The sequence below is a fragment of the uncultured Caldilinea sp. genome (assembly GCF_937128415.1).
Lineage (GTDB): Bacteria > Chloroflexota > Anaerolineae > Caldilineales > Caldilineaceae > Caldilinea.
The window spans coordinates 47,501-105,171 of sequence record NZ_CAKZMJ010000007.1 but is presented as its reverse complement, the minus strand read 5'-3'; the positions used below and the strand labels follow the sequence as shown (position 1 = coordinate 105,171).

The window sequence follows — 57,671 nt, the reverse complement described above, 5'->3', positions numbered from 1 at the left end:
CAACGCGCAGCTGCTGCGCACCTACCTGCACGCCTGGCAGGTTACGCAGCGCCCGCTCTTCCGTCGCGTGGTCGAGGAGACCATCGACTACGTGCTGCGCGAGATGACGGCGCCGGATGGCGGTTTCTACAGCACGCAGGACGCCGACAGCGAAGGTCACGAGGGCAAGTTTTTCCTCTGGTCTCAACAGGAGATCGAGTCTCTGCTCGATCCGCACACCGCCGCCGTCTTCAGCGACTATTACGGCGTCTCCGCACGCGGCAATTTCGAGGGCAAGAACATTTTGAGCGTCGTGCGCAACGTCGAGCAGGTGGCGCAACGCTTCAAGGTCAGCGAGGCGGAGGTGCAGGAAGCGCTGCGCCGCGGTCGCGCCGTCCTCTTTGCGCACCGGGAGACGCGCGTCAAGCCCGCTCGCGATGAGAAGATTCTCACCGAATGGAATGGCTTGATGATCCACGCGCTGGCCGAATGCGGCGTCGTGCTGGGACGGCAGGACGCGCTGGCTGCAGCAGTGCGTGCGGCGGAGTTCATCCTGGCGCAGATGAGCCAGCCCGACGGTCGGCTCTACCGTTCCTACAAGGATGGGCGGGCGCGCTTCAACGCCTATCTGGAAGACTACGCGTCTTTCATTCGGGCTTTGATTGCGCTGTATGAAACAACGTTCGACCTGCGCTGGCTGGGCGAGGCGACGCGGCTCGCCCAGATCATGTTCGAGCAATTTTACGATCCTGCCGGCGGTTTCTTCCAGACCGGCGTCGACCACGAAGCGCTGGTGGCGCGGCGCAAAGATTTTGTCGACAACGCCCTTCCCTCGGGCAACTCGTTGGCCGCCGAGGCGCTGCTGCGGCTCTCGGTCTTCCTGGATAAGCCTGAATATCGCACAGAGGCGGGGCGCATTCTGTTGATGATGAAGGACGCCATGGCGCAACAGCCGACCGGTTTTGGCCGATTGCTCTGCGTGCTGGACGCCTATCTCAGCCCCTCGCAGGAGATCGCCATCGTCGGAAGACGAGATGACCCGGCGACGCAGGCGTTGCTGGCGGAAGTGCGGCGCCGTTTCCTGCCGCACGCCGTCGTGGCGCTGAAGGAGCCGGACCAGGAGAGCATGTTGCCGCTGTTGCAGGGGCGCACGCTGGTGGACGGCAAGGCGACCGCCTACGTGTGCGAGAACTACGCCTGCAAGCTGCCGGTCACCTCCGCAGAGGAGCTGGCGAAGATGTTGGACGACCTGTCCGCCGGACGGTGATGAATTTACAGGAAAGAATCCGGCAATGGACGCAGGTTCAGCCTCTAGCCGGACGTTCCTGTCGACTCACGAAAGCATGGGAAAATCAAGAGGGCGGTTCATCACCGCCCTCTTTCATAATTCATTGTCTTGAATCAGTCTGTCACAAACCCGCCGGCAACAGGCTCACCAGATTGGCGGGTCGTTGAATATCTTCTCGCGCCAGCTGCTCGTTCAGCCAGGTCTGGAACGCCTGGATGCGCTCCTGGGCGAGCTGATTTTCATCCTTGGGGTGCGCCGAGTCTCGCTCCAGCACCTGGATGATGTGATAGCCGAAGTCGGTTTTGACCGGCTCGCTGATCTCCCCGACAGGCAGGCTGAAGGCGGCTTCTTCAAAGGGCGACACCATGCGACCCCTGCCGAACCACCCCAGATCGCCGCCCTGCGCTGCGCTGCCGGGGTCGTCGCTGTATTCGGCGGCCAGCGTGGCGAAGTCTTCGCCGTTGAGCAGCCGTTGGCGCAGCTCGTTGGCCAGCGCCAGCGTTTGCTCTTCGTTGCGCGGTTCTGGCGTCGGCGTGGGCGTCGGCATGCCTTCCGGCGTCGGCGTGGGCGTCACACCCTCAGGCAGCGGCGTGGGCGTCGGCGCCGGCTCGCGTATGCGCAGCAAGATGTGGCGGGCGTGCACGGCTTCCTCCGTCGTCGCCACGCGCTCGTCGGCGATGACCTCCTGCAGCTTCTCGCGCAACAGGCGGGCGCGAATCAGCTGCTTGTACTCGTCGAGCGTGAAGCCGGCCACTTGCTGCAACGACTTTTGGAAGGCGTCCAGCGTTTCCGCATAGAGCGTGTCGGTGAGAATGGCGGGCGTCGGTGGAATTGGCGGCGTGGGAATCGGCGTCGCCGTGGCCGTGACCGGATTGCTGGCGTCCACCGTGGCCGTCGGCGTCGGCGTCCACGCCGCAGCGGTGGCGGTGGCGTCGATCTGCGCCTGAGCAGTGGCGGTCGCCTGCGGCTCGGTCACCAGCCCCAGGCTATTGGCGATCTCCTCGCGCAGGGCGGCTTCCACCTCCTCGTCGGTGACGACCAGGCCGCGTTTCGCCGCCTCTTGCAGGATGATGGCATCCTCCAGCATGGCGTTGAGCGCCTGTTGCCCCAGCGCAAAGGGACTGCCCAACGTGCCCTGGAGTTGACTGATCTGCCCCGCAAAGAAGCCTTGATTGCCGAACTGTTGTTCCAGCTGCTGGTAGCGAATCAATTGGTTTTGGAGCTGGCTCTGCTCATATTTGACGCGCTTCCAGAACTGCTCGGCGGTGATGGAGACGTCGCCGACGCGCGCCACCTGTTGGCGCGGCAACACGAGGAACTGATAGATCACGCCGATCAGGATAAAAAGAAGAGCGGCGCCCAACGCGACGCCCACGAACGTGTACAGCTTTTTGTGTCGTTCGCGATCGCGCTGGCGCAGCCGCTGTTCCTTGCGCGTCAACTCCCGTTGCAGGTCGTTGGACTCTTTGGCGGCCTGCTTTCTCTTGTTGCGCTCGGCCATAACTTATTTCCGTTTGCGAACAATGCGGGTTTGATCGGCGGTGTAGGGCAGCAGCGCCAGTTGCCGCGCCCGCTTGATTTCACGCGCAATTTTGCGCTGCACCTTGGCGCTGACGCGCGTCTTGCGTCGCGACAGAATGCGGCCGCGACGATCTAAAAAGCGCGAAAGCAGCCCGATGTTTTTGTAGTCGATCTCTTCATAGCGCACGTCAGAGCCGATGCGTCGCACGCGGCCAGAACCTTCGCGTTCGACGTACTGCTCCGGCGCTGTGAACCCTTCCTCCTCAACCTCTTCCTCCAGCTCTTCGTCGATGATCTCATCTTCGTCATCATCGAAGATCGGCGCAGGCGGCGGCGCCGAGGGAGCGACCAGTTTCGGTTGATTTTCGGTCAGCGGGGCGGCGCTTTCTTCCATTTCGGGCGTGGGTTTCGTTTGCTCGCTCATGTCTCTATCCTTTCCTGGCGTCACTCATCCTTGCGCATCAGCAGAAAACGCATCACATCTTCACTGTAGCGGAGCAGACGCTCCACTTCTTCCGTGCCTGTCGGCGGCATCTGAAAGCGATGCAAGATGTAATACCCTTCAAACTGATGGTTGATCGGATAGGCGAGCGTGCGCTTTCCCCACAGTTCGGTGGCGATGTCACGGCCGCCCTGGGCTGTGATGACGTCGCACAGCCGCGCGTCGAAGCTGTTGATCCCCGCTTCATCTAGCTGGGGCTGGAGAATGTAGACCAACTCGTACTGACGTTCGTTTGCACCGTTCATTGAACCATCCTTTCCTTCTTTCTATGGAGACGCCCGCAGGACCGCCCTGCGAACAGAAAGAACGAGGGGCCGGCGGTGCACCGGGTCCCTCGTTGCAGACCATCCTTTATGATACCGTGGAGCCGAGCGATCGGCCAAATTGCAGAGACGGTGTTTGCATTGTGGATATGCACAATTCATTGTGGGTATGCACAATCATTGTGGAACCAAATTGACACATCCTGCAGATATTGAGACAATCAAGCGTTGTGGCTGCGAACGTTGTGGCTGCAATCGAACGCTCCGATTGCAAAGACTTGAATTGCCGTCAGTTGTGGCGTCGGCTACGAAGATCGTGATGGATTTTTGCAAGCAGCTCATGCCCTTGAGAGGACATTGTGATCGATTACAAATTTATCCATGAAGGCGCAGAGAACGGCGACGTGTGGGTGCGCTCCTTCTTCGAGCCGCTGACGCCAGGAGCATTGACGCCGTTCACCAACAGCCTCTTCGCCGAGGTGACGGCGCGCACCTGGTATCTGTACTTCGACAGGCTGGGATTTGAGCCGACCCCCCGCTCGCGCGTGGTGAGGGTGCACGATGGGCGGCCGTTCGTCAATCTCTCGATCTCGGCCCGTCTGGATGCTGAACGCGCCGGCGTGGAATCCCCGGCCTTTTTTCTGGATGGGAAGGCGCGGCCGGTGGTCCCCAACGAAAAGTCCGGCTTCTTCGCCGCCATCAAGCTGGGCCGCGCAGCGAAGAAGATCGAAGAAACGCTCGATGCGCTGCGTGCAGAGCTGCCCGACATCACCGCCAAAGTCAGCGCCTGGCGCCAGCGCGTGATGGGCTTTCGCTGGTCTCAGGCGGAGATTTTGCTGATCATGGAAGAGATCGAGCGGGTCGGCGCCAATGCGCTGTTGCCGTACTTTGCAGCCCGTCACAACCTCGAACGCGAGTATCGAAAGTTGTTGTCTCTGCTGAGCAGCCGACCGGTGAGCGAACGCGTCGCCTTGATTGCACGCGCGTTGGGCGGCGTTCAAGGCGTGGAGCTGGACATGGCGCAGCGCGTGGTGAAGCTCGCCGGGCTCGCCGGCGATCCGGCGGTCGGCGCCTGGCTGCAGGCCGGCGCCTTCGCCGACTGGGAAAAGAGCGCGCCGGCAGGAGCGTTCGCCGAAGAACTGCATAGTTTCATGGCGGCTTATGGACACCGCAGCTTCGACGAGGGCGAGATGGCGAATCCGCGCTGGAATGAAAAGCCGGACGCCCTGTTTGCCGCCGTGTGCAGGGCCGGCCGGCAGACGCAGACGGCGGCGCCGACAGCCCCCGATCCAACCCCGCTGTTGGCGGCGGTCGACGCTAAGGCGCGCAAGGAAGCGCAGCAGTCGGTCGAACGCATGCGTCGTCTGCTCGAGCTGCAAAGCGGCGGCCTTCACGCCTTCTCTCATGTTCTGGCCGGCGCGCGCCGCTGGGCGCTGGCCGCCGGCGAAGAGGCCGCCGCCGACCATCGGCTGACGACGCCGGAGGATGTGTTCTTTTACGAAATCGAGGAAGTCAAGGAGATGATGACCGGCGAGTGGAACATCAGCGACCGCTCGGGCATTCACGCAACGGCGGCGGAGCGCCGCGCCGCTCTGGAGAGGTGGCGGCGGCGACGCAGCGCAGATCTGTTGTGGGGCGACCGGGAGGCGGCGACGATTGAGGCCGATCTTCCTGTCTCGTCGGGCGTCGGCGCCGGCGCAGTGGTTGCGCTGGGCAAGCTCGCCAGGCCAGGAGCAGAGCCCGTCTTGGTGTGCCCGACGCTGGAGAGCGCCGCTGCGGCGGCGTTGCCCGCCTGCACAGCAGTGGTCGCCTTGCAGGGCGGCCCGATCGATCCGCTGGCCGCCTGTGCGCGGGCGCTGGGCCGTCCCGCCGTGGTCGCCTGCACAATCGACGCATCCAACCTTCCTCTCCGTCTCGTGATCGACGGCAATATAGGAAAGGCAGCGCCACAATGAACCTGGAAAAACTGTCATCGGAAAAACTGCCAGGGCGCAGCTTGGGCGAGACGATCGCTCGCATCGGCGGCCTCGACGCCGCAGCGAGCGAAGCCGCCCAGCGGCGACAGCAAATCCTCACCAAACCCGCCGGTGCGCTGGGGCGTCTGGAAGAATTGAGCATCCAGCTGGCCGGCATTACAGGGCAGATGCGCCCTGCCCTACATCCTCGCCGGGTGATCGTGTGCGCAAGCGACCACGGCGTCGTCGCCGAAGGCGTCAGCGCCTATCCCTCGGAAGTGACGGCGCAGATGGTGTTGAATTTTCTGGCCGGCGGCGCGGCGGTCAACGTCCTGGCCCGCCTCTTCGGCGCGGAGGTCACCGTCGTCGACGTAGGCGTGAAGAGCGATTTGCCCGACCATCCCAACCTGATCAAAGCCAAAATTCGCCCGGGCACGCATAATTTCGCCCAAGAGCCTGCCATGTCGCGCAACGAGGCGGTGGCCGCCGTCGAGGTCGGCATCGCTGCGGCGGAGCGGGCTATTGCACAAGGCGCACGTGTGCTGTTGACGGGTGAGATGGGCATCGGCAACACGACGGCGAGCGCGGCCATCGTCGCCGCGCTCACTCGGCGGCCTGTGATCGAAGTCACGGGCCTGGGCGCAGGCGTCGGGCGCAGCGGCTGGCAGAAAAAGGTCGAGGTGATCGAACGAGCGTTGAGGCTGCACATGCCCGACCCCAGCGACCCCATCGATGTGCTGAGCAAGGTGGGTGGATTCGAGATCGGCGCCATCGCAGGCGTGGCGTTGGCGGCAGCCGCCGCGCGCACGCCGGTGATCATCGACGGCCTCATTTCGACCGCCGGCGCCGCCCTGGCCGCCGGGCTTTGTCCGGCGGCGAAGGCATTCATGATCCCCGGCCATCAGAGCCAGGAGCCGGGCCATCGCGCCCTGCTGGAATTTCTCGACATGCGCCCCCTGGTGAATTTGGATATGCGACTCGGCGAGGGAACCGGCGCGCTGATGGCGTTGCCGCTGCTCGACGCGGCTGTCGCCACGCTTAACGAAATGGCGACCTTTGCAGACGCAGGCGTCTCTGGCCCGGTCGAAGGAGAAGGATAAAGATGAATGCACCTGCCGTGAAAGAGGCGCCGGCCGCCGGAGACCTGACCAAAACGAGGGCAACCTCCCTCCTGCAACCCAAAATCAGCATCGTCATCCCGCTTTACAACGAAGAGGAGAGCATTCCCCATCTCGTCGAGGCGTTGGACGCCGCCATCGCCAACTACGGCCAACCCGCCGAGGTGATCATCGTGGACGACGGGTCGAAGGACCGCAGCTTTGAACTGTTGAAGGAAGTGGCGGAGCGCGATCCTCGCTACACGATCATTCGTTTCCGGCGCAACTTCGGCCAGACCGCCGCCTTTGCCGCCGGCTTCGCCCATGCGCGCGGTGAGGTGGTGATCACCATGGACGCCGATCTGCAAAACGACCCGATGGACATTCCGCTGCTGATGGCGAAGATCGAGGAGGGCTATGACATCGTCAGCGGCTGGCGCAAAAATCGGCAGGACCGCTGGCTGGACCGCAAGCTGCCTTCGATGTTGGCCAATCGGCTCATCTCCAACGTGACCGATGTGCGCCTGCACGATTACGGCTGCTCGCTCAAAGCCTACCGCACCGAGGTGCTCAAGCATGTGCGGCTCTACGGCGAGCTGCATCGCTTCATCCCGGCGTTGGCCAGCCAGGTCGGCGCCACGGTGACGGAGGTGCCGGTCAACCACCGCTCTCGCCAGTACGGCCGCTCGAAGTACGGCATCAGCCGCACCATTCGCGTCATGCTCGATCTGATCAACGTCTGGTTTTTGGGGACGTACTCGACGCGACCGATCCACGTCTTCGGCGCACTGGGGCTGGGGTCGATTGCGCTGGGCGTTCTGACCGGCCTGTACCTGACGTCGCTCAAGCTTTTCTGGGGCGCCAGCATCGGCAACCGTCCGCTGCTCTTGCTGGCCGTTCTGCTCGTCGTCATCGGCGTGCAGCTTGTCACCATGGGGCTGCTGGCGGAGATGATCACGCGCACCTATTACGAAAGCCAGAACAAGCCGATCTATGTCGTGCGCGAGATCGTGGGGCGCGGCGGCCAACAGGAAGATTCGTAGATCATCCTTTGTCTCCCCTCTTCCAGGAAGCTCCGAGCTTCCTGGAAGAGGGGAGATCGCTTCTCATCGCTGTACGTTGGGCAAGAAGACTTCTTTGTCGCAGAGCACGTTTGGCGCATTCATTGCGATCACGCAGACGCGATCGGACCAGGCGCCGCCGAGCGGAATGCGACCGAAGGCGCCCCAACGCGGTCGCTCATCCCAGTCAAACTCATCGATCACAATCGTCCCCTGCCCGCCAAAAATTCCAACGTAGTCCCCGGCATTTTCGAGCCGGTTCATCACATTGCCGGAGCCGACATGCCAGATGAATTCGTTGCTCTTGGAGAGATTCTGCCCCACATCGCCGTCGATCAACAGGGTGACCAGCCCTCCGGCCGGCACGCGGATGCCGCTCGGCAGCGGGAACAGGAGCGGACGGCTGCGTTGATTGGTGAGCGAAAGGCCGTCCATCAACACATCCGTCGGGCCTGGATTGTAGATCTCGATCCAGTCGGGCTTCTCGCCCGGCTCGTCCGGGTCTGGGACTACATCGTTGCGTGAGACCACTTTGTTGATCAACAGTTGCGGCGGTCGATAGCCGGCCAGAAAGGCGTAAGCGCGGCTCGGCAGCGTGGGAAAGCGGGTGCTGTCGCCTGCATCGTCGGTGGCTTCGACGTAGTAGCGCACCAGCACGCCCTCCGCCATGCCCGGGATGACGCCTTCATAGCGATGGCCGCCCACCGGCGTCATTGGAACCGGCGTCCAGTTTGTCGGCGCATCGGTGTAGGGCGCCGTAGCCGTCATGTAGTAAAGCACCGCCAGCGCAACGCTGACGTCGTCGGTGATGACGGCGCTGACGGTAAACGGCTCGGTCGGCGCCGGGATGTCCGGCGCGACGGTGGGCCGCGTCACTTCGGAGATCCAGGGTGGATTGATGGTGTTGCTCTTGCCCGGCGTCGGACGGCTGATGCGCCATTCTCCCACACCGTCGACCGCCCGCGCGTAGGCGACGTCCCGCTCCAATGCCGGAAATTCCACCTCGTCGATGGCCGTGGCGTTGCCGGCGCCGTCCAGCAGATACAGGCCGACGAACTCGCCATTTCGAGACAAGGCAAAGTCGAGATGGAGCGGGCCCCGTTGGGGCGCATTGTCGGCGTAGAGAATCAGAAAACCGTTGGGCGGGATGGTCACGTTCTGCGTAATGACATGTTTCGTGGGGCGCGCCGGGTCGTCGCTGAGGGCCAACCCTTGCAACGAGACCGCGCCGGCGGTGGGGTTGTACAGCTCGATCCAGTCCGGCGTGCGGTCGGGGTCATCGGGATCGACGAGGGTGGAGCCGTTGGAGGCCATCAACTCGTTGATGCGCAGCGCTGTCTGCGCGTGGATGTCGGCGGGCTGTTGCTGCGCGCTGACGGTTGTCATGACGCAAAGCGCCAGCGCGCCCGCCAGAATTGCGGCCAGACCGAAGGGCGCCAGTGGGCGAACGGTGAACTGCATATGATAGGACTCCTTCCCATTTTCTCAGCAGGCGTCAAATCTGAACAACGCCGATGACGATGAACATCCGATGCTCAATAGCGTTCCATCTTGCCGTCGGCTAGGCGAATTTTAACAAATGTTTTGGCGACCCGGAGGCGCAGCTCATCGCCGCACTGCTTTCCGGCGTTTCGGTGGCTGGCGGAACGTTTCAACTTCTCACAGGCTTCAATTGCAGATTGCGCCGTTCGAGATGGCCGGCAGATAGACAGACACAGAGGGCGTGAAGTTGCTGTTGAACCTCCCCGGCGTCGGCGTTGTGAAAAAGATCCATTCGGTTGACCGGAACGGCGATCGCCCCCAGGAGACGTCGGGCGGCATCGGCCCGAAGCGCACCTGGTCGATCACCTGGTTGCCGCGTTCGTCCGTGTCATAGAGCACGAGCGTTTCGCCGTCTCGACTCAAACTGAACGATACGTGCAGCGGCCCCTGTTCCGGCTCGCCGTCGGCGATGAAGACCAGATAGCTGTAAGGCCCGATGACCACGCCGTCGGCGACGCGATGTTTGCGCAGGTCGGCGGGATCGTCGGTCAGATACATGCCGCTCATGTCGATGGCGACGCCGCTGGGATTATAGATCTCGAACCAGTCAGGGTATTCCATCGGCTCGTCCGGGTCTTCCATAAACGTGCGATTGTCCGCCATGATTTCGTTGATCACGAGCGGCAACCGGCGATTTTGGCCGGGATCGCTGACGTCGGCCAGGGAGCGCATGTATTCCCCCAGCAATGGAACGCCCGTAAGCGCGTCCTGGGCGGTCTGGCTGTTCACCACAATCGAAACGGTGACGGCGCCGTTTCCACACTGCGCCGCCTGCTCCTCCGCCGTAACGAAATAACGAGTCTCGCCCTTCGGCGGCGTGAGCGGGCCGGGCAGGTTGACGAACAGCTCTCCGTTGTTGAGAAGGAACAGCGTCTCGCGCTTCACCAGGGGGTCGGAGGATGGGTCGAAACGACCGTCGCCGTTGTCCTGATAGATGAGCAGCGCGCCGAACCGTCCCGCCGCCTCCTCGGAGGTGAGTCGTCGGCCAGCCTCGTCCTCGAAGCGCAGCGTCAGCGAGTTGAGGCGCAGCGCCGGGTTCTCGGCGCGACCGCGGTGCGCAAGAACCACGTCTAAAAGCAGCCGTTGATTGCCGAACGCGGCGTTGACCGGCGTCTGCGACAGGCGGAACTGCCCACCCAGGTTCTCGTGCCAGGCGACTTTGCCGTCCTCGCGCGAGGCGGAAAGTGCGTCCAGGTCGCCGTCGCCGTCGAGGTCGGCGACAAAGACGCCGTGTGCCACCTGGGCGAACGGGCTGATCACATGTTCTTTCCACGTCGGAATGACGCCGCCCAGGTTTTCATACCAGGTGATCTGATTGGCGTATTCGACGGCGGCCACAATGTCCATGTCGCCGTCGCCGTCCATGTCGGCGGCGATGGCGGCGTGAACGCCGTAGGCCGTGTTGCTCACTACGTAGCGGTCGAAGCCCCCGCCTACGCGCAACCGGTTGGAAAACCACGCGATCGTATGGTCAAGCTCGGAGGAGGCGATCAGGTCGATGTCGCCGTCGCCGTCGATGTCGGCGGCGTGGATGAATTGCGCGCCTCTGGCGTCGGCGTAGACGGTCTCTTCCGTGAATTGCTTGGGCCGCGTCTGACGAAAGATTGTGACGCGGTTGTCTCGCGCAGACGCCGACATCAAATCGAGCCGACCATCGCCATCCAGATCGGCGGCGTAGGTCGAGCGCGGATAGCGCACATTCTGGCTGACGATATGTTTGACCCACGTGCGCCCCTGACCATCGATGTTTTCATACCAGGCGACCGTGTCGTCGCCGTCGGAGGCGGAATACAGGTCGAGATCGCCATCGCCGTCGAGGTCGGCCACGTTGACGTCGCGCACGCGCAAGGCCGAGTCTGTGACCATGCGCGCAATAAAACTGACTCCGCCGGTCTGCCGAAGCTGATTTTCGTAAAAGACGATGCGGTTGGTGCCTCGATCCGCAGCGACGATGTCGATATCTCCGTCGCCGTCGATGTCGCCGGTCGTCACCCAGCGACCGCCTGTAAAGCTTGCGTCGATCACGAAGGACTCGAAGTTCGGAGGACTGCCTCCCAGGTTGCGATGCCAGGCCACGATCTCGTTGGCCGTCGAGACGATGTCCATCCGCCCGTCATCGTCGATGTCCGCCGCCGCCACCGAGCGCGTCTGCCGATAAGTGTTGACGACGCGCTCCCCCTCCAGCACGGCCGAGCGATGAATCGAGGTGTTGACATGCAGCGCGATGCGATGGTCAAGCCGCGACGCCACGACGACGTCGATGTCGCCGTCGCGATCAAAATCGGCGGCGTGCACCCCGCGCGCGCCCCGCGCTGCGTTGGTGAGCACTTTGCGGGTGAACTGGGGCGGGCGGCCGCCCTCGTTCTCGAAGATCGCCACCGTGTTGTCATCCGAGGAAACGGCCAAAATGTCGAGGTCGCCGTCCCGGTCGATGTCCACCACCTTCACCAACTTGACATGGTCGGCGGTGGTGGTCAGCACATGTTCGACGAAAGCCGCGCCTCGCCCCTGGTTCTCATACCAGCCGACCAGATTTTCGTTTTCCGAGCCAAAGACGATGTCCAGATCGCCGTCGCCGTCGATGTCGCCCACGGCAACCGTCTTTGCGTAGTCGAAACGAGGATCAGGCGCCGGCCCATTGCGGATGAAGCGGCGCTCAAAGGCGGCGGGCCGTCCGCCCAGGTTGCGATACCAGACGATCTGGTTGTTGTTTTCGCCGGCGGCGAGAATGTCCAGCTTGCCGTCGCCGTCGATATCGCCGGTGACGACGGCGACGGCGCCGGAGAGGCTGTCGTCGATCACGCGGCGCGTGAAAGAGGGCGCATCGCCTGCGCCGTCGTTCTCATAGAGCAGCACCTGATGACCATCGCGCGTCGTCACGAGCACGTCGAGGTCGCCGTCCCCGTCGACGTCGGCAGCGTGCACCGCCACCGGATAGGCCAGCCCAACGTCAATGTCGAAGCGGGTGAACTGCACTCTGCCGGCGCTGAGGTTATTGCGCAGCCAGAAAACAACGCCGTCGCTTACGGCTGGAGCCTCCGCCTCCGTGGTCGTAGCCGCCGAAGGCGCCAACGCCCCCACCGCCACCGCCACCGCATCGGTGTAGCCGTCGCGATTGAGGTCGGCCGGGATCGCCATATAGGCGCCGCCTGCAACGGTCAGCACTATGGGTCGAAATTTCAGGTTGCCGATATTGCGATGCCAGACAATTTGTCCGTCCTCGCGCGAGGCGGAGAGAATGTCCAGACGACCGTCGCGATCGAATTCGGCGGACGCCACCGAGTGGGCGCCCAGGGCGTTTTCTGCGATGACGACCTCGCCTGCGAACGGGATGGCGGCGCTTTGCAGCGCAGCGGATTCAAGCAAAGGAGGGGACAGCGGCGTTTGCGTTGCTTCCAGCGCCGCAGATGCGCTGGGGATAGGTGAACCTTGCCCCAGCGCAGAGGATGCATGCGCCGGTGCAGAAGTGAGCAGGATCGCCCCCGCCGTCAACAGCCTCAGCAGAGCAATCAAACGGTTCATGATGAATTGCTTTCTGGAATTTGCACGAAAATCGATCGCGGAACGACGCACCTTGGAAGCCTGATTCGAACGAAACTCAAACTGTTCGCTATAATAGCTGCGTTCGGTCAGCGCGCCAAAGTTCGACATGCGTTCATTTTTTGAGTCTCTCCAGAGTACACAATGAATTTTGAAAATTCCCTGGCAAAAATTCCGAAAAACACAAAGAAATATGTTCAATTGCACCTGGCGTTGATTCTGATCATAGCGCTGCAGCCGCTGCTGGGCGCGCCGCCGCTGCGGGCGGAAGACGACGAACCGGTGGGGCCGGCGGCGACTTCATCGGTGATCATCAACGAGATTCACTACGATTCCTCGCCGGCCAGCTCCTGGAATGAGTTCATTGAGCTGTACAATGGCGGCGCTGCGCCTGTGGACCTCTCCGGTTGGGCGCTGGCCGGCGGCGTGGACTACGAATTCCCCTCCGGCTCCGTGATCGCACCGGGCGGCTACTTGGTCGTCGCCATCAACCCATCCTTCCTGGAGCGCTCCTATGGCGTGCGTGCGCTGGGACCGTTTCGAGGGCGACTCTCGAACGACGGCGATCGCGTGATCCTGCGCGATGCGCGCGCCCAAGAGATCGATCGCGTCGAATACGGCGTCGGTTTCCCCTGGCCGATCGTCGGCTATGGGGTCGAGCGCTCGATCGGGCTGTTGAACCCGAGCGCAGACAATGCGTTGGGCGCAGCCTGGCGGGCGATGGCGCCGACGCCAGGTCGCGCCAACCAGGGCGTCGTGGACAATCTGCCGCCTCTCCTGTTGAGCGTGGAGCATACGCCGCAGGCGCCTACGGCGCGGGATGCGGTCTCCATCCGCGCACGCGTTGTCGACGGCGACGGCGTGCGCCGCGTGACGCTCTGGGTGCAGGTCGTGCCGCCGGGGGGCTACATTCGCATCACCGACCCCGAGTACGCCACCCAGTGGACGGCCTACGAGATGCAGAAGAGTGGCGACGATCTCTACACCTTCGCCTTGCCCGCCTCGATCGTGCGCCATCGCCACCTGATTCGCTATCGCATCGAGGCGGTCGACAACGGCGGCCGCAGCGTGACGGCGCCTTTCCCGGATGACCCGCAGCCGAACTTCGCCCTTTTTGTCAACGACGGCCCTGTGTTGTGGTACGCCGCCGTCAACCCGCATCAGGGCGATCCGAAGCAGGTCTATCGGTTCAACCGGATGCGTCCATTGCCCATCTATCACCTGATCGCCAACCCCGCCGACGTCGCCGACGCGCAGTTCATTCCACCCTCGACGCGCGCAAGCGGCTACATGGGAACCGAGTATCTCTGGCGCGGCACGTTCGTCTACGACGGCGTCGTCTATGACCACATCGGTTTTCGCGCGCGCGGCCAGGTGTACCGCTACGCCACCGGCAAGAACAAATGGAAGTTTAATTTTTTGCCGGGCCATCGTCTGGTTGCAAAAGACAACTTCGGCAATCCCTATCCGGTCTCCTGGGATAAGCTCAATCTATCGAGCGGCATGCAACACGCCAACCGCGGCTATCGCGGGGAGCACGGCGTCTTCGAGTCGCTCGCCTTGCGCATCTTCTCGATGATGGGCGTACCGGCGCCGGCGTCGCATTTTGTGCACTTCCGCGTGATCGACGGCGTCAATGAGATTACCGCCAATCAATATGAAGGGGATTTCTGGGGGCTGTATCTGGCGGTGGAGGAAATCGATCGTCGCTTCCTGCGTGCGCGCGACCTGCCCGACGGCAACCTATACAAAATGAAGGATGGCTTCGGCGACCTCGACAACCACGGGTTGGACCAACCCGCCGACGGCTCCGACCTGGCGGCCTTCATGCAGGCGTACAGCCAGCCCCAAGGCGAGAGCTGGTGGCGCAGCCATTTCAACCTGGAAAATTACTATCGCTTCCGCGCGGCGCTGGAGGCGGTGCGCCACTACGACGTCGACGAGGGCAAGAACTATTACTATTTTCGCGACCCGCAGGATGGCCGCTGGTCGATCTGGCCATGGGACACCGATCTCACCTGGGCGGATCGCTTTTTCGGCCGGGGAAACGAGCCCTTCCGAGACCGCGTGCTGCCGTTCGCCGAGTTCAACAAAGAGTATCAAAACGCGCTGCGCGAGCTGCGCGATCTGCTTTTCAACCCAGAGCAGATCGACCTGCTCATCGATGAAGCTGCAGCGCTGATCGACACCCCCGCCGACGGCCCCAGCATGGTGGACGCCGACCGCGCGCTGTGGGATTACAACCCGATTCTGGTCTCGCGCTATGTGATCGACGACCGTGCGCGATGGGGAGAATTCTATAAATATTCCCCCACCGGCGACTTTCGCGGCATGATGGCCTATATGAAGAGTTGGGCGCGCAGCCGCATGGCCTGGATCGATCAGACCCTGCTCACCGACCGAGGCGCGCCGGCCAAACCTTCCGTCGCATACACGGGGCCGGCCGGCTATCCGGCCGATGCATTGACCTTCACGGCCAGCGCTTTTGCCGACCCGCAGGGCGACGCCTTCGCCGGCGTGCAGTGGCGCGCGGCGCAGGTCGTCTGGCCCGGGTTGCCCGGCTACTCCGCCGATGCGCCGAATCGCTATGAGATCGACGGCGGCTGGACGTCGCCCGTGATGACGCAGCTTGCGCCTTTCCGGGTTCCGCAGGGGGTCTGCATGCCGGGATTCGCCTGTCGCGTGCGCGTGCGCATGATGGACAGCACCGGCCGCTGGAGCCACTGGTCGGAGCCGCTGCACTTTGTGGTGGGGCCGCCGGCGACGCCGCCCACGCGCGACCTCAAAATCACCGAGATCATGTACAATCCACCCGCTTGGGGCGCGGTTCCAGGAACGGAGCTGGAGTTCATTGAGTTCAAAAACACAGGGAACACAACGCTCGACCTCAGCAACGTGCAGGTCGCCAACGGCATCGAATACCGCTTCCCCGTCGGTTTCAAGCTGGCGCCGGGCGAGTTTGTCGTCCTGGCGGAGAATCCGGCGCGCTTCGCCGCGCGCTACAACTTGGAGGCGCACGGCAAGTATAGCGGGCAATTGAGCAACAGCGGTGAGACCATCGAGGTGAACGACGCCTTTGGCCGCGCCATCCTGCAGGTCACGTACAGCGACCGCAACGGATGGCCGGTCGAGGCGGACGGCGCGGGCAAGTCGCTGGCGCCGATCGAACCGAACGCAGGCGGCGACCCCAATCAACCGTCGAGCTGGCGCGCCAGCACTGCGGAGGGCGGCTCGCCCGGCGCCGACGACCCTGCGCCGATCGCGTTGAACGAATTTATTTTCGACCCAACCAGCAAGGCGCTGCGCGCCATTGAACTGTATAACCCGATGCCTTATTCAGTCGATCTGAGCGGCTGGGTGTTGACCGACCGTTGGACGTCCGCTCTCGCTTATGGCGCGAGCGTAGGAGACGTCTCTCGGATTCCCGCAGGCGTCGCCATTGCGCCAGGCGGCTATCGAACGGTGGCGCTGACCCAGCTCACGCGTCCACTGCAGTTTGGCGCAGGGCCGGGCGAAGTGACGCTTGCCGCCGTGATGCGAGGAAATCGCTTCGCAGGCTATGCACAGCGCGTCCAGGTCTATGCGCCATGGCACGCCGACAGCCTGGGGCGAACCATCCTGCAAGACGGGAGCGCCGCTTTCACGCCGCAGGCCAGTTCGCCCGACGCCGCCAACAACGCCCCTCTGTCGGCCCCTGTCGTCATCAGCAAAGTGCGCCTCTTGGGCGAGGCCTCCAGCCCTGTCCAGTGGATCGAGCTGACCAACCGCACCGATGAGGCGATCGCTCTCTACGCTCCCGCCCATGCGTCGGCGACGTGGCTCCTGCCGGAGGTCAATTTCTGGCTGCCGCCTGCGACGACGCTGGCCCCGCGCGGACGTCTGCTCCTCGTAGCCGGATCGCCTGCTGCGGTGTGCGGAGCCGGAACGGCCCCGGCCGGCTGGCGCGTCTCAGGACCGTTGCTGACGGGCGTTCCCACCGGAGGCGGAACTTTGCGCCTGCTGGCGCCAGCCGTGAACGCTTCCATCGGTCAAACGCTTTATCTGCTGGTCGATGAAGTCCGCTATGATGGGATCGAGCGATTGCAGGCGACGTCCGGCGCCGCCTACTGGGAGCGCATCTCCGATGACGCGCCCGGTGTGGACCGCTCCAACTGGAGAGCCAGCGGCGCTGCGTTGACGCCAACCGGAGGCGCCGACGACGGGCCGATCGGCCTGTGCAGCTTCGACGCCTATCGCGTCGAAGGGGGACAGGTGCGCGTCGAATGGACGGCGCGCAACCTGCAGCCGGGGTGGCGGTTGGCGCTCTGGCGCAGCCCTACGTTCGACCGCAGCGCCGCCGAGCGCGTGAACGGGGAGATTCAAAGCGCCGTGCAGATTGCCTCTTCTCTCCACTGGCTGATCGACGACGCAGCGCCGTCCGAAGGGCCTCTGTATTACTGGTTGCAGGTCATTACGCCGGACGGCGAGAGCGATGTAGCTGCGACGGGTCTGCGCAGTCGGTCCAGCCTCGTGTATCTGCCGGTCATTTCACAAACAAGATAAGAAGATCCTATGGCGAGTCCTTTTGAGGGACGACCAACGCGTTTGACGCAATGGCCGGTGTGGGGCGGAGTCGCGCTGACGCTTGTTGCATGTTTTGTGTTATTGCTCGGCCTCAACATGCGTCGCGGCCTCAACCACGATGAGCATCAGTTCGTCGCCAGCGCAGTCTTGATGGCGCGCTATGGGCTGCTCCCCTACGCTGACTTCCCGTATTTTCATGTGCCCGCGCAGACGCTGCTCAACGCCGCCCTTTTCACCGTGTTCGACCGCTTCCTGCTGACCGCCCGGCTCGTTTCTGTGGCGAGCAGCTGGCTTAGCCTGGCGTTGCTTTTCGGGCTGGGGTTTGTTTATGCGCCGTACAGCCGAAGGGGGGCCAGGTTCGGCTATGCGCTGGCGGGCGTGGCGACGCTCATGGCCGCGCCGATGTTTGTGCACACCAGCGGCCGCGCCTGGAACCACGACCTGCCCATGATGTTGACGCTATTGAGCCTGGCGGCATTTTTGCAGGCGGTTCAGCCTTCTCGCTCGTCGCCTCCTTCGATGAACGCGCGCACCGCCGCGTGGACGGCCGTCGCCGGCGCGCTGCTTGGCCTGGCGGCGGCCACCCGGCTGAGCTACGCCTTTCTGGCCCCGGCCTTTGCCGTAGGTCTCTGGTTCTGGGGCGTCGAGGGTGGATGGCGGGCGCGGGCGCAGGCGCTGTTTTGGCTGTTGCTCGGCGGCCTGATCGGCCTGGCGCCGGTCTGGTGGGCGCTCTGGGTGGCGCCGGAGGGTTTTCTCTTCGGCAATGTCGTCTACAACCTGCGTTTGAATCCGCTCTACTATGCGGCGAGGGAAAGCGCAGCATCGATGACGCCTCTGGCGAAGCTGGCCTACCTTGGCGACGTCCTACGCCAAAAGCCGGTCAATCTGATGCTTCCCTTGCTCTTTTTCATAACGCTGCCTCTGGCGCTGCCTCGGCTGCGCACGCGCATGGCGATTCCACTGAAGATGACGCTTCTGCTGCTGCCGCTCGCGCTTTTCAGCGCTATGAGCCCCACGCCGTCGCAGATTCAGTACTACTATGTGCTCTATCCGGTGTTTCTCCTCGGCGTTTTCTTCAGCGCAGCGACGTGGCCTCGCCGACAGCGCTGGACGGGCGCCCTGCTCGGCGCAGCTGCGCTTGCGAGCGTTCCGTTCGTCGCCGTCCAGTATGCGGAGGGAGTGACGACCTTAGCGCAGCCTGCACAATGGCGCCCGGAAAAGGTTCACCAGCGCAGCCAGGGGATCGGTCGGCTCACGGAGGGTGGACGCATTCTGACGTTAGCGCCGATCTACGCGCTGGAGGGCGGCGCAACCATCTATCCGGAGCTGGTGACCGGACCGATGGCATGGCGGGTGGCGCCCCTTGTCTCTCCCGCCGAGCGCGCCCGCTTTGGCTTCGTCGATGCAACAGAGCTGGAGGCCCTGCTTGCGCAACACCCCCCGCGCGCGGTGCTGACCGACTTCGAGGAAGACGACGCCGAGCTGGAACAGGTCTTCATCGACTACGCCCGAACGCACGATTTCACGCCGGTTCCCTTGCCGGGGGAGGGTGTGCTCTGGCTCTCCGGGGTGGCGGAGTGGAACGAGGCCATCCGGCTGGGCGGCGTCGAGCTGCCGAACCGCCCGCTGTCGCCAGGCGAGACGTTTGTCGCCACCCTCTATCTGCTCAAGCGTGGAGCGATTGAACGAGACCTGAACGTGCTGGTGCGTCTGGTGGACGCGCAAGGTTTCGAGGCGGCGCGCAGCGAGGGTTGGCCCTACGGCTCCCCCACCTCCGCCTGGGCCGAGGGCATCATGTGGCCCGACGGCCATCGCCTCATGCTCGATCCGCAGACGCCGCCGGGCGTCTATCGGCTGGAGGTGAGCTTTTACGATCCGGAGACGCTCGCTCCCTTCGGCGGCGTGGAGAGCGTCGGCTACGTGGTCGTGGGGCAGGAGGCGGTGCAGACGCAATCTCTCGAACCGCTGGCGACGTTCGCTCAGGGGCTTGATCTGCTGGCAGTGGACGTAGGCGCAGCGCCCTGGCGACGAGGGGAGCAGATGGTGACGCTGCGCTGGCGGCCCTCCCAACGGCTGGACAAGTCCTACACGGTCTTCATCCATTTGCTTGCGCCGGATGGACAACTGGCTGCGCAGCGGGACCAGCCGCCCTTGCAAGGGTTTTACCCCAGCGATCGCTGGCTGCCCGGCGTCGCCTTCTACGACGCCTACAGCCTGACCATCCCAGACGATGCGGCGCCGGGGCTGTATCGTCTGAGCATCGGATTGTACGATGCGGAGAGCGGCCAACGCTTGCCGTTGCTCCGCCCCGAGGACGGCGTTGACGCCTTTCAGGCGGTTGCAGTCGAGATCAAATAACGCAGCAAATTGCAGGAGAAACGTCCGTCAAACGTGCTTGAATTCAGGCGCTGCATCTGGCTACACTGAAATGAGATGCAGCCCGTTGCACGGAGGCGGATATGAAATTGCCTGAAGATCGCTTTGTCGAGATTGAACGCCTGCGGCTTCGCTACTGGTTGGAAGGCGAAACTGGAGCGGATCTGGTCTTCATTCACGGCATCGGCGGCGCGGTCGACGTCTGGCGCAGGCAGTTCGAGCATCTGCAAGGGACGCATCGCATGCTCGCGCTGGATCTTCCCGGCTGCGGTCGCTCCGCCATTCCGGCCCCCTACCCTCCTGATCCCTTGAGAATGCTGGCTGCGGCGGTGCGAGGCGTAATGCAGGCGGTCGGCATGGAGCGGGCGACGCTGGTTGGCTCTTCGCTAGGCGGGGCCGTGGCCGTGGAGTTCGCCATGCGCTGGCCGGAGATGGTCTCATCGCTGGTGTTGATCGCCCCTGCGGGCATGACGCACCAGGTGGCGTGGTCGCTGCGCCTGATGACCCTTCCCGGCGTGGGAGAACTGTTGACGAGACCGAGCCGAGCTCGCACGGCGCAGGCGATCCGCCAATGCGTCGCCGATCCCGCCGGCGTCGAGGAAGATGACATTGATCGCGCCTTTGCGATGGCGAGTTTGCCAGGAGCGCAGGCGGCGTTCCTGCGCCTCTTACGCGCCTACGCCAGCCTCTTCGGCCTGGACCGCAGAGAGGTGCAGCGTCTCCGCCAGGGGATGCGCGCCGTTCAAGCGCCGACGCTTCTCATCTGGGGCGGGCGCGACCGCATCATCCCGCTTTCCGCCGCCTACGTCGCATTGGAGAACTTCCCCAACGCCGGGCTGATCGTGCGCCCTGAGAGTGGGCATCTGGTCTTCGTGGATGAGCCGGCGTGGTTCAATCGCACGCTCGTCGAGTTCGTGCAAGCGCCGGAGGCGATGCTTGCAGCGCTGCGGACACAGACGTCTGCGCCAGCCGTCGAGCCATTCCCCGTTCCACAGTTGGCGAGATTGCGCGCGCTTCCCGCCATGACCGCATCGGTGCAGATGAACCCGCATGCCAGAACTTTGGCTGCGCTCGCCTTGCTGGCGCTCGTTGCGCTCCCTGTAGGTCGAGGAGCCATGCGGCGCCCGTGGCATTGAATCCGCCTGTTCAGAATTTTAATGGGAAAAACGCATGGACGCCCCGCATCGCATTGACTCCCCGAACTACGACCCCCGTCCGATCGACGTTCGCTTTCTCGTGCTCCATTACACCGCCGTCGACCGGGTGCGCACGCTCGAAATTTTCACCGATCCTGCGCGCAAGGCGGCTGCGCATCTCGTCGTCGATGTGGACGGAACCATCTACGAATGCGTGCCCTGTTGGGAAGGAACGGCGCTGCGCGGCTGGCATGCGGGCGTCAGCCGCTGGCGCGACGGCCAGACGCTCTGGGAGGGGTTGAACGATTGGTCGATCGGCGTCGAGCTGGTCAATTTCAATGGCAATCTCTTTCCGTTCAGCGAGGCGCAGTACGCTGCGTTGGAGGCGATTGTCGCGCACTTGCGGCGTTGCTATCCGGCGCTCGACGACGCCAACGCCGTGCTCGGCCATGAACAGATTGCAGGCTTCCGCGGCAAGGCCGATCCGGGTTGGCGCTTCGACTGGCCGCACTTTTTCGCCGCCTGTTATCCGGGCCAGATTGCGCCCTCGCGTCCGCCCGCCTGCCCGGCGACGCTGCGCAACGCCCTTGCGTCCTTAGCCGAGTTCGCACCGGTTGAGCCAGACGCGGCCAACGCCTTCTGGGAGCGCGTCAGCCTGCTCACGGAGACGGCGGTGGCGCTGGCGCACGGTGATGATTTGTGACCGAATCTTCGTAACATCGTCGGCAACGAGATCGACGGCTGCGGCTGGTGGAGTCCATGCGACTTTGCGCTCTACGCGACCTTCCTGCGCGGGGTGGCGCAGACGCTGCGCGAGGTGGAGCCGCAGACGCGCATCCTGGCTGCGGACTTCTACCAGGGCGATTCGGCTGCGCTGCGCACGCTGCTAGAGGCGCAGCAACAGACGCCAGACCCGGCGCTCTTCGACGTGTTGAGCGTGCACTATCTTGAGGAGGGGGACGGCGAGGCGCTCTCTCCCGACGGCTGTTGCGGCTCTATCGAAACCTACCGCCAGGCCATGCTGCGCTATGGGATCACGCGGACGATCTGGAACACCGAGGCGCTCTCTCCCCTGCGCGGGGGCATCCACTGGCCTGCGAACGAGACGAGCTACTTCCGCGGAGGCGAGGCTGTGCCCCTGCTCTCGCCCGCCAAGACCGTCGCCGGCAACCTGGCCGTCGGTGCGGAGAAGGTTTTCTTCTTCAGCTACAACTACGATCAGCAGCTGCTCGATACGCAGGAAAACCCGGCGCGCAGGTTGACGGAGCGCGCTCTGGCCGTGCGCGCCCTGGCCGATCATCTGCAGACTGCAACGCACCACAGCAGAGTGAGCGAGACGCCCGGCTTCGTGGAAGGTCACTTTTTCAAGAACGGCGATGAGACCATCTTGATGATCTGGAGCAACGAGGCGAACCGCGACGTGAAGGCGACGCTGCACGGCGCCGACGGCCCGGTCGATCTCTTTGACCCGCTGGGAAACGTCTACCCGCTGCGCGCTGACGGCGATCAAGTGCATTTCCGCGTGCACTATGAGCCGCAATTTTTGCGCGGTTTCACAAATCTGCCCATGCTGACCTTTGAGAATAGGACGAACCATGCACCCTTCTTTACGTCACAGCCCATTACGACGGCGAAGGTGGGGCGGCGCTATTCCTACAACGCCGAGGCCTATGACCCCGACCCCACGGGTGAGCGCAACGCGCTGTCGCCGTTGACCTACGCGCTTGAGCAAGCGCCGTCAGGCATGCAGATCGATGCAGACGGCGGGGTGCTGACGTGGACGCCGGCCCAGCCCGGTCGCTTCGCCGTGCGCGTGCGCGCCGAAGACCCGCAGGGATTCGCTGCAACGCAGTCGTTCGAGATCATCGTGGCGGGCCAGAATGAGAACGCTGCGCCGCAATTTCTCTCCCGCCCGCGCACCGCCTTCGGCGCAGTGGAGCTGCCCTTCGCCTACAACGCCAACGCCACGGACCCGGATCAGGGGACGCTCGTCTATCAGCTCACGCAGGGGCCCGCCTGGCTGACCATCGACCCGGCCACCGGCTATCTCTACGGCGTTCCGAACGAGGCAGGTGCATTCCCTGTGAGGGTGCGCGTCGTCGATGCACAGGGAGACGAGGCGGAGCAGCAGTTTACGCTGCGGGTGCAAGGCGCAGGCCTGCCCCCACCTGTCGTCGGTCCGCACCGCATCCATCTGCCCTGGGTGCGGCGGTGATCGACTTTGCGCCTCAACAGCCTTGCATGACGCCCAAGGCTTTGACGACTTCGCCGGGCTATGCTATGGTATCCTACAGCAGTAGTTGCCCGCGTAGCTCAGCAGGATAGAGCGAGGATCTCCTAAGTCCTAGGTCGCTGGTTCAAATCCAGCCGCGGGCGCTCTTTTTTTGCACCTTCGCCGGCAAGAGCGCACCGCAAGGCTTCACAGCAAAAAGACTCTATTTCGGCGGCGCAACGCCGTTTTGATCGCAGATGCATGAATGGAAGGATGTGCATATGGCTACAGGATTGGTCGTTCTCCTGGAAATTGCGCCGGGCCGTCGCGATGAGTTTGTGGAGCTGGCGCGCGCCCACGCACAGCGCTCCCTGGCGCTCGAAGAAGGCCGCTGCCTGAACTTTGAGGTCTACGTGCCCGTCGAAAGCGAAACGCAGGTGATTCTCGTCGAAAAGTATGTCGACGACGACGCGTTGCAGGCGCACTGGGACTCCGCGCACATGGCGGCCTATCTGGCGCGCGTGAGCGACCTCATCGTCAGTCGAACTCGCTACCGCTGTCAGGTGTAGGGACGGATGGAGTCTCCCTCCGATTTGCCTTAGCGTGAAATGCGCCTTACCGTCGCCGCTGTTTGGCCTGTGATACGCTTCCATCTATACTGCGCTACAGAAAATGTAGCAACGACCCGATGGAAAAGTGCAAGCGATAAAGGAGAGCAAAATGACGACGACCAATGGTCATGGCGATACACAAAAGATTGAAAACGTGATTGTCGTGGGCAGCGGGCCGGCAGGCTTCACCGCCGGGCTGTACGCTGCGCGCGCCAATCTTTCGCCGCTGTTGATCACCGGCAACGAATATGGCGGCCAGGTCAGCATCACCTACGATATCGAGAACTACCCCGGTTTTCCGGAGAGCCTGAGCGGGCCGGAGCTCGTCGAGAAGTTCAAGGCCCAGGCGGAAAAATTCGGCACGCGCGTCGAGTTCGACTACGTCACCGAGCTTGTGCTCGACCGCCATCCCTTCCTCGTGCGCACCGAAAGCGGCGCCGAATATCAGACCCGCGCCCTGATTCTCTGCACGGGCGCGCGGCCGCGCTACCTCGAAGTGCCCGGCGAGAAGGAGTTCACCGGCAAGGGCGTCAGCTACTGCGCCACCTGCGACGGCTTCTTCTTCCGCGGCAAGGATGTGATCGTCGTCGGCGGCGGCGACAGCGCGGCGGAAGAGGCGCTCTTTCTGACGCGCTACGCCAGCCGCGTGCGCATCCTGCACCGCCGCGACAAGTTCCGCGCCAGCAAAATCCTGCAGGATCGCGTCTTCGCCAACGCGAAGATCGAGGTGATCTGGAACACCGTAGTGACCGAAATTTTCGGCGAAAACGGGACGGTCACCGGCGTCAAGACGCGCAACACCGTCACCGGCGAAGCAGGGGAGCTGAAGACCGACGGCGTCTTCATCTTCATCGGCCACATCCCGAACAACGACCTCTTCCACGGCAAATTGGACCTGGACGAAGACGGCTACCTGATCACCGACCGCAAGATGCGCACCAATGTGCCGGGCGTCTTTGCTGCAGGTGAAATCCAGGACAAGGTCTTCAAGCAGGTCGCCACCAGCGTCGGCCAGGGGTGCGCCGCAGCGATGTCGGCGACGCGCTTCCTGGAGGAGCTGGAGGCCGGCCACGCCATCGACCTGCGCACCGACCCGCGCGAGTTTATGACCCCGCGTGCAGCCGTCATGGCGTGATGGTGGACACCGGCAACGAACCCTCCCCTTCAGAGGAACCTTCTCCTGCAGCGACGCAAGGGCTGGCGCGCTCGGCGAGCCTGCTGGCGATCGGCAGCCTGGTCAGCCGGGCGCTCGGCCTCCTGCGCGAGATGGTGATTGCGGCGCTCTTCGGCGCCACCGGTCAGGTCAGCGCCTTCCGCGTGGCTGCGCAGGTGCCGACGCTGCTCTACGACTTCCTGGTCGGCGGCATGTTGAGCGCGGCGCTTGTGCCCGTGCTCAGCGACTACGCCCGCCGCGGCCGTCGCGAGTTCACGCACTTGGTTGCTGCGTTGCTGGCGCTCTTCGTCGTCTTGTTGACCGCTCTCGTCATTGCGCTGGAGCTAGCCGCGCCGCTGCTGGCCCATCTGCTGGCCGGCGGCTTTCGCGCCTCGGAGCCGGCGTTGTTGGAGCTCACCACGCAGTTGATCCGCTGGACTGCGCCGGTGGTCTGGCTCCTTTCGATGGCGGGCGTGATGATGGCGGTTCTGTATGCGCAGCAACGCTTCACGGCGCCTGCACTCGCCACCGCCATCTTCAACCTCGGCATCGTCGTCGCTGCGCCGCTGCTTGCGCCGCAGATCGGCGTCTTCAGTCTTGCGGTCGGCCTTTTGCTGGGCAGCCTTGCGCAACTGGCGCTCATGACCTTCGACGCCCGTCGCGCCGGCCTGCTGATCCGTCCGCGCGTCGACTGGCGCCACCCTGCGCTGCGACGCATCTTCTGGCTCTATCTGCCGATTGCAGCCGGGCTGGTCGTCAGCCTCTTTCAGGTGGGGCTGGATCGCCGCCTGGCCAGCGGCGCAGGGGAGCAGAGCATCGCCTGGATGGCCAACGCCACGACGCTACAGCAGATGCCGCTCGGGCTGATCAGCGTGGCGATCTCGCTGGCCGCGCTGCCCCGGCTGAGCCAGCACTTCGCCGCCGGCGACGAGCGCGCCTATCGCCAGACGTTGGCGCGCGGGTTGCGCATGGTGTGGATGTTGGTTTTGCCGGCGGCGTTGGCGCTTTGGGTGCTGGCGACGCCGGTCACCCGGCTTCTCTTCGAGCGCGGGGCCTTCACGCCGATCGACACCGAGCAGGTGGTGCGCGCGTTGAACGTCTATCTGATCGGGATGCTCTTCGCCGCCATCGACTTCCCGCTCAATTTCGCCTTCTATGCGCGCTTCAACACCTGGCTGCCCGCCGCGGTGGGCGTGCTCAGCGTGCTGATCTACGCCGTCGTCGCATTGGCGCTGCTGCAACGCATGGGTTTTCTCGGCCTGGTCTGGGCGGATACGGCCAAGCAAGCCGGCCACGCCGCCATCATGGTGTTCCTGCTCTGGCGGGTCGTTGGGCGACTCGGCGCACAGACGCTGGCCGGCTTCGCCCTGATCTCGCTGGCCGGCGCGGCGATGGCAGGCGCCATGATTGTCCTTGCTGCGCTGCTGGAGCGTTGGGCGCCTGGAGGAGCAGGCGGCGCATTGCTCACGGTGGTCGCAACGGGTGGCGTCGGCCTGGCGGTGTACGCCGGCGCACTCTTCGCGCTGCGGCTGCCGGAGGCGCACGCTCTGGCGGCGGTTGTCCGCGCCCGGCTTGCGTTGATTCAATAACGCGCGTTGCGCAGAAAATGCTCGCCCTTTTTGAGCAACCGGACGTCTCCAATCGCTCGCTTTTCTCCCCCGCCCCTTGCTTCGCTTCCGCCATCGGCCTGGCGGCCGGGTGCGAATATCACCACAAAGGCGCAAAGACGCCAAGAAACGCGGGGATTTGGCGTTTTTTCCCTCGCTTTTGAGTCTCCTTTGCGCCTTGGCGTCTTTGTGGTTGCACCCTCGCCTGGACTCTGGCAGCGCCTTCGGCGATCGGAGTGAGAGGATGTTGAATATCATCCTGAAACGGGCGGGTTGGATATCAGACGGATGCATGTGCAGACAAAGCAGGCGAAGACTTGGGGAACTTGCCGGATGGGGTAAAATAGGGATGAACGGCCGCTGAAAACGCCGTGCCGATCGGTTGAACAGATGTCCAACAATAGAATTAGAGAATCGAAGGAACGCAATATGACGCCCAGCAAGACACGACGCCCCGTCAAGGGCAGGAGCGCCGCCAATCCGAGCAACTACAGTCAGCTTTACAAGCAAAGCGAGCAGAACCTGCTGCAGGCGGCTGCGCGCGCGGCGGAGGCTGCGCCTGTGGCTTCATCCGGCGCAGCGGCGCAGCGCCTTGCAGAAGAGGTCGACTGGCGAACGGAATATGGATTCGTCTTCGCCGATCTGCGCCGCCTTCTTATAATTTCCGTGGCGCTCTTTGCGGCGATCATTCTGATTGGCTTCTTCTTATAGGTTCTGATGGGAGAACCTTCGGTCGCCGCCCGCCGCCAGGAGACAGGGATGTAAAACATGATGATGTGACGGGGAAACCTGTTGAAAAAGTTACGTAACGGATTGTTTCGTTTGAATCTCCGGCGCTCATTTTAAGCGGCTCTTTTCTGTAGATTCCGCTCGCTGCATTGCGCCATTCGCAGAGTGAATCATCAGCGTCCAACTTAGGGCGTGCAGCGCCCAGCAGAGCCAGAAATTGCGCGTGTAGAAAAAGAGGATGGAGGTCATCGCCAGGATGGCCAGCTTCACCAGGCGATGGAGCGCCGTAGGTTGATGGAACGCAGCCATCGGCGCAGCCAGCAACGCGGCGAGCCACACCGCCCAATATCCCGGCGCATCGAGTGCAATTGGAAGTGTGACAAAAAGCTCGTCAAGCGCTCCTCGCAGAAAAGACCAGAAGAACTCTTCAGCCCCACATAGACCGATGAGCCCCAGAGAATCCAGCCATTGTCCCAGGTCTGGGCGGGCGGCTCTCTTTTCTGGTGAAGCGCCCGTCCATGTCGACGCCGCGCGCGCCAGCAAAGCGAAGGCAAGCAATCCCAAGGCAAGCCCCACGCCAATGCGCAGGCTCACCGCCCAGTTGATGGAAGCGAGCCCCATCAACCGGGGAGAGACGCCGCCCGCAATCAGCGCCAGATAGGGCGTCAAGACCCAGTACGCCGGCATCAGGAAGGGCTGTGCAGCCGAAGGCAGATAGGGTTTGGCGCTCAGCGCGGCGATCCCTAGAATGAGCGCCATCGCCAGCCAGAAGCCGGATGCGTGAAAGCTGAGAAAAGCGTCCATCCATCCTATTGTACAGGATCGCTGCGTTTTCTACAGGATCACCGGCTCTTCATAGACGCCCCATGCCTCACGCAGCACGTCCATCATTTCCTGCAAAGTGGCGTATTCGTTGACGGCGTCCAGGATCGGCGCCATCAGGTTGACGTCTTCATGGCGGGCGGCGCGCGCCAGCTCGGCGAGGCGTTGGCTGACGGCGCGGTTGTCGCGGCTGCGCCGCACTTCGTTGAGCCGCGCCACCTGCCGACGATAGCCGTCGACGTCCATCTTCAGCAGCGGCGGCGTCGGCTGTTCGCCGCTGACAAAGTCGGTCACGCCCACGATCACGCGGCGACCGCTCTCGACCTCGCGCTGAAAACGCACGGCGGCCTCCGCAATCTCGCGTTGGAAGAAGCCGTCTTCGATGGCGGAGAGCACGCCTCCCCGCTCCTCGATCTGGCGAAAATAGGCGCGCGCCTGGCGCTCGATCTCGTCGGTGAGCGCCTCCACGAAGAAGGAGCCGCCCAGAGGATCGACCGTGTTGGCGACGCCGGTTTCGTGCGCAATGATTTGTTGGGTGCGCAGGGCGACGGTCACCGCCTCCTCGCTGGGCAGGGCCAGCGCTTCATCGAGCGAGTTGGTGTGCAGGCTCTGCGCGCCGCCGAGCACCGCGGCCAGCGCCTGAATCGCCACGCGCGCCACATTGTTGAGCGGCTGCTGCGCCGTCAGGGTTACGCCGGCCGTCTGTGCATGAAAACGCAGCATCCACGAGCGCGGGTTGCGCGCGCCAAAAGTCTCGCGCATCTCGCGCGCCCAAATGCGTCGCGCCGCCCGATATTTGGCGATCTCCTCGAAGAAATCGTTGTGGGCGTTGAAAAAGAAAGAGATGCGCGGGGCGAATTCATCGATCTCCAGGCCGCGCGCCAACGCCCAACGCACATACTCGAAGCCGTCCGCCAGCGTGAAGGCCAGCTCCTGCACGGCGGTGGAGCCCGCTTCCCGAATGTGATAGCCGGAGACCGAGATCGGGTTCCAGAGCGGCATTTGCCTGGCCGCGAATTCAACCGTATCGGTCACCAGCCGCATCGAGGGCCGCGGGGGGAAGATGAACTCTTTCTGGGCGATGTATTCCTTAAGAATGTCGTTCTGCAAGGTGCCGCCGAGCCTGGCGCGCGGGACGCCCCGCTTTTCCGCCGCAGCGATATACATCGCCCAAAGGATGGCCGCCGGACTGTTGATGGTCATCGACGTGGTGATGTCGGCGAGCGGCAGGCCATCGAGCAGAATCTGCATGTCGGCGAGCGAGGAGCAGGCCACGCCGCACAGCCCAAACTCGCCCTCGGCTTCCGGCGCATCGGTGTCGTAGCCGTAGAGCGTGGGCATGTCGAAGGCGATGGAGAGACCGGTCTGACCCTGTTCGAGCAGATAGCGAAAACGTCGATTGGTCTCTTCCGCAGTGCCGAAGCCGGCGAACATGCGCATGGTCCACAGCCGGCCGCGATGGCCGGTGGCGTGCACCCCGCGCGTGTAGGGATATTCGCCGGGCATGCCCAAGTCTTGGCCGTAGTCGGCGTTGGCGTTGTGGAGCGGCGTATAGACGCGGTCGATCGGCACGCCGGAAATCGTGCTGAACTCTGGGTGACGCTCCGGGAAGCGCGCCATCGCCGTGCGCAGCGCCTCCTGCTCCCAGGCGGAGACGCGTTCAGCGAGCTCGGCGAGCGCCCTGTCATCGTAGAGTTTCATAGCGTCCTTCTCTTCCCCACACTTTCCAATGCAGCGACCCGATAGGATAAGTTTGCGCTACAACCCTTCTTTCGTTTCGGCGATGAGGTGATCGACGACGGCTTTCAGATCGCCGTCGCTGGCGTCGAAGACGCGCAACTGACGGTCGGCGCTTGTGCCGTGGATCAGAATGTCTTCGATCGGTCGCAGGAAGGATCGAATGCCTAACTCATCGATTTCTTCGCCGATCATCTCGAGCAGCTCGCGGATGAGCGCGCGCGTGGGCAGCTCTTCGGTCTTGCCGAAGTCGATCATCTTGCCGTCGACGCCGTAACGGGCAGCGCGCCAGCGGTTTTCGTCGATCAGCTCGGTGCGATAGACCCGAAAGGTGATGTTGCGCTGGCGCAGCTTCCAGAGCCAGAGCACCAGCGCCTGGAAGAGGCCCGCAATCGCAATCGCTTCATCGACGCGCGTGCAGATGTCGCAGATGCGAAACTCCAGCGTCGGGTATTTGTGATGGGGCCGGCAGTCCCACCAGATTTTGCTGGCGTCGGGGATGCAGCCGGTGCGCACCAGCGTGCCGACCAGATTGTCCCAGTCGGCGACGGTGCGGCAGATTTCCGCAGTGCCGGAGCGCGGAAAGTCGGCGAAGACGGCGGAGCGATAGCTCTTCAGCCCGGTCTTGCGACCCGACCAGAAGGGGCTGCTCGTGCTCAGCGCCAACACGTGCGGCAACATGTAGCGCACCACGTTCATCGTGTCGATGGCGAAGGCGCGGTCTTCGATGCCGATGTGCACGTGCATGCCGAAGATGAGCAGTCGCTGCGCCAGCATCTGCATCTCCTCCAGGACGCCTTTATAGCGCGGCAGCGGCGTGACCGGCTGGCTGAGCCAGCGACTGAAGGGATGGGTCGCCGCGGCCACGACGGCCAGCCCTTTCTGGCCCGCCAGATCGACGATGAAACGCCGCTGCTTGATCAGCTCCTCGCGCGCCTGCTCGACCGTACGGCAGACCGGCGTGCCCATCTCGACCATGGCCTGATGCAGCTCCGGCTTGATCTCGCGCTCGACCATGATCACGCGCTCGCCCTCAATGAACTGCGTGATGAATGAACGCAGCTCGCGCGTCTCCGGATCGACGATCTGATATTCCTCTTCGATTCCAATCGTGAGCGATGGCCGGATCATGCCAGGTTCTCCGTTTCTGCAATCAAAAAATCGACCACGCTGCGCAGGTCTTCGCCGCTTGCGCGCCAGATAGCCAGTTGCTGATCGGCGGCGCTGCCGCGCTCCAAAATCGTGTAACAGTGCTGCAGTTCATACCAAGAGCCAAGCCGACGCGCCAGCGGCTCCACCCGTTCAAGCAGCTCTTGAATCAACGCACGCGCCGGCAACTGCTGCTCTATGCCAAAATCGATCAGGTTGCCGTCCAGACCGTAGCGAACGGCGCGCCACTTGTTCTCCGCAATCAGCGTGCGCTCGTACAGCCGGAAGGAAAGGTTGCGCTTGCGCAGATCCACCATCCAGGCCACCGTCGCCTGGATCAAGGCGGTGACCGCCAACACGTCGCGCACGGAAGGCATCATGTCGCACATGCGAAAGACCAGCGTCGGGAAGCGATAATGGGGCATGACGTCGTATAGGATGCGCCGAGGGTCGGGGATGCTGTTCGTGCGCAGCAATGTGTCTACATAGGTGCGATAGTCATGGTAGCTGGAGAAAGCGCCGGGGATGCCGGTGCGCGGCAGAGAATCGACCAGCACCGACCGGTAGCTTTTCAGGCCGGTGTTGCGTCCAAGCCAAAAGGGGCTGCTCGTGCTCAAACAAAGGATGTGGGGGAGCACGTAGCGGATGGTGTTCATCACATCGATCGCCAGATCGCGGTCTTCCACGCCGATGTGCACCCGCAGCCCGAAGGCGAGGATGCGCCGCGCCACCATCTGCGCATCCTCGGCCATCTGTCGGAACTGCGCCAGCATCTCCTCGCGACCTTCCCAACGGCTGAAGGGATGGGTGCCTGCGCCGGCCACTTTGAAGCCGCCCTTTACGCCCAGCTCCAGCATCTGCTCGCGCACGCGCAGCAGCTTTTCGCGCGCCTCGTTGATGTCTGCGCAGACGGGCGTGCCCACCGAGACGGCGCCTTCCCGGATCAACGTTGCAAGCTCGGTGGTCGGCGTGCGCTCGTTGACCACCATCTTTTCGCGCGACATCGACTGCGTGGCGTACCCGAGCAGCTCGCGCGACTCGGGGTCGATCAGTTGATATTCCTCTTCAATGCCGATGTTCAAAGAGGGATGATACATAGGGTTCGGCTCCAAAAACAGAGATGGGAGATGGCATCCTGGAGACAGAATTCCCTGCTAAGGCGAAACGCTCAATTTCGCTGCAGAGACGCAAAGCGAGCTGAAGGATTTCAACCAATTGCGCTGTTACACTTTTCCCTTGCTCCTCTCAATCTTTCTTATCTACAATAAAGGCCGGAACGACCGAACCCCCTCCCGCCGTGACATTGAGCAGCGTCACTTTGCTCAGCCGCACCAGACAGCCATCGATCGTGTCCCCGTTGAAGATGAAAGGATCCGAATCGACCAGCCGACCGCTGATGTCCAGCGAGCCGTCGGGCAGAAGCGCCGGGAAATCTTCATACGCGATCACGGCGCGCGCCTGCACAATGGCCGGCTCTTCCAGCGCAGCTTTCAACGCGGCGTCCCATTCGCTCTGCTCGCATTCCCAGCCGATCAGCACGCCTTTGCCGCCATATTCGTCGTTCGGTTTGAGCACAAGTCGTTCCCTGTGCTCGCTTGCCCAGGGCAGCAGGTCGATCGTCTCTCCCTCCGGCGAAAGCGTGGTGCGCTCCTCGACCACGCGCGTCCACGGAATGTGCTGGCGGATGGCCTCGCGCTCGACGGGCGTGAAGAGATGGGCGTTGCGTTCGTCGGAGGCCACGGCGAAGCTGGCTTTTTTGTGCACCAGCTTGCAGGTGAATGGATTCGCCATGCAGATGGCCCCTGCCTTGAGCGCATCGATGATCGGATGATTGAGCCCGTAGCGCTGCAGCAGCTCGGTGGTCAACACCCGTTTATAAACATAGTCCACCGGTCGACCGTCGGCGTAGAGCACGCCCCCGCGAAATTCCATCTCGCCCGGGTCGCAGATGGTGGCGGTGACGCCGTAGCGGGCGAAGTAGCGCACGAACAGATGAAACTCGGTTGTCGTCGGCACACCCTTCCAGTCCACGATGACGATGTCCGGCAGTTTACTGCGATTGCCGCGCCACTGGTAGTAAATGCGCAACAGGGCATCGACCGCGCTGCGCCGTCCTACATCGAGCGGCTCGACATAATAGCGTTCGGCGAACGCCTTCATGAGCGGCGTCTCCAGAAACAGCTCACACAGCACGTCGCTGTAGGCCATGCTGGCCGGACTTTCGCCGTTCAGTTCGACGTAATTGAGGTGGTAGCTTCCGTCATCCCGTACGGTGAAGAAGCTGTCCAGGCGGGCGGTGGGCAGGATCGCGTCGAAGCCGGTGGGAATGTGAATCAGCGTCTCCTCCTCCGGCGTGAGACGCACCTGGCGGCGCAGCTCCGGGTCGGCGAGCATCGCCTCCGCCATTTTGCGAAAGACGCCTAAGGTCACAGTGCTGCGCCAGCGCAGATAGTGCCAATCCATGCCGGTGTGAAACAGAGGGCGCAGCACCGTCGTCAGCGGGCGGTCGCCGAAGACCAGCCCGCGCGCAGAAAGACCGGGCAACAGCACGTCCCACGTCTCCTGCGCCATGGCGCCGGTGGTGCAGAGGGCATGATAGAAATCGATCGCTTGTTGTCGTTGGCTCATACAGGTTTTGCGTCGAAGAGGATGGATGGGTCTGTTGCAGTTGCCAACATTATAGCTATCTTGACCTGGGATGCAAACAGAAAATCGGCAGCTCAATGACAGAGGGCGATGGGTGCGCCCATCGCCCTCTGTACACAAAGGAGGAGGAAGAAACATCTATAGTAAACTGCATTTTCCCTCTGCCCGACGTGAGAAAGTGTACAATCATTATATTTTGCTTACGCAGAGATGCGGAAGAGAAGCTCCGCCCGAAGGAAAGGAGAGCGTTTTTCCGGCAACTTTTTGGGGCGCCGCGTCGTACTGTTTTTAGTCTCGATAGGGAGCGCGCAGAAAGCGCAAGGGGGCGACGGCGCCGATCAGCCAGATGACGAAGAGGATGAGCATGGCGGCCTGGGCAGGCCAGGAGAAAGCGGCCATCTCGCGTTGTAGATAGGCGACGACAACCAGCACGGCGGGCAATCCATTGCCCAGGGCGCAGGTCGCCAACGCAGACAGGCCGATCGTGCGTTCGCCGGAGGCGAGGAGGTAAAAAAGCCCTAAGGTGAGCAACCCTGCGCCGGCCAGGCGCAGCGGCCAGAGAGGGCCGACGCCAAGCCCCATCCATTCGATCAGGGATGAGGGGGGCCAGAGGAGAAAAAATGTGCCGGTGGCGAGGCTGGCGGCGCCGCAGAGTCGCAACACAACGCGCAGGGAACGAAAGGGATCGCTCAGCGTGTAGGCCATAGCGTCTTATTCTGGCCTGAGCGAAGCCGGCTTGTCAATTGCCGGGGAGGCAGGAAGAAGATTCGCCGATTTTTCGGATTTCGATGAAGTTTGTCGGCGAGGATAAACGTCCTGGCTGATCGCGAAAAACCGCAAGCTTCTGCGAGATGGCGCCGAACGTTTTGCATGAAGCTGGAATCAACGGAAAGAGTTGCTCGGTCTTACGGAGAAGACAACGGACGATGACGAGAATCGATGTACGCGAAACTGCGCTGCTGCGCACGGAGAAAGTGCGTCGCCGACTGCTGCGCCATGCTGCTATCCTGGGCGGCGTCGTGGCCACGCTTTGGATCGTGGAGCTGCTGGACTGGCTGTGGCTGCGCGGCGCGCTAGACGGGTTCGGCATTCAGCCGCGCACGTGGAGCGGCCTGCAGGCGATCGTGATCGCGCCGTGGCTGCACGCAGGCTTCGGCCACCTGCTGGCGAACACCATCCCCTTCGTGGTGCTCGGCTGGTTTGTGATGGTGCGGCGAACGACCGACTTTTTCATCGTGACGTTGGCGTCCTTGCTGGCCAGCGGCGCAGGCATCTGGCTCTTTGGCGGCGCTTCTTCAATTCACCTCGGCGCCAGCGGCGTCGTCTTTGGCTTTCTGGGCTACCTGCTGGCGCGCGGCTATTACGAACGCAGCGTCGTCGCTGTGGCGATGGCTACGCTCGCCTTCTTCCTCTACGGCGGCATGTTGTGGGGCATGTTGCCGCTGCAGCAGGGGATCTCATGGCAAGGGCATCTCTTCGGCTTCGTCGGCGGCGTCCTGGTCGCCTATGGGCAGGCGCAGCCGAGGCGTGAACTTGCGCCCTAGCGCCGCGATCGCAAGCCGCTCTTGAGCACCGCTCGATAGGCCTCGATGCGGCTGCGGCGCAGCGCCGGCTTGTGTCCCAGCCGCAATTTGAGCCACTCCATTCCGATCTGCAGCGCATACTCGAACAGCAGGTAGCGCCGCAGCGCCTCTGCCCAGCCTGGGCCGAACCATTTGCGCCAGTAGTGCACCTTGCTGGCGTTGAAGCGAATGTGTCGTTGCGTCGAGACCTGTTCGCTGCTTTTGCCTTCGTGGTGAAGCACCGCCGCCGCCGGTTCGTACACCACGCGCCAGCCCGCCGCCTTGATGCGCCGACAGAGGTCCATCTCTTCACTGTACATGAAAAAATCTTCGTCGAAAGGCCCCCTCGCCGTGGTCACAGCCTCCAACGCCTCGCGGCGACAGAGCATCGCCGCACCCACCACCCAGTCGACGTCGCTCCGGCGCTCCGGCGGCAGGTCGGCCATGAGCATGGCGCGCGCCCATGGGTTGGACGACCAGGCGCGGCCCAGCCAGGTGCTCTCGAAGAAGCCGGTGAGCGGCGTCGGAAAACGCCGGGCGCTGGGTTGCAGCGCGCCGTCGGCGTAGCGGAGCTGGGGGCCAATGACGCCGATGAAAGGATCGGCGAGCATTGCGCAATAGAGCGTTGTCAACGAATGCGCCGACGTCTCCAATGCAGAAGAGGCAGCCTCTTGATTCGGCGCAGGCGCCAGCTCCGTGTCCGGATTGAGAAAATACACAAAGCGACCGCGGCTGGCGGCGAAGCCGAGGTTGTTGCCTCCTGTGAAGCCGAGATTTTTCTCACTGGCCAGCACGCGCACCCAGGGGAAGTGCTCCGTCACGCGCTGAGGCGTCTCGTCCTGGCTGGCGTTGTCGACGACGATCACCTCCAGCGCGGCGAAGGAGAGGGCGCGCACCTGTGGCTCGACGTTCTGCGCCGCACCTTCGGCGTCGCCTCCTTGCGCGCGGATCGGAAAGCGCCGTAAATCGGCCTTGTCTGGCAAGGTGGCGCGTTCGATCGAGGCCAGGCAGCGCTGCAAAAGCGGCCAGACGTTCCACGAGACGATCACGATCGAAAGATCGCAAGCTGCTTCCTTCTGCATATTTTGGATTGTAACGCAGCCTTCCAGAATTTTGACAGCGCTGCGGGGGTGTGATAGCCTCTTTGAATGCCTTCTGCTGACGTAGGTCCAGAAGGAAAGTGAATCGGGGCAAGTGCGCCCCGGCAACCCGCTGGAGTCCCGGTTTTCGGTTGCACGATGATGCGTTGTCTCGACGCCCGTTTCGATGGGCTGCAGATGCGCTCATTGCGTTGCTCGAATCGAATCCGCCAGGCGGGAAACAGGTGAAGCATCCTATGCGCCCTCCTGGCGACGTCAGGGGGGCGTTTGTTTTTGGCTGAAAAGATGAGGGCGAAGCGTTGATGAACCTGGATGTTCGCTCGGTCTTCTGGCGAGATCAGAAGGTGATGCTGATCGACCAGCGACTGTTGCCTGGGCAGTTTGTGGTGTCGGCGTTTGACACGGTCGAGGCGGTCGCAGGAGCCATTCGCGACATGGTGGTGCGCGGCGCGCCGGCGATCGGCGCCACCGGGGCCTATGGCATGGCGCTGGCGGCCTTTCACAGTCAGGCGACCGACCGCGAGGCGCTGCTGGACGATCTGCGTCGCGCCAAGGCGCTGCTGGACGCCGCGCGCCCCACCGCCGTCAATCTGAGCTGGGCGACGAGCCGCATGTTGGCGATGGCCGAAAGGGCGCCCGTCGCCTCGGTCGAGGCGCTTCGCCGGGCGCTGCTCGCCGAGGCGAACGCCATCGCCGACGAAGATGTGGAGATCAACCGCAGGCTGGGCTTCCACGGCGCGGCGCTGATCAAGGACGGCGCCAACCTCCTCCATCATTGCAACACCGGTGCGCTGGCGACGGTCGGCTTTGGCACCGCGCTGGGGGTCATCTACGCGTGCGCAGAACAGGGCAAGCGCATCCATGTCTGGGTCGATGAGACGCGGCCCCGGCTCCAGGGCGCCCGCCTGACCGCCTGGGAGCTGATGCGCGCCGAGATACCGATGCACCTGATCGCCGACAACGCCGCCGGCCATCTGATGCGCACCGGTCAGGTGGACGCCGTGATCTTCGGCGCCGATCGCGTGGCGTCCAATGGGGATGTAGCCAACAAGATCGGCACCTATAAACTGGCCGTGGTGGCGCGCGAGAACGGCATCCCCGTCTACGCTGCAGTGCCCACCAGCACGATCGACTTGAACCTGGCCAGCGGCGATGAGATCCCAATTGAAGAGCGCAGCGCCGACGAGGTGACCCACATCGACGGCGTCGCCATTGCGCCGGCGGGCGTTCCGGTTTACAACCCGGCCTTCGACGTGACGCCGCATCGCTACATCACAGCGATCATCACCGAAGAGGGCGTCTGTTATCCGCCTTTTGATTTGAGTTTGCGTCGCGCCAAGGAGGCGGCGGAAGCGCGGCGACGAGAGGAATCGATGTAACGTGTTTCGTAGTGCGTGGTCCGTCGCATGGGAGCGTATCCAGCGCGCAGCGCGCACCACGCCACAGTGAGCCGACGATGAATCAACTGCGCAGCGTGTGCGTCTACTGTGGATCGAGCATGGGGAACAAGGCCGTCTATCGCCAGGCCGCCGAGGCGCTGGGGCGAGAGATCGTCAGCCGCGGCTTGCGGCTCGTCTACGGCGCAGGCAGCGTCGGGCTGATGGGCGTGCTGGCGCGCACCGTTTACGACCGGGGCGGCGAGGTGCTCGGCGTCATTCCCGCGGTGTTGACCGCGCGCGAGGTGGCGGGCGAGCAGATCGGCGAAACGATCGTCGTCGAGAGCATGCACGAGCGCAAAGCACTGATGGCGCGCGAGGCGGACGCCTTCATCGCCATGCCCGGCGGTTACGGCACGCTGGACGAGCTGTTCGAGGCAATCACCTGGGGGCAGATCGGCATCCAGCGCAAGCCGATCGGGCTTTTCAACGTCAACGGCTACTTCGATCCGCTCCTGCTGTGGGTCGATCTGGCCGTCAAGGAAGGGTTCATTCGCCCCCAGCATCGCCAGTTATTCATCGTCAGCGACGATCCCTCGCTGTTGTTGGAAAAACTGGCCTTTCACGAGCCGCCGGAGGGGGTGGTGAAGCTGCCAGGCAACGGAGAGCGATTTGGGTGAGAAGGGAAATTGAGGAAATCGTATGTCCTTCGTGATTACAGGCTCGGTCGCCTACGACTATCTGATGTTCTACCCCGGCCGCTATCGCGAGCATATCCTGCCCGACCAGCTCGACAAGATCAGTCTGAGCTTTCTGGCGGAGTCCATGCGCAAAGAGCGCGGGGGCGTGGCCGCCAACATCGCCTATACGATGAAGCTGCTCGGCGCCGACCCGATTGTCTTCGCCACCGTCGGCCAGGATTTCGGCGACTATCGGCGCTGGATGGAGGAGAACGGCCTGCGCACCGATCACATCGTCGAAATTCCCGACGAGTTCACCGCCTCCTTTTTTGTCGGCAGCGACCAGGATCACAATCAGATCGCCATCTTCTACACCGGCGCCATGGCGCGGGCGCGCGACTTCAGCCTGGCCTCCCGCGGGCTGCACAACGCCCAGACGGTCGTCATCAGCCCCAACGATCCCGGCGCCATGCTGCGGTACGCGCAGGAATGTCGCCAGCTCGGCGTCCCCTACGCCTATGACCCCAGCCAGCAGATTGCCCGCCTGAGCGGCGAGGAGCTGGCCGAAAGCATCCCCGGCGCAACCTATCTGCTCTGCAACGAATACGAGCTGGCGATGATCCTGAACAAGACCGGCTGGACGCTCGACGAGCTGCGCACGAAGGTGAAGGCGCTGATCACGACGTTGGGCAAAGAGGGCAGCCGCATCCACGTAGAGGGCGAGGAGGTGCGCGTGCCGGCCGCGCACCTCGAGCAGCCGGTGGACCCCACCGGCGCCGGCGACGCCTACCGCGGCGGTCTGTTCGCCGCGCTGCTGGCAGGGCTGCCCTGGGACGTGGCCGGCCGCGTGGCTGCGCTGTGCGGCGCCTATGCGCTGGAGCATCGCGGCACCACTGCCCACCGCTTCACGCCCGAGGAGTTTATCCGGCGCTACACTGCTAATTTCGGCCCGGAGCCGAGGCTGGACCGGCTCTTCGCAAACAGGCAAGAGGTTGTGGACGCCTTGCCGGCGACGGACGCGCGATGAACGCCGAACGACGCACCCAAATCGCAAGCCTGCTGGCGAGCGACGTCCTCTGGTCGGCCTACGCCCTGGCCGATCTGCAGCCGGAGATGGCGCCCTACTGTCGGTGGTTCGTCCACGAAAATGGGAGCAGGCGCGGCGTGGCGTTGCTCTACAGCGGGTTGACGCCGCCGGTGCTCTTTCTACACGGCGACCCGGCGGCGCTGGAAGCCGCCATCGACGGCGCAACGCTGCCGAAGACGGTTTCCCTTAGCATCCAGGAGGCGCACGAACCGGTGATCGCCAGGCGCTATCGATGGGTGGAGCGGCGGCCCATGTGGCGCATGGCGCTGCGAGAGGCTCCATTCGCCGTAGATGCGCAGAAATGCAGAGGGGGTGGCGGAGAAGACATTTCAGGCCCCTCGTCGCAGCCTTTTCCGGTGGAGACCGGATTGCGGCTGCGGCGGCTCACTGCTGAGGACGCTGCACAGGTGGAGAGGTTGTTCGCCTGCGGCGGGCCGTTCACGCCGGATGCGTTTGCGCCGCGCCAGATGGAGGCCGGCGTCTTTTACGGCCTTGAAGACGCCGTGGGCGAGCTGGTCGCCGTCGGCGGCACGCATATTGTGGACTACGGCGCCCGCATCGCCGCCATCGGCAACATGTACACGCGTCCGGATGCGCGTCGGCGCGGAGCGGGCGGTTCGATTTTGCGCGCTGTCGTCAAAACGTTGCAGGCCGGCGGCGTCGAGACCATTGTGCTCAACGTCGACCAACGCAACGACGCCGCGCGACGGCTGTATGAGCAGTTTGGCTTCGCCGTCCATTGCCCTTTCATCGAGGGCATGGCGACGATTCTCGGATAGTATCGAACTCTTGAGTGAATCAACGGAGAAATCTGAATGAGTGTAGCCACCCAAACCAAATCCTACGACATCGCCGACATCAGCCTGGCCGAACGCGGACGCTTCCGCATGCAGTGGGCGGCCAGGGAGATGCCTGTGCTCGACCTGATCGAAGAACGCTTCCGCCGCGAGCAGCCGCTCAAGGGGGTGCGCATGGCGGCGGCCATGCACGTTACGGCGGAGACGGCCAACCTGATGCGCGTGTTGCTCGCCGGCGGCGCAGAGGTGGCGCTGGCCGCATCCAACCCGCTGAGCACGCAGGATGACGTCGCCGCTGCGCTCGTCGCCTACTACGAGATGCCCGTCTTCGCCATCAAGGGTGAGACAACTGAACAGTACAACAGCCATCTCAACAGCGTGCTGGACATCAAGCCGCACATCACCATGGACGACGGCATGGATTTGGTCGCCATGCTGCACACACAGCGCAGCGAGCTGCTGGAGAACGTCGTCGGCGGCACCGAGGAAACGACGACGGGCGTCATCCGACTGCGCGCCATGGCTGCGGCGGGCAAGCTCGCGTTCCCGGTGATCGCGGTCAACGACGCGCAGACCAAGCATTTCTTCGACAACCGCTACGGCACCGGCCAGAGCACCATCGACGGCATCATCCGCGCCACCAACATCCTGCTGGCGGGCAAGAACTTCGTCGTCGCCGGCTACGGCTGGTGCAGCAAGGGCATCGCCATGCGCGCGCGCGGCATGGGCGCCAACGTCATCGTCACCGAAGTGGACCCGCTCAAAGCGCTGGAGGCGGTGATGGACGGCTACCGCGTCATGCCGATGCTGGAGGCGGCGAAGATCGGCCATATCTTCTGCAGCGCCACGGGCGACATCAACGTCATCGACGGCCATCACATGGCGGTGATGCAGGATGGCGCCATCCTCGCCAACAGCGGCCATTTCGACGTCGAGATCAACCTCAAGGCGCTGCGCAAGATGAGCGTCAAAATCACGCGCGTGCGCGACTTCCTGGACGAATACACCCTGGAGGATGGTCGCCGGCTCTATGTGGCGGGCGAAGGGCGTCTGGTCAACCTGGCTGCGGCGGAGGGGCATCCCAGCGCAGTGATGGACATGAGCTTCGCCAATCAGGCGCTGGCCGCCGAGTACATCCTCAAGCACGGGCGGGAGCTGGAGCGCAAAGTGTACGACGTGCCCCAGGAGATCGACCAGGAGATCGCGCGGCTGAAGCTGAAGGCGATGGGCGTCGAGATCGACGTCCTGACGTCTGAGCAGGAAGCCTATCTGAATGAATGGACGTTGGGGACCGGACACTAAAGTGGAGAAGAGAGAGATGACAACCTTTATGACTTCACCGCGCCTTCTGTTCACGAGCGAATCGGTGACGGAAGGCCACCCGGATAAAATGTGCGACCAGATCAGCGATGCGGTCCTGGACGCCGTGATGGCGCAAGACCCCTATGGCCGCGTGGCCTGCGAGACGGCCGTCAAAACCGGTTTCGTCCTATGCCTGGGCGAAATCACGACCAAGGCGTCGATCAACTTCGACGAGCTGGTGCGCAAGGTCATCCTCGACATCGGCTTCGATTGCAGCAACAAGGGCTTCGACGGCAACACCTGCGGCGTGCAGGTCGCCATTGCAGCGCAAAGCCCCGACATCGCCATGGGCGTCGATAAGGCGCAGGAGTTCAAGACCGGCGAGATGAGCGAAGATGAGATCGAGGCGATCGGCGCCGGCGATCAGGGCATGATGTTCGGCTTCGCCTGCGACGAGACGCCTACGCTGATGCCGATGCCGATCTACCTGGCGCACAAGCTGGCGCGACGGCTCAGCGAGGTGCGCAAGCAGGGCATCCTGCCCTGGCTGCGTCCGGACGGCAAGACGCAGGTCACGGTCGAATACTCCTACGGCAAACCCAAGCGCATCCACACGGTGCTGATCAGCACCCAACATGACCCGGAGATCGGCCAGCAGGAAATTCGCCATGCGTTGATTGAACATGTGATCGATCCGGTGCTGCCCGGCGAGCTGGTCGATAAGGACCTGATCATTTACACCAATCCCACCGGTCGCTTTGTCGTGGGCGGCCCGATGGGCGACGCCGGGTTGACCGGCCGCAAGATTATCGTCGACACCTACGGCGGCATGGGGCGACACGGCGGCGGCGCCTTCTCCGGCAAGGATTGCACCAAAGTCGATCGCAGCGCCGCCTACGCCGCGCGCTGGGTGGCGAAGAACATCGTCGCCGCCGGGCTGGCGTCGCGCTGCGAAATTCAGATTGCCTACGCCATCGGCGTGGCGCATCCTTTGAGCATCAACGTTGAGACCTTCGGCACGGGGCGCATTTCCGATGAAAAGATCGCCGACCTCATCAGCGAACACTTCGACCTGCGACCGGGCGCCATCATCCGTGACCTAAACCTGCGGCGGCCCATCTATCGGCAGACCGCCGCCTATGGCCACTTTGGCCGCGATGACATTCAACTGCCTTGGGAGGACACCAGTCGCGCCGCAGCGCTGCGCCTCGCCGCCGGCCTGGGCAAGCCGGTCACTGCGTAACATGCAGGCGAGATTGCGTGCTGGATTGAAACGATCGCCTCAGGTCTCCTCGAGGGAAGGGAGACCTGAGGCCGCCCTGACCCGTCTGAATTTTATAAAATCTTTGGGGTGCGCCATTTACAATTTTGCAAATTCCCCACGCAGCGACAGTATTGGTTTATCCATTTGGCCCGGCGAGAGCGGCTCCACCCACACCGTTGCATCATAGAAAAGTGCACCTGCCCCCATATCCGCCTCATCCGGCGGCGTGGTCTGGTTGATATTGCGTCCATCCGGACTGAATTTGGGCCACCACACCCCTGGCGCAAGCACTGTTCCAGGAACGATCGCCTCGGTGACTCTGGCGGTGAGCGTCACTTCCCCATATGAATTGCAGACGCGCACGCGTGCTCCATCCTCGATCTGGCGCGGTCTTGCCTCCTGCGGATGAATCCAAAGGAAGGGTTGCTCTTCGCGCTGCAGGAAACGCGGCGAATTGGCGAACGTCGAATTGAGGAACGAATGCGCCGGCGGCGAGATGCAGACGAGTGCGCCATCGAAGGATGCAATTGCTTCGCTGCGCTCGCCTGGTTGCAACGCCGCTTCTTCGGCGTGAAGTTGTCGCCAGCGCGGCGGCGTATAGTCCGGGAGCGGGTCATAACCATCTTCGGCCATGCGCGCGCTGAAAAATTCGCATTTGCCGCTCGGCGTCGGAAAGTTGCCTTCGGCGAAAGGCAGATATGGCTCCGGCAGGTTGAGGCGGAAGAATCCCTCGTTCAGCAGTCGCTCCCAGGTGAGGCCGGCGAAACGCTCGTGCGTCTGCGCCTCTACAAAGGCGCGCAGGATTTCCTCGTCGCTTTCGCGAAAACATGGATCGTCGTAGCCCATCGCCCAGGCCAGCCGACGGAAAATCTCGCTGTTGGGCAGAGACTCGCCCACCGGCGCAATGGCCGGACGATTGAGCGCAATCCACGCATGGCCATAGGCGCGGTGAAGGTCCCAGTGTTCGAGCTGCGTCGTCGCCGGCAACAGATAATCGGCGTAGTCAGCGGTGTCGGTCTGGAAGTGCTCAAGCACCACCGTGAACAGGTCCTCTCGCCGCAACCCTTCCAGCACAGCGGCCTGATCGGGAGCAACCGCCGCCGGGTTGCAGTTGTAGACGATCAGCGCCTTGACCGGCGGACCGGCCTCCTCCGGCGTCGGAATCGGATCGATCGGTCGAGGATGATAATGCGCGCGGGCGATGCGCTCCGGGTCGCGGCTGAGGGCGTCGCCCAGGCGGTTCATGTTGATCACGCGCGGGAAAGGGCGGGTCGGGGAACCGGCGTTGTCTTTTTGCTGCTCCGCTTTGGCCTTTTCCAACAGGTCGGGACGATGCAGCCCGCTTTTGTCGAGGTGGCGGAAGAGGCCGCTGCTGCTGAGCTGTACGCCGCCTCCGCGCTCTCGCCAGGCGCCGACCAGCGCAGGCAGGCATGTGATCGTGCGCACGGCCATGCCGCCGCCGTAATGGCGCTGCAGGCCGTAGTTGATGCGAATGCCGGCGGGACGGGTTGTTGCGTACTCGTGCGCCAGCGCGGCAATGCGTTCGGGGGGAACGCCGGTGATCTCGGCGCTGCGAGCCGGCGTCCACGTTTGCACGCGCTCAACAAGCTGCTCAAAGCCGAGCGTATAGCGCGCCACATAATCGGCGTCGTACAGTTTCTCTGAGATAATCACATGCATCATCGCCAGCGCCAGGGCGGCGTCGGCGCCGGGGCGAATGGGGATCCACTCGTCGCTGGCCTGGGCCGTGCGCGTATTGGCCGGATCGATGACGAGCACGCGGGCGCCCCGCTTCCGCGCCTGCTGGATGAAAGGCCAGAGATGCAGGTTGCTGGTCAGCGTGTTGCTTCCCCAAATCAAAATCAGGCGCGAGAAAGCGAAATCTTCCGGCAGCATCCCTTCCGCGGCGCCGATGGTGTAGAGATAGCCCTGGAAGCCCGCCTCTGCGCAAATGGTGCGGGCGAGCTGGCTGGCGCCCATGCGGTTGAAAAAGCGCGACGCCATCCCCTCGCCCTGGAGAAAGCCGAGCGTCCCGCTGTACGAATAAGGCAACACTGCTTCGGGGCCGTATTCCTCGATGATCGCTCGAAGACGACGGGCGATGTCGGCGATGGCCTCCTCCCAGGAGACGCGCTCGAAGCGTCCGCTGCCCTTCGACCCGACGCGACGCAGAGGAGCCGTGAGGCGATCTTTGTGATAGGTGCGCTCCAGATAGCGATCCACCTTGCCGCACAGCCTGCCCTGCGTAATGGGGTGATCGGGATGCCCCCAAAGATCAACGGCCGCGCCGGTGGCGCGATCGACGGCGACCTGCCAGCTGCAGGTGTCGGGACAGTCGTGCGGGCATGCGCCCGTGACGACGTCGAACGCTGGATTGTCGAGATAGAGATTCAATCTGGACATTTCGTTCTCCCGCTGCCGAACGAACTGAAGTTCAATAGATCACCTTACATAGAAGGTTTTGGTTTGGGAAGCTTTAGGCTTTTTAACAAACGCGAAGGCTCTGGCTTCCTCGTAGGTGCGGCTCTCAGCCGCACGCTCTCGATGTCCCGCAAGGCCCTGGGGAATGCAAGGAAGCGCAGTTGCGAGCTGCGCCTACGGGTTGCCAGAATCCTTGATGAAAATCCGTCCAATTTCCTGAAAGATTGCATTTTTACGCGACATCGAACTGCGTAACATGAGTGAATGATTTATCTTATCGCAATCGGGAGAATTTGCGATAAATTCTCCGTCCCATCTTTGAGCTTATGCGCACTCACCGGCGACGCCAGGGAACGCGCTGACGGGCGGCTGCGCAGCGCTTCACCGACTCAAGGTTCGCGGGAGCCGGCGTATTGTCTACGGCTCTTTGTGCAAAGTGTACAAAGAAGATTGCCCAGCTTTCGGCAATTTTCGCTCTGGCGTTCCGCCCTGCATTTCACTATAGTTTCTGACGATATGTTCGAGGTTTCGATTTTCTAAGTTTGGTGTGGCTGCGCCGCTCTGACTGCATTTTTTCACGCCCGAATGCAGTCAGGCGGTTTTGCTGTCTGGCAATCGTTGATCCATTCACAATCAAAACGCACGAGGAGTTTGTGTCATGAGTTTGAACTGTCGTACACCGCAGGATGTCACCCGCGCCATTGAAGAAAATCACATTGAATTTATCGATTTGAAATTCACCGACCTGTTTGGTCAGTGGCATCACTTTTCTGTGCCGGTCGACTATTACGATGAAGAGGACCTCTTCAAAGGGGGGCTGGGCTTTGACGGCTCTTCGATCCGCGGCTTCAAGTCGATCGAAAGCAGCGATATGCTGCTTGTCTGCGACCCAACGACGGCGTTTATCGACCCGGTCTGCGCCCATCCGACGATCAGCGTCATCGCCAACGTCTATGAGCCAGGCACGATGGAGCCATTCAGCCGCGACCCGCGCAACGTGATTCGCCGCGCCGAAGCCTTCATGAAGGAGACGGGCATCGCCGACACCATGTACTGCGGGCCGGAGGCGGAATTTTTCATCTTCGACCGCGTGCATTATGAAACCGGTCGCTATTTCGCCAGCTACGGCATCGAGAGCGATGAAGCCATTTGGACCTCTGGAGAATGGGGGCCGGGCCACAAGGTGAACTTCAAGGGTGGCTATTTCCCGGTGGCGCCCTTCGACCAATTTCAGGATATTCGCTCCGAAATGGTCAATGAGATGATCAAGGCCGGGCTGAAAATCGAGCGCCATCATCATGAGGTCGCCACGGCCGGCCAGACGGAGATCGACCTGAAGTTTGCGCCGATGGTTCAGATGGCCGACTGGATGCAGATTTATAAGTACATTGTGAAAAATGTGGCGGCGCGGCACGGCAAGACTGCAACCTTCATGCCCAAGCCACTGTTCGAGGACAACGGCTCCGGCATGCATGTGCACCAGAGCCTTTGGAAGGATGGGCAGCCGCTCTTCGCCGGCGACAAATACGCGGGGCTGAGTCAGTTGGCGCTCTGGTACATCGGCGGCATTCTCCACCACATTAACTCGCTGCTGGCCTTCTGCGCGCCGACGACCAACAGCTATCGCCGTCTGGTGCCCGGCTATGAGGCGCCTGTGGTGATCGCCTACTCCGCCCGCAACCGTTCGGCTGCCTGTCGCATTCCGGTTTCTTCGCCCTCTCCCAAGGCCAAGCGCGTCGAGTTCCGCTGCCCAGACCCAGCCGCGAACCCTTATCTGGCGTTCTCGGCTATGCTGATGGCAGGTCTGGACGGCATTCGCAATCAGATCGATCCAGGCAACCCGTCGGAAATGGATCTCTTCGAGGGCGAAACGCTCAAAAAGGTGCGCACCGTGGAAGGATCGCTCGACAAGGTGCTCGACGCACTGGAGGCGGACCACGATTACCTGACCGCTGGCGGCGTCTTCAGCGAGCAACTACTTGAAACGTACATCAGCTACAAACGGTTGAACGAGTTCGACGCCGTGCGCCTGCGACCCCACCCGCACGAGTTTGTCATGTACTACGGCGTGTAACTGTCCAACGCCCTTGCAACCTTGCATATGTTCAACACTTGCGCCCGCAAAGTTGCACGGGCGCAAGTGTTCGTTTATAAACCAGGAAAGCAGTTTTCTCATTGCTGAATCGGGGGCAATCTCCATGATCGTTGATTACAAGCCAGAAGAGCTGGAACGCATTGACGAGATCATCAGGCGCAACGACATCCGTTTCATTCGCCTCCAGTTCTCGGACATTATTGGCGTTTCCAAGCAGATCACGATCCCGGTGGATCACTGGGATGACGCTGTCGCGCAGGGCGTTTGGTTTGACGGCAGCTCCATCGAGGGTTTTGCCCGCATCGCCGAGAGCGATATGTATCTGACGCCTGACCTTGACACGTTCCGCGTGATTCCCTGGGAGATGGACCTGTCGACCGCGCGTGTGATCTGTGATGTGCGCACGCCGGACGGCACGCCCTTTGAAGGCGACCCGCGCTATGTGCTCAAACGTCAGCTCGACCGTGCGGCGAAGCTGGGGCTGGACTATTACGTCGGCCCGGAGCTGGAGTTCTTCCTCTTCAAGGTGCATCCGAACGGCGAGTTGCTGCCGCTGACGCCGCACGATGAGGCGGGCTATTTCGACGTCAGCACCGACCTCGCCCACAGCGTGCGTCGGCAGATGGTCGATGCGTTGAGCGCAATGGGGATCGACGTGGAGGCCTCCCATCATGAAGTCGCAGCGGGACAGAGCGAGATCGACTTCCGCTACGGTCCGGCGTTGTACGCTGCGGACGCCACCATCACCTTCCGCACGACGCTCAAAGCCGTCGCCCAGAAAAATGGCCTGCACTGCACCTTCATGCCCAAGCCCATTGCCGGCATTCCCGGCAACGGCATGCATGTGCACCAGAGCCTGTGGCGCCGCGACACCGGCGACACCGCTATGCATGATCCTGGCAACGAGTACGGCCTCAGCCAACTGGCGCTCCATTTCATCGCCGGTCAACTCGCCCACGCCGCGGGGATGACGCCGATCCTGGCTCCGCTGGTGAACAGCTACAAGCGTCTGGTGCCCGGCTACGAAGCGCCGATCTACGTCTCCTGGGGCCGCACCAACCGCAGCGCGCTGATCCGCATCCCACGCCTCACCCCTGGCCGCTATAAGAGTACGCGCTGCGAGCTGCGCTGCCCGGACCCCAGCTGCAACCCCTATCTGGCGTTCGCTGTCATGTTGGCCGCTGGCCTCGACGGCATTGAGAACAAGCTCGATCCGCCGCCGCCATCCGAAGAAGACCTCTATCATGTCGACGGCGTGCGCGCCGGGTTGGAGATGCTGCCGGGAGACCTCGGCGACGCCATCGACGCCCTCAAACAGGACGAAGTGATCCAGGCGGCGCTGGGACAACATGTGTATGAGCGTTTTATCGAGGCGAAGATGCTCGAGTGGGGCGAATATCAGCGTTACGTCACCCGTTGGGAGCTGGATCGCTATCTTAAAATTTATTGACAGGCGTATTGTCAGGGACGTGCGGCTGCGCCGCACGTCCCTTCTCTCCCCCTCTCCCAGCATTGGGAGAGGGGGCCGGGGGGTGAGGGCCCTGCGAGCCGCACCTACCGGGAAACCGAGGATGTTTGCGTAGGCGCCGCTCGTAGCGGCGCTGGCCGGGTTCGCCCAAATGCTCGGGGATTGTCGAGGACGTGCTCTCCCCCTCTCCCAGCATTGGGAGAGGGGGCCGGGGGGTGAGGGCCCTGCGAGCCGCACTGCCGGGAAACCGAGGACGTTTGCGTAGGCGCCGCTCGTAGCGGCGCTGGCCGGGTTCGCCCAAATGCTCGGGGATTGCCGGGGACTGCGTAACTTTCATTATCAAGCCGTCGTATCGCTAAGGAAGTTGAGGCGTTAGCATTGAAGCCGGTAACCGCATCCGCCGTGCTGACTGCGCGGCCTTCGTACACCCGTCTGGCGTTGATTTTGGGCGCTCTCGCCGCCTTTGGCCCATTTTCGATCGATATGTATCTGCCGGCGCTGCCGACGATCGCCGCTGAGTTTGGTGTGACGACGGCGACGATTCAGCAGACGCTCTCCGTTTTCTTCATCGGCCTTGCGCTCGGACAGCTGTTTTACGGCCCCATCTCCGACCGGGTGGGCCGGCGCGCCCCGCTGCTCTTTGGCTGTGGGCTGTACACCGTGGCGAGCATCGGCTGTGCGCTGGCGCCTTCGGCCAGCGGCCTGATGGCGCTGCGCTTTCTGCAGGCACTGGGCGGCGCCGTCGGCATGGTGATCGGCCGGTCGGTCGTGCGCGATTGCTTCGAGGAGCGCGAGGCGGCGCGCATGTTCTCCCTGCTGGTGCTGGTGATGGGCATTGCGCCGATCACGGCGCCATTGCTCGGTGGACAGGTGCTGATCGCATTGGGGTGGCGCGCCATTTTCCTCTTCCTGGCCGCGTTTGGGCTTTTCTGCCTGCTGATGGTTTGGTGGGGGCTGGGAGAGTCCTTGCCCAAAGAACGGCGCACGCGAGAAGGGCCAGGCTCTGCGCTGCGCGCCTACGCCGGCTTGCTCAGCGACCGCCGCTACATGGGATTCGCGCTGGCCGGCGGCCTGGCCTCGGCGGCGATGTTCGCCTATATTTCCGGCTCCCCTTTTGTCTTTATCGAGCTGAACGAGGTGCCGCCTGAACACTTTGGCTTTTTCTTCGGCGCGAACGCCGCCGGCCTGATTACGGCTTCTCAGCTCAATCGTTGGCTTCTGAGTCGCTTCAGCGCCGCAGCCCTGCTGGGCGCCGCGCTGAACGTCACAGCCGGCGCGGCGCTCTTGCTGCTGGGGGTTACATCGCTGAACGTCGGCGGTTTTCCCCTCCTGGTGGCGCTGCTCTTTGTCGTCATCGCCAGCACCGGCATGGTGATGCCGAATGCGACGGCGCTGGCACTGGGTCCTTATGGACGGAAGGCCGGCAGCGCCTCCGCCGTGTTGGGCGCCACGCAGTTTGCAGCCGGCGCACTGGCGGGCGCTCTGGTCGGCCTGCTCGCCAACGGCACTGCCCTCCCTATGACCGGCGTGATTGCGCTGTGCAGCGTCGGCGCATGGATGTGCTTGCGATTCCTGGCGCGTCCCATCCAGACCACGCAGATTGCGGCAAAGGCTCGGTGACATTCATTGTTTCGTGTTGCGTGGTTCCGTGTTGCGCGTTTCGAGGCGCCTTTCCTCACGCAACACGCAGCACGCAACACACGCCACGCCTCATCGTCACCCCTTCGGTTTCTTTGTCGCTTTCGCCTGCGCCTCCGGCACGCTCACAACGGCGGTCAGCTTACTCTTGCGTTTGTCTGTTTTTTCGCCGGATGGCTTCACCTCTGGAACCTGCTCGATAAACTCGAACGCCAACGGCGCCGTTGCGTCCTTTGGCTGCGCAGATGCGGTTGTCTTTGGCTTGCGCCCACCGGATGGAGGCGCAGGCGTTTTTTCCGCCGCAGGTTGTTGAGCGGCGCTGGCAGCTTTCGCCCTATCGGTGACTTTTTCGTCGCCGGTTGTCCTCCTCTCCTCCCGGCTGCGTTTGGAGTTTGAGACGCGCAAAGGCTGTGAGCTTGGTGGGGAGGACGTCGTTTCGGCCATCAGCCTCCTGCTGCCTTCTTTCTCCTCCTCACTCTTTTCGCCCTTGACCCCCTCAATCCGCCATGCGGCCGCGATCGCGTCCTGAGACGACAGCTCGACAACCGCCTTGCCCTGCACGCTGCGCCCCATCGCCGGGACCTCCACCGTCAGCATCGGTTTGGCGACCCCACGTGCGGTGACGAAGACCAGCCAGTCGCCCTCGCTTTGAGGAGGCAAGACCAACGCAGCCGCCACCTCGCCCGTTTTGTCGGTGACCTTGTGTGCGACGATGCCGCCGCCGTTGCGCCCCTGTGCGCTGTAGTCGGCCAGCGGCGAACGTTTGGCGAAGCCGGCGCGCGTCATGGTCAGCAGCTCGCCGGCGGGATTGACGACGCCGGCGTAGACGATGCGATCCGTTGGCTTGAGCTTCATGCCGCCGACGCCGCCCGCAGGCAGCCCCATGCTGCGCACCTCCTCTTCGCTGAAGCGTATCGACTGCCCCTGTGCGCTGACCAGGATCACTTCCTGTCCGCCTTGGGTGCGCAACGCCCAGAGCAGGCGATCGCCGTCATCTACGTTCATCACGGTGAACTCACCGCCGGTGTTGGACTGCACGTCCTCGGTTCGGACGCGCTTGACCATGCCCTGCTCGGTGACCAGGAAGAGATAGTCGGCTTCGTCGCCGTTGCGTTCGCGCGGCAGCGCAAGCGCAGCGGTGATGGCGTCCCGGCCTGTGAAGCCGGTTAGATCGGAGACCTTCTTGCCGCCCTCTTCGGGAATTTCATGCACGCCGATGCGGCTGCAACGGCCGTCTTTGCTGAAGACGTAGAGGTAGTCGCGCGTGCTGGCGGAGAGGAGCGCGACCTGGCTGTCCTTGCCGATCTGGCGCACGATCGAGGCGCCGGGCTTGCTGACGGCCTGACGCCGCAAATCGCCGTTTTTGCCGAGGCTCACCCACACGCGCTGATCGGGCAGCAGGTCGGTCGTCGTCAGCGCGCCCCTGGTGCGGTCGACGATCTGCGTGCGCCGCGCGTCGCCGAACTCCTGCTTGATCGCCAGCAACTCCTCTTTGATCACGCCGAGCACTTTGTGCGGATGGGCCAACAGGTCCTCGAGGTAGGCGATGCGTTGCTTGAGTTCTTTATACTCCTCTTGCAGCTTCTTGCGCTCCAGCGCAGCCAGCCTGCGCAGTTGCATGTCAAGGATCGCCTGCGCCTGGAGCTCGGTGAACTTGAAGTTGTGCATCAGGTTGTTGCGCGCGGTCTCGACGGTCTGGCTGCGGCGGATGGTCTGGATCACCTCGTCGAGGATGTCGAGCGCGCGCAGCAATCCTTCGACGATGTGGGCGCGCTCTTTCGCCCGTTTCAGCTCGAACTCCGAGCGTCGGCGGATGATCTCCTGGCGGTGTTGGATAAAGAGCTGCAACATACGCTTGAGGCTGAGCAGTCGCGGCTGTCCATCGACCAGCGCCAGGAGCTGCATGCCGAAGGTCTGTTGCAGCGGCGTGTACTTGAAGAGGTCGGCGAGCACGGCTTTAGGGTCGGCCCCGCGCGTCAGCTCGATGACGATGCGCATGCCGGTGCGGTCGGACTCATCGCGCAGGTCGCCGACGCCTTCGATCTTGCCGTCGCGCACCAGGTCGGCGATGCGTTCCAGCAGCGCCGTTTTGTTGGTCTGATAAGGCAGCTCGGTGACGACGATGCGCGTGCGGCCGCGGCTGATCTCCTCGAAGTGCGCCTTGGCCTGCAGGATCAGCCGCGACTTGCCGACCGAATAGCCCTGAGCGATGGCGTCGGCCTCTTCCTCGCCTTTGCTCTCCTCTCGATAACGGTAGAGGATGCCGCCGGTTGGGAAGTCGGGCCCCTTGATGAAGCGCATCAGCGCCTCGGTGGTGATGGCGTCGACCTGATCGTAGTGGTCGATCATGTAGGCCAGGGCGTCGACGACTTCGCCCAAATTGTGCGGCGGGATGTTGGTCGCCATGCCGACGGCGATGCCGCTGGAGCCGTTGATGAGCAGGTTGGGCAGCGCGGCGGGCAGGATGTCCGGCTCGCGCAGGGTGTTGTCGAAGTTGTCGTGCCAGTCAACCGTCTCTTTTTCCAGGTCTTCGAGCATCAGGTCGGCGATGCGCGCCAGCCGCGCCTCGGTGTAGCGCATGGCTGCGGCGTTGTCGCCGTCGATGCTGCCGAAGTTGCCCTGGCCGTCGATCAGCGGGTAGCGCAGGCTGAAGGGCTGCGCCATGCGCACCATGGCGTCGTAGACGGCGGCGTCGCCGTGGGGGTGGTACTTGCCCAGCACCTCGCCGACGATGCGCGCGCTCTTCTTGTGCGGCTTGTCGTGCGTGAGCGAGAGGTCGTGCCACATGGCGTAGAGAATGCGGCGGTGCACCGGCTTGAGGCCGTCGCGCACATCGGGGAGCGCCCGCGCCACGATCACGCTCATGGCGTAGTCAAGGTAGGCGGTCTGCATCTCCTGGGTGATGTCGGCGACGCGCACCGCCCCGATGAGGGCGTCGGCTGCGCCGTTGGTGTTGATCATCGGCTGACTTCCTTCGCTATTGTTTCCTGATGATGTCCTAAGAATACGAGAATATACGGCCGTTTCTTACGCCATCACCTTCCGCTCCACCTCGATCCGGCGCAGCTCCACCAACTGATCGCGCAGCGCAGCCGCGCGTTCGAACTCCAGCGCTTTGGCCGCCTGCTTCATCTCCTGCTCGATCGACTTGATCAGCTTCGCCAGGTCTTCGGGCGAGAGATGCTCCGGATCGACGTCAACGACGGTCGGCGCCTCGACGCCGGCCTCCACCTTGTACGTCGCTTTGCTCTCCGCCATCACGCGCACGCGGTCGGTGAGATCGCGGATGCCCTTGACGATGCTCTGCGGCGTGATGCCGTGCTCGCGGTTGTACGCCTCCTGGATGGCGCGGCGACGGTTGGTCTCGTCGATGGCGCGGCGCATCGAGTCGGTGATGACGTCGGCGTAAAGGATGGCCTTGCCCTCCACATGGCGGGCGGCGCGGCCGATGGTCTGAATGAGCGAGCTTTCGCTGCGCAGGAAGCCCTCCTTGTCGGCGTCGAGGATCGCCACCAGCGACACCTCCGGCAGGTCCAGCCCTTCGCGCAACAGGTTGATGCCGACGACAACGTCGTAGACGCCCAGCCGCAGGTCGCGCAGAATCTCAACGCGGTCGATGGTGTGGATCTCGCTGTGCAGGTAATGCACTTTGACGCCCAGCTCGGCGAGATATTCGGTCAGGTCCTCGGCCATGCGCTTTGTGAGCGTCGTCACCAGCGCGCGCTGCCCCTTGGCGACGCGCATCTTGATCTCGCGCAGCAGGTCGTCGATCTGGCCCTTCGTCGGTCGCACCTCGACGACCGGATCGACGAGGCCGGTCGGGCGAATCACCTGCTCCACGATTTGCTCGGCCTTTTCTTTTTCATACGGGCCAGGGGTGGCGCTGACATAGATCACCTGGTTGAGATGCTCCTCGAACTCCTCGAAGGTGAGCGGTCGGTTGTCAAGCGCGCTGGGCAGCCGAAAACCGAAGTTGACGAGCACCTCCTTGCGCGCGCGGTCGCCGTTGTACATGCCGCGCACCTGCGGGATGGTCATGTGGCTCTCGTCGACGATCAGCAGCCAATCAGGCGGGAAGTAATCAAGCAGCGTCCAGGGCGTGGAGCCGGGCGGGCGCCCCGCCAACGGGCGGCTGTAATTCTCGATGCCGTTGCAATAGCCCACCTCGCGCAACATCTCGATGTCGTAGTTGGTGCGCTGTTGGATGCGCTGCGCTTCGAGCAGCTTGCCCTGCGCTTTGAAGAAGGCGACCTGCTCCTCCAACTCCTTCTGAATCTCTTCGATCGCCGCCTCGAGCCGATCCTGCGGCGTGACGAAATGCTTGGCCGGGAAGATGTCCACCTGCTGATGGTCGGCGATCAGCTCGCCGGTGAGGGGGTCGAACTCGCTGATGCGCTCGATTTCGTCTCCCCATAAACTGATGCGGTAGGCGGTTTCACGGTCGGCGGGCTGCACCTCCAACACGTCTCCACGCACGCGGAAGCGCCCGCGCTGCAGAAAGTTGTCGTTGCGGTCATAGTAAATCTCGACCAAATGACGCAGCACCTGGTTGCGGCGCACCATCTCGCCTACGCGTAGATGCAACACAACGCGTCCATAGTCCTGGGGGCTGCCCAGGCCGTAGATGCAAGAGACGGAGGCTACGATCACCACGTCGCGACGGCTGAAGAGCGCGCTGGTGGCGGCCAGGCGCAGGCGGTCGATCTCCTCGTTGATCTGCGCGTCTTTTTCGATGTAGGTGTCCGTGCGCGGGATGTACGCCTCCGGCTGGTAATAGTCGTAGTAGGAGACGAAGTATTCGACCGCGTTGTTAGGCAGAAACTCGCGCATCTCGGCGTACAATTGCGCGGCGAGCGTCTTGTTGTGCGCCATGATCAGGGTCGGCTTCTGCACCGCCTCGATCACCTTAGCCATGGTGTATGTTTTGCCGCTGCCGGTCACGCCCAGCAGCACTTGATGTCTCATGCCCTTGCGGATGCCTTCGGCCAGCTTGGCGATCGCCTGCGGCTGGTCGCCGGTCGGTTTGAATTCGCTGATCACCTGAAATGGCGGCATCGTTTCACCCTCGTCGTCTCGCGACGTCCTGTCAAACGCAGCAGACTAAACGCAGCCAAATCGAACATAGGTTCTAGTTTAATTAGTATAGCGGAAACGGCATAGAATGTCCAACCGATCGAGTTTGCAACACATTGACAGCCCCAAAAGGGTATGGTATCATACAATTGCGTTAAAACGTTTTAAGATTCCCATTTTCCAACTGTTTGCAACTTCGCTTCGCGCTCATGGTTGATCGCTCAACGCAGCGTCGAGCAACGGGTGCGAAGCTCCATTTCGTATCGACCGTTTCAGTTTTAACCTGGAAAGGAGTCACCTATGTTCGCTGCTACTCGAACGCGTTCCATTCGACTGCTGGCCACTCTGCTCATCCTCTCGTTGCTGCTTTCGGCCTGCACCGTCGCCATTCCGGTGACGCCCACTGCAGGCGAGGCCGGCGCCGGTGAAACGGCTTCCGGCAAGTGGTGCTCGGGCGTCAACATCGTCTTCTTCCCCGGCGGCCCGGCGGGCGGCGTCTTCGCCAACAACGTGTACAACGGCGCGCGGCAGGCGGAGGCTGACCTTGGCCCGACTGTGCAGTACGTCTTCTCCGACTGGGATCCGCAGAAGATGATTGCGCAGTTCAAAGAGGCGATGGCGACGAAGCCGGACGGCATTGCGGTCATGGGGCATCCGGGAGACGACGCCTTCCTGCCGCTGATCGATGAGGCGCGCGCCCAGGGCATCATCGTGACGAGCCAGAACACGGAGCTGCCCGCAGCGCTGGCGAAGTATCAGGGCGAAGGCTTCGGCTACGTCGGCGCCGTCAACTACACGGCGGGCTACAAGCTCGGCAAGGAGATCATCCGCCGCTATGGCTTCGGCGAAGGCGACCGCGCCATGGTGTGGGGTCTGCTCTCGCAGCCCAGCCGCGGCGAGCGCACCAAAGGCGTCATCGACGCCCTGGAGGAGGCGGGCATGACCGTCGATTACTTTGAGATCGACGCCGCCACCAACGCCGATCCCGCCGCCGGCACGCCCACTTTCACCGGCTACGTCTCGGCCAATCCGGACGTCGATTTGGTCGTGACCGACCACGGCGGCCTGACTGCGACATTGGAGACCTACCTCAAGGCTGCGGGTAAAGGGCCGGATGACATCGTCGGCGCCGGCTTTGACCTCTCGCCGGCCACCATCGCCGCCATCCGCGGGGGCTGGACCGACCTCGTCATCGACCAGCAGCCGTGGCTGCAAGGCTACCTGCCCATCCTGCAGATCTGCCTGACCAAGGTCTACGGCTTCTCCGGCCTGGTGATCGACACAGGCGGCGGCTTTGCGGACAAGAGCAACATCGAGTTCCTGGCGCCGCTGGCCGAGAAGGAAATTCGGTAAGGAGGGGAAATAGGCCGCGGATTGGACGGATGTTGCGGAGAGACGCGGATGTTCGTTGCTCGTGAAAAGCGTTATCAACAAATAGCGCGAATTTTTCATCGTCTGCGGCGATCCGTTGAATCCGCTCCATCCGCGGTCTATCTTTCCGTCAAGCAACACTTGTGGAGCAACGCATGACTGAGCCAACCGTTCGGCTGGTGAATATCTCCAAATCTTTCGGCGAAGTGAAATCGTTAGAAAACGTCAATTTTGAAGTCTATCCCGGCGAAGTCGTGGGCCTGTTGGGCGACAACGGCGCCGGCAAATCGACGCTGATCAAAATCATCACCGGCTATCATCAGCCCGATCCCGGCGGCGAAATCTATTTTCACGGCAAAAAGGTGGAGAACCTGACCGTGCCCAAGGCGCGTGCGCTCGGCGTCGAGACGGTCTACCAGGAAAAGGCGCTGGCCGACGACCAGAGCGTGTGGCGCAACATCTTCATGGGCCGCGAGATCGCCAATCGACTGGGCTTTCTCGACATCAAACAGATGCGCGCGGTGACGCAGCGGCTGATGACCGAGCACATGGGCTTCACCTCCAAGGCGGTCAACCCGGACACGCCGGTGCGCACCATGTCGGGCGGCGAGCGGCAGGGCATCGCCATCACGCGAGCGCTCTATTTCGAGGCGGAGCTGATCATCCTCGACGAGCCGACGATGGCGCTTTCGCTCTCGGAGACGCGCAAGGTGCTCGACTTCATCGCCAACATCCCCAAGGCGGGCAAGGCGGGCATCTTCATCGACCACAACATCTTTCACGTCTATCCGGTCGTCGACCGCATCGTCGTGCTCGACCGCGGGCGGGTCGCCGGTGAATTCAGGAAGGCGGACGTCTCGCTCGAAGAGTTGATCGATCGTCTCTACCAGGTGGCGCGCACGGGGCGGTTGGAAGCTGCTCGGGGAGGGAAGGCATGACTGCGGAACG

The 57,671-nt window shown here is 63.0% G+C and carries 41 protein-coding genes and 1 tRNA gene (2 of these 42 running past the window's edge); 27 read left to right on the top strand and 15 right to left on the bottom strand.

Annotated elements, in window-relative coordinates; translation table 11 throughout:
• Positions 1–1,246 carry the 3' portion of a thioredoxin domain-containing protein gene (locus Q0367_RS01315; protein ID WP_297640870.1) on the top strand. 824 nt of this gene lie to the left of the window's left edge, so 1,246 of the gene's 2,070 nt are visible here — the last part of the coding sequence; the start codon falls outside the window, past its left edge; the stop codon is at positions 1,244–1,246.
• A 142-nt stretch (positions 1,247–1,388) separates the two neighbouring features.
• Here the strand turns inward: Q0367_RS01315 and Q0367_RS01310 are convergent, their stop codons facing one another.
• The 3 genes from Q0367_RS01310 to rpsF form a co-directional block, all read right to left on the bottom strand.
• A complete protein-coding gene (locus Q0367_RS01310; protein ID WP_297640868.1) occupies positions 1,389–2,768 on the bottom strand; it encodes a peptidylprolyl isomerase in 1,380 nt (459 codons plus the stop codon).
• A 3-nt stretch (positions 2,769–2,771) separates the two neighbouring features.
• The gene (rpsR, locus tag Q0367_RS21020) at positions 2,772–2,996 is read right to left on the bottom strand and encodes a 30S ribosomal protein S18 (RefSeq protein WP_044277192.1); all 225 of its coding nucleotides are present in this window, start codon (positions 2,994–2,996) and stop codon (positions 2,772–2,774) included.
• 236 nt (positions 2,997–3,232) lie between these two features.
• Entirely contained in the window at positions 3,233–3,535 is a 303-nt protein-coding gene (gene rpsF, locus Q0367_RS01300; RefSeq protein ID WP_297640866.1) for a 30S ribosomal protein S6, read from the bottom strand.
• 377 nt (positions 3,536–3,912) lie between these two features.
• On the opposite strand from rpsF, the gene Q0367_RS01295 reads away from it, so the two are divergent.
• The 3 genes from Q0367_RS01295 to Q0367_RS01285 are packed head-to-tail and all read left to right on the top strand — an operon-like array spanning position 3,913 to position 7,648.
• Positions 3,913–5,508, top strand: coding sequence for a PEP-utilizing enzyme (locus tag Q0367_RS01295; RefSeq protein ID WP_297640864.1), 1,596 nt, complete (start codon positions 3,913–3,915; stop codon positions 5,506–5,508).
• A complete protein-coding gene (cobT, locus tag Q0367_RS01290) occupies positions 5,505–6,608 on the top strand; it encodes a nicotinate-nucleotide--dimethylbenzimidazole phosphoribosyltransferase (RefSeq protein ID WP_297640862.1) in 1,104 nt (367 codons plus the stop codon). The genes Q0367_RS01295 and cobT overlap by 4 nt, the downstream gene beginning before the upstream one ends.
• 2 nt (positions 6,609–6,610) lie before the next feature.
• Positions 6,611–7,648, top strand: coding sequence for a glycosyltransferase family 2 protein (locus Q0367_RS01285; protein ID WP_297640860.1), 1,038 nt, complete (start codon positions 6,611–6,613; stop codon positions 7,646–7,648).
• A 63-nt stretch (positions 7,649–7,711) separates the two neighbouring features.
• On the opposite strand, the gene Q0367_RS01280 is transcribed toward Q0367_RS01285, so the two are convergent.
• Complete coding sequence (locus Q0367_RS01280; RefSeq protein ID WP_297640859.1) at positions 7,712–9,127, bottom strand: lamin tail domain-containing protein; 1,416 nt, start codon at positions 9,125–9,127, stop codon at positions 7,712–7,714.
• A 207-nt stretch (positions 9,128–9,334) separates the two neighbouring features.
• Complete coding sequence (locus Q0367_RS01275) at positions 9,335–12,730, bottom strand: FG-GAP-like repeat-containing protein (RefSeq protein ID WP_297640857.1); 3,396 nt, start codon at positions 12,728–12,730, stop codon at positions 9,335–9,337.
• A gap of 219 nt (positions 12,731–12,949) precedes the next feature.
• Between Q0367_RS01275 and Q0367_RS01270 the strand changes: the two genes are divergently transcribed.
• The 10 genes from Q0367_RS01270 (at position 12,950) to Q0367_RS01225 (ending at position 27,117) form a co-directional block, all read left to right on the top strand.
• A complete protein-coding gene (locus Q0367_RS01270) occupies positions 12,950–17,290 on the top strand; it encodes a lamin tail domain-containing protein (protein ID WP_298980679.1) in 4,341 nt (1,446 codons plus the stop codon).
• Between the two features lie 9 nt (positions 17,291–17,299).
• Entirely contained in the window at positions 17,300–19,669 is a 2,370-nt protein-coding gene (locus Q0367_RS01265) for a hypothetical protein (protein ID WP_297640855.1), read from the top strand.
• Positions 19,670–19,770: 101 nt separating this feature from the next.
• Complete coding sequence (locus Q0367_RS01260) at positions 19,771–20,823, top strand: alpha/beta fold hydrolase (RefSeq protein ID WP_298980678.1); 1,053 nt, start codon at positions 19,771–19,773, stop codon at positions 20,821–20,823.
• A 34-nt stretch (positions 20,824–20,857) separates the two neighbouring features.
• The gene (locus Q0367_RS01255) at positions 20,858–21,526 is read left to right on the top strand and encodes an N-acetylmuramoyl-L-alanine amidase (RefSeq protein WP_298980677.1); all 669 of its coding nucleotides are present in this window, start codon (positions 20,858–20,860) and stop codon (positions 21,524–21,526) included.
• A 93-nt stretch (positions 21,527–21,619) separates the two neighbouring features.
• Positions 21,620–23,038 carry a putative Ig domain-containing protein gene (locus Q0367_RS01250; protein WP_298980676.1) on the top strand — a complete coding sequence of 473 codons (1,419 nt, stop codon included), beginning with the start codon at positions 21,620–21,622 and terminating at the stop codon, positions 23,036–23,038.
• A gap of 87 nt (positions 23,039–23,125) precedes the next feature.
• Positions 23,126–23,199 (top strand) — tRNA-Arg (locus Q0367_RS01245).
• A gap of 117 nt (positions 23,200–23,316) precedes the next feature.
• On the top strand, positions 23,317–23,604 hold the full coding sequence (locus tag Q0367_RS01240; RefSeq protein ID WP_298980675.1) for a putative quinol monooxygenase: 288 nt from the start codon (positions 23,317–23,319) through the stop codon (positions 23,602–23,604).
• Between the two features lie 151 nt (positions 23,605–23,755).
• Positions 23,756–24,781 carry a thioredoxin-disulfide reductase gene (trxB, locus tag Q0367_RS01235; RefSeq protein ID WP_298980674.1) on the top strand — a complete coding sequence of 342 codons (1,026 nt, stop codon included), beginning with the start codon at positions 23,756–23,758 and terminating at the stop codon, positions 24,779–24,781.
• Complete coding sequence (gene murJ / locus Q0367_RS01230; protein WP_297640892.1) at positions 24,781–26,388, top strand: murein biosynthesis integral membrane protein MurJ; 1,608 nt, start codon at positions 24,781–24,783, stop codon at positions 26,386–26,388. Before trxB ends, murJ begins: the two co-directional genes overlap by 1 nt.
• A 447-nt stretch (positions 26,389–26,835) precedes the next feature.
• Positions 26,836–27,117 (top strand): hypothetical protein, encoded by a 282-nt coding sequence (locus Q0367_RS01225; RefSeq protein ID WP_297640844.1) that lies wholly within the window; start codon positions 26,836–26,838, stop codon positions 27,115–27,117.
• Between the two features lie 126 nt (positions 27,118–27,243).
• On the opposite strand, the gene Q0367_RS01220 is transcribed toward Q0367_RS01225, so the two are convergent.
• The 6 genes from Q0367_RS01220 to Q0367_RS01195 all read right to left on the bottom strand — a co-directional run bounded on the left by Q0367_RS01220 (position 27,244) and on the right by Q0367_RS01195 (position 34,194).
• Positions 27,244–27,939, bottom strand: a complete 696-nt coding sequence (locus Q0367_RS01220) for a hypothetical protein (protein ID WP_297640841.1) — start codon at positions 27,937–27,939, stop codon at positions 27,244–27,246.
• Positions 27,940–27,969: 30 nt separating this feature from the next.
• Positions 27,970–29,658: a methylmalonyl-CoA mutase gene (locus tag Q0367_RS01215; protein WP_297640838.1), complete on the bottom strand. Its 1,689-nt coding sequence runs from the start codon at positions 29,656–29,658 to the stop codon at positions 27,970–27,972.
• A 57-nt stretch (positions 29,659–29,715) separates the two neighbouring features.
• The gene (locus Q0367_RS01210) at positions 29,716–30,825 is read right to left on the bottom strand and encodes a carboxylate-amine ligase (protein ID WP_297640836.1); all 1,110 of its coding nucleotides are present in this window, start codon (positions 30,823–30,825) and stop codon (positions 29,716–29,718) included.
• Complete coding sequence (locus Q0367_RS01205; protein WP_297640834.1) at positions 30,822–31,940, bottom strand: carboxylate-amine ligase; 1,119 nt, start codon at positions 31,938–31,940, stop codon at positions 30,822–30,824. Before Q0367_RS01205 ends, Q0367_RS01210 begins: the two co-directional genes overlap by 4 nt.
• Positions 31,941–32,088: 148 nt before the next feature.
• Positions 32,089–33,471, bottom strand: coding sequence for a hypothetical protein (locus tag Q0367_RS01200; protein ID WP_297640832.1), 1,383 nt, complete (start codon positions 33,469–33,471; stop codon positions 32,089–32,091).
• A gap of 306 nt (positions 33,472–33,777) precedes the next feature.
• Positions 33,778–34,194: a hypothetical protein gene (locus Q0367_RS01195; protein ID WP_297640830.1), complete on the bottom strand. Its 417-nt coding sequence runs from the start codon at positions 34,192–34,194 to the stop codon at positions 33,778–33,780.
• A 221-nt stretch (positions 34,195–34,415) separates the two neighbouring features.
• Between Q0367_RS01195 and Q0367_RS01190 the strand changes: the two genes are divergently transcribed.
• Positions 34,416–35,033, top strand: a complete 618-nt coding sequence (locus Q0367_RS01190; protein ID WP_297640828.1) for a rhomboid family intramembrane serine protease — start codon at positions 34,416–34,418, stop codon at positions 35,031–35,033.
• Here the strand turns inward: Q0367_RS01190 and Q0367_RS01185 are convergent.
• Complete coding sequence (locus Q0367_RS01185) at positions 35,030–36,133, bottom strand: glycosyltransferase family 2 protein (RefSeq protein ID WP_297640827.1); 1,104 nt, start codon at positions 36,131–36,133, stop codon at positions 35,030–35,032. The two genes, Q0367_RS01190 and Q0367_RS01185, sit on opposite strands and share 4 nt — an antisense overlap.
• 326 nt (positions 36,134–36,459) lie before the next feature.
• Here Q0367_RS01185 and mtnA point away from each other — a divergent pair, with 326 nt between their 5' ends.
• From mtnA to metK, 6 genes are all read left to right on the top strand, one after another.
• Positions 36,460–37,530 carry an S-methyl-5-thioribose-1-phosphate isomerase gene (gene mtnA, locus Q0367_RS01180; protein ID WP_363325821.1) on the top strand — a complete coding sequence of 357 codons (1,071 nt, stop codon included), beginning with the start codon at positions 36,460–36,462 and terminating at the stop codon, positions 37,528–37,530.
• A 77-nt stretch (positions 37,531–37,607) separates the two neighbouring features.
• On the top strand, positions 37,608–38,207 hold the full coding sequence (locus tag Q0367_RS01175; protein WP_297640824.1) for a TIGR00730 family Rossman fold protein: 600 nt from the start codon (positions 37,608–37,610) through the stop codon (positions 38,205–38,207).
• A 22-nt stretch (positions 38,208–38,229) separates the two neighbouring features.
• On the top strand, positions 38,230–39,234 hold the full coding sequence (locus tag Q0367_RS01170; protein ID WP_297640823.1) for a carbohydrate kinase family protein: 1,005 nt from the start codon (positions 38,230–38,232) through the stop codon (positions 39,232–39,234).
• On the top strand, positions 39,231–40,073 hold the full coding sequence (locus tag Q0367_RS01165) for a GNAT family N-acetyltransferase (RefSeq protein WP_297640822.1): 843 nt from the start codon (positions 39,231–39,233) through the stop codon (positions 40,071–40,073). The genes Q0367_RS01170 and Q0367_RS01165 overlap by 4 nt, the downstream gene beginning before the upstream one ends.
• Positions 40,074–40,109: 36 nt before the next feature.
• Positions 40,110–41,393: an adenosylhomocysteinase gene (gene ahcY, locus Q0367_RS01160; RefSeq protein WP_298980671.1), complete on the top strand. Its 1,284-nt coding sequence runs from the start codon at positions 40,110–40,112 to the stop codon at positions 41,391–41,393.
• A gap of 16 nt (positions 41,394–41,409) precedes the next feature.
• A complete protein-coding gene (gene metK / locus Q0367_RS01155) occupies positions 41,410–42,636 on the top strand; it encodes a methionine adenosyltransferase (RefSeq protein ID WP_297640820.1) in 1,227 nt (408 codons plus the stop codon).
• Positions 42,637–42,753: 117 nt separating this feature from the next.
• Here metK and Q0367_RS01150 read toward each other — a convergent pair whose 3' ends face one another.
• The gene (locus Q0367_RS01150) at positions 42,754–45,060 is read right to left on the bottom strand and encodes a molybdopterin-dependent oxidoreductase (protein ID WP_298980670.1); all 2,307 of its coding nucleotides are present in this window, start codon (positions 45,058–45,060) and stop codon (positions 42,754–42,756) included.
• A gap of 676 nt (positions 45,061–45,736) precedes the next feature.
• Between Q0367_RS01150 and glnA (Q0367_RS01145) the strand changes: the two genes are divergently transcribed.
• The 3 genes from glnA (Q0367_RS01145) to Q0367_RS01135 all read left to right on the top strand — a co-directional run bounded on the left by glnA (Q0367_RS01145) (position 45,737) and on the right by Q0367_RS01135 (position 50,261).
• Positions 45,737–47,152, top strand: coding sequence for a type I glutamate--ammonia ligase (gene glnA, locus Q0367_RS01145; RefSeq protein WP_297640816.1), 1,416 nt, complete (start codon positions 45,737–45,739; stop codon positions 47,150–47,152).
• Between the two features lie 124 nt (positions 47,153–47,276).
• Positions 47,277–48,623 (top strand): type I glutamate--ammonia ligase, encoded by a 1,347-nt coding sequence (gene glnA / locus Q0367_RS01140; protein WP_298980669.1) that lies wholly within the window; start codon positions 47,277–47,279, stop codon positions 48,621–48,623.
• 396 nt (positions 48,624–49,019) lie between these two features.
• The gene (locus Q0367_RS01135; RefSeq protein WP_297640812.1) at positions 49,020–50,261 is read left to right on the top strand and encodes a Bcr/CflA family multidrug efflux MFS transporter; all 1,242 of its coding nucleotides are present in this window, start codon (positions 49,020–49,022) and stop codon (positions 50,259–50,261) included.
• A 96-nt stretch (positions 50,262–50,357) separates the two neighbouring features.
• Here Q0367_RS01135 and gyrA read toward each other — a convergent pair whose 3' ends face one another.
• The gene (gyrA, locus tag Q0367_RS01130; protein WP_298980668.1) at positions 50,358–53,240 is read right to left on the bottom strand and encodes a DNA gyrase subunit A; all 2,883 of its coding nucleotides are present in this window, start codon (positions 53,238–53,240) and stop codon (positions 50,358–50,360) included.
• A 66-nt stretch (positions 53,241–53,306) separates the two neighbouring features.
• The gene (gene uvrB / locus Q0367_RS01125; protein ID WP_297640810.1) at positions 53,307–55,334 is read right to left on the bottom strand and encodes an excinuclease ABC subunit UvrB; all 2,028 of its coding nucleotides are present in this window, start codon (positions 55,332–55,334) and stop codon (positions 53,307–53,309) included.
• A 318-nt stretch (positions 55,335–55,652) separates the two neighbouring features.
• Between uvrB and Q0367_RS01120 the strand changes: the two genes are divergently transcribed.
• From Q0367_RS01120 to Q0367_RS01110, 3 genes are all read left to right on the top strand, one after another.
• A complete protein-coding gene (locus Q0367_RS01120; protein ID WP_297640808.1) occupies positions 55,653–56,705 on the top strand; it encodes a substrate-binding domain-containing protein in 1,053 nt (350 codons plus the stop codon).
• A gap of 173 nt (positions 56,706–56,878) precedes the next feature.
• Positions 56,879–57,661 (top strand): ATP-binding cassette domain-containing protein, encoded by a 783-nt coding sequence (locus tag Q0367_RS01115; protein ID WP_297640806.1) that lies wholly within the window; start codon positions 56,879–56,881, stop codon positions 57,659–57,661.
• Positions 57,658–57,671, top strand: partial view of an ABC transporter permease gene (locus Q0367_RS01110; RefSeq protein WP_298980667.1) — the 5' portion only. The gene runs 991 nt beyond the window's last position; the window shows 14 of its 1,005 coding nt (coding positions 1–14); its start codon is at positions 57,658–57,660; its stop codon lies beyond the right edge, outside the window. The genes Q0367_RS01115 and Q0367_RS01110 overlap by 4 nt, the downstream gene beginning before the upstream one ends.

Bases quoted from the DNA above. Each gene is read 5' to 3' on its own strand.
- Q0367_RS01115 (WP_297640806.1), top strand. From the start codon at position 56,879: ATGACTGAGCCAACCGTTCGGCTGGTGAATATCTCCAAATCTTTCGGC.
- cobT (WP_297640862.1), top strand. From the start codon at position 5,505: ATGAACCTGGAAAAACTGTCATCGGAAAAACTGCCAGGGCGCAGCTTG.
- Q0367_RS01280 (WP_297640859.1), bottom strand. From the start codon at position 9,127: ATGCAGTTCACCGTTCGCCCACTGGCGCCCTTCGGTCTGGCCGCAATT.
- gyrA (WP_298980668.1), bottom strand. From the start codon at position 53,240: ATGATCAACACCAACGGCGCAGCCGACGCCCTCATCGGGGCGGTGCGC.
- Q0367_RS01195 (WP_297640830.1), bottom strand. From the start codon at position 34,194: ATGGCCTACACGCTGAGCGATCCCTTTCGTTCCCTGCGCGTTGTGTTG.
- Q0367_RS01265 (WP_297640855.1), top strand. From the start codon at position 17,300: ATGGCGAGTCCTTTTGAGGGACGACCAACGCGTTTGACGCAATGGCCG.
- Q0367_RS01200 (WP_297640832.1), bottom strand. From the start codon at position 33,471: ATGAGCCAACGACAACAAGCGATCGATTTCTATCATGCCCTCTGCACC.
- Q0367_RS01190 (WP_297640828.1), top strand. From the start codon at position 34,416: ATGACGAGAATCGATGTACGCGAAACTGCGCTGCTGCGCACGGAGAAA.
- murJ (WP_297640892.1), top strand. From the start codon at position 24,781: ATGGTGGACACCGGCAACGAACCCTCCCCTTCAGAGGAACCTTCTCCT.
- Q0367_RS01310 (WP_297640868.1), bottom strand. From the start codon at position 2,768: ATGGCCGAGCGCAACAAGAGAAAGCAGGCCGCCAAAGAGTCCAACGAC.
- Q0367_RS01285 (WP_297640860.1), top strand. From the start codon at position 6,611: ATGAATGCACCTGCCGTGAAAGAGGCGCCGGCCGCCGGAGACCTGACC.
- Q0367_RS01205 (WP_297640834.1), bottom strand. From the start codon at position 31,940: ATGTATCATCCCTCTTTGAACATCGGCATTGAAGAGGAATATCAACTG.
- Q0367_RS01175 (WP_297640824.1), top strand. From the start codon at position 37,608: ATGAATCAACTGCGCAGCGTGTGCGTCTACTGTGGATCGAGCATGGGG.
- Q0367_RS01120 (WP_297640808.1), top strand. From the start codon at position 55,653: ATGTTCGCTGCTACTCGAACGCGTTCCATTCGACTGCTGGCCACTCTG.
- Q0367_RS01150 (WP_298980670.1), bottom strand. From the start codon at position 45,060: ATGTCCAGATTGAATCTCTATCTCGACAATCCAGCGTTCGACGTCGTC.
- Q0367_RS01165 (WP_297640822.1), top strand. From the start codon at position 39,231: ATGAACGCCGAACGACGCACCCAAATCGCAAGCCTGCTGGCGAGCGAC.
- Q0367_RS01255 (WP_298980677.1), top strand. From the start codon at position 20,858: ATGGACGCCCCGCATCGCATTGACTCCCCGAACTACGACCCCCGTCCG.
- glnA (WP_297640816.1), top strand. From the start codon at position 45,737: ATGAGTTTGAACTGTCGTACACCGCAGGATGTCACCCGCGCCATTGAA.
- Q0367_RS01215 (WP_297640838.1), bottom strand. From the start codon at position 29,658: ATGAAACTCTACGATGACAGGGCGCTCGCCGAGCTCGCTGAACGCGTC.
- Q0367_RS01170 (WP_297640823.1), top strand. From the start codon at position 38,230: ATGTCCTTCGTGATTACAGGCTCGGTCGCCTACGACTATCTGATGTTC.
- Q0367_RS01210 (WP_297640836.1), bottom strand. From the start codon at position 30,825: ATGATCCGGCCATCGCTCACGATTGGAATCGAAGAGGAATATCAGATC.
- ahcY (WP_298980671.1), top strand. From the start codon at position 40,110: ATGAGTGTAGCCACCCAAACCAAATCCTACGACATCGCCGACATCAGC.
- uvrB (WP_297640810.1), bottom strand. From the start codon at position 55,334: ATGCCGCCATTTCAGGTGATCAGCGAATTCAAACCGACCGGCGACCAG.
- rpsF (WP_297640866.1), bottom strand. From the start codon at position 3,535: ATGAACGGTGCAAACGAACGTCAGTACGAGTTGGTCTACATTCTCCAG.
- metK (WP_297640820.1), top strand. From the start codon at position 41,410: ATGACAACCTTTATGACTTCACCGCGCCTTCTGTTCACGAGCGAATCG.
- Q0367_RS01275 (WP_297640857.1), bottom strand. From the start codon at position 12,730: ATGAACCGTTTGATTGCTCTGCTGAGGCTGTTGACGGCGGGGGCGATC.
- glnA (WP_298980669.1), top strand. From the start codon at position 47,277: ATGATCGTTGATTACAAGCCAGAAGAGCTGGAACGCATTGACGAGATC.
- Q0367_RS01240 (WP_298980675.1), top strand. From the start codon at position 23,317: ATGGCTACAGGATTGGTCGTTCTCCTGGAAATTGCGCCGGGCCGTCGC.
- Q0367_RS01185 (WP_297640827.1), bottom strand. From the start codon at position 36,133: ATGCAGAAGGAAGCAGCTTGCGATCTTTCGATCGTGATCGTCTCGTGG.
- Q0367_RS01225 (WP_297640844.1), top strand. From the start codon at position 26,836: ATGACGCCCAGCAAGACACGACGCCCCGTCAAGGGCAGGAGCGCCGCC.
- trxB (WP_298980674.1), top strand. From the start codon at position 23,756: ATGACGACGACCAATGGTCATGGCGATACACAAAAGATTGAAAACGTG.
- Q0367_RS01220 (WP_297640841.1), bottom strand. From the start codon at position 27,939: ATGGACGCTTTTCTCAGCTTTCACGCATCCGGCTTCTGGCTGGCGATG.
- Q0367_RS01260 (WP_298980678.1), top strand. From the start codon at position 19,771: ATGAAATTGCCTGAAGATCGCTTTGTCGAGATTGAACGCCTGCGGCTT.